Raw genomic sequence first — 50,176 nt, 5'->3', positions numbered from 1 at the left:
CATGATTCCAACCCCGCAAGCCAAACCTGCTACCCAACCAAAACTCCCTTGACACCTCTCCGAAGCAGATGTGTGCGCACGCTAGCCCACAAGGGGAGAAGGGAAGAGCGCGCGATTACCGCCAAGGCTGCAAACTGTCATCGCGGACGTAAGCGATGATGGTGTCGCAGACTGCGTTCAGATCCCGCAGCACGTCGTCATTCCAGAAACGCAGTACACGAAAGCCCCTCGCCTTAAGTTCGGCGTCCCGCTCCCGGTCATAGTTCGAATCCGCATGCTGGCTGCCGTCGATCTCGATGATCAGTCTGGCCTCGGCGCAAATGAAATCGGCGATGAACTTGCCGACCGGAACCTGGCGCCGAAATTTGATGCGATCGAGCCTACGTCCGCGCAGTTCGTGCCACAGGCGGTCCCCCGCTTCCGTCGGCTCGCGTCGCATTGAGCGGGCGAAGCGACGTTTGGTGGGCGCAACGGGCTGATGCGGCATGGGGCGACGTTATCCAATCCTGGGGACGACCTCCAAGGAATCCTCAGATAAGGGCCGACGTTCGAGACCAACCAAAGGGGATGGCGCGGCGCCTCCCCTTCTCCCCTTGTGGGAGAAGGTGGCCTCGCGAAGCGAGGTCGGATGAGGGGTGCTCCAGCTTGGCACCGGCGGCGCTCCGTCCAACACCCCTCAACAGTCTCGGCGCTCCGCGCCGAGCCACCTTCTCCCACATGGGGAGAAGGAAGAAGCTGCCGCGCTACTCCGCCTCGGCCACCATCTGCCGGCCGCCCACCCAGTCGCGCCAGGCCCTCTCATCGCCGTGGAAGACGTTGAGGTCTATGCGGCCTCTTACGCCGTGCGACAGGCCGGAGCCGGAATATTGCCAGAACAGCCATTTGCGGTCGGGATAGACCTTTGACGGGTGCGCCGCCACGGCGCGCAGCCAGAACGGATAATCGAGGAAGGCGCCCCTGAGATTGTCACGGTAGAAGTCGGGCGCGGTGTAGATGATCGGCCGCTGGCCGTAGTGGCGCTCGAGCTTGTCCATGAACACCTGCATCTTTTCCAGCACCTTTTGCCGCGATGGGCGGCGCTTGCAGCTGGAGTCGCCGTTCCACTCGACGTCGATCACCGGCGGCAGCGCACCCTCGACCCGCGGCACGTTGCGGATGAACCAATCGGCCTGCTCGCCGGCGGTGCGGCACCAATAGAAGAAGTGATAGGCGCCGCGCTTGAGGCCGGCGGCGTCGGCACTGCGCCAGTTTCTGGTGAACATCGGGTCGAGATGGTCGCCCCCGTCGGTGGCCTTGATGTAGGCGAAATTGGCGCCCTGGGCACGCAGCTTTCCCCAGTTCACATTGCCCTGCCAGCGCGAAACGTCGACGCCGTGGACGGCGAGACGCCTCGGCGAGGATGCCTTGCCGAAATTGATCGGCTTGGCATCGCGAAAACCATAGCGCGTGACCGGTTCGGCAAGCATTGCTGGTGCCGCGCGTGTCAGCCGCTTCGGCGGCGACATCAGCGCGATCACCTCGGCCGGCGGTTCGACGTCCTGATCGGGTACGTCCATCGCGACCGGCTGTTCGTCCTGCTCCTGTTCGGCAAAAGCGGGCGCAGCATCGATTTTCGCCGCAGAGGCGATCGGCGCGGGCGGTCGCACAACCGAGCTGGTGGTCTCGCTGGACGGCACTTGCAGTGCATCGACGCCGGAGGTCGACGTGCAGCCGGCAAGGCACAGCGCTGCGATCGAAAAGATGACGACGCCTGATAACCGCATCTGGACCTGTACGCAAAACACAACAGACCGAAGGCAGGACAACGCCGCCGGACAAACCAAGCTGGATTCCTAACAAGAAACTACCAACAAAGTTTGAATCGAATTGTTAGGGCTTTGCGGCGGGACGTTGGCCGGGCGGAGGTGCGCTGTCCCTCCAATGTTCGGCCACGTCGCTGCCTCGGCTTGACAACGCACGGCATGAGATTAGTCTCCACTAATCTTACGGTGTAAGGCACCACGTGGAGGACGTCATGCAGCCCGCCGCCCTGTCAGAATTGCAGCCCGTAGTCCCGCCGGAGCCATGCTCGCCCGCCATCGGGGTCGACGAGATACCTCGCAACCTCAGCCGCGCCATCGAACGCGCCGAGGTCAATGCGTGGCTCGATCTCTATCGCGCCGCCCCGGCAGACTTTGCCGCAAAGCAAGGCCTTGCCATCGCCGAAGATGGCGATCTCGTCTGGACCACCTGCACGACGATCCCGTTCATCCATTTCAACTGTGTCAAAAATTTCGGCGTCGAGAGCGCGGCCACCGAGAGCCGGCTCGACGCACTTCTGGCGCATTATCGCGACGCCGGCATTCTGCGGCCCTGGTTCTACACCAATCCACACACCGAGCCCGCGACGCTCAGCTGCTGGCTCGAGGCGCGCGGCCTGCAACGTCAGGGCGGCTGGGAACGCATCTTTCGCGACGCGACGCCATTGCCCGCTGAGCCGCTTTTCCCGACGGAGGATGTCTCGGTCGAGCGGGTGACGCCGGCAACGGCAAGGGAATGGGCTGGGTTCATCGACAGCCAATATCGGTTGCCGACCTCACCGTGGTTGCTGGCGCTGGCCGGCCGGCGCGGCTGGCATCATTACATGCTGCGGCGGGAAGACGCGGTGGCGGCGGTGCGCTCGATGTTCATCGGCGCCGACGGCATGGCCTGGAGCGGCATCGACGCGCCGGTGCCCGGCATCATGGCGCCGAGCTTCGACCTCGATGCAATGCTCGGCGAAGCGATGGTGCGCGACGGACTTGCGGCCGGTGCAAAACTGTTCGTGGCCGATATCGAGGCGCCGCGAGCCGAACGTGAGGGGCCAGCCTACCGCAACTATGCACGCCTCGGCTTCAAGCTTGCCTATTTCCGCAGCCATTACAGCTATTTGCCGGCAAATTCCGGCTGACCGCTTCAAGACCCTAGCTGCACAACCACAGCTTGTGACAGGTCGTGGCCATGAGGTGGGCCGGCGGTACAAAGCGATCGTTGACCGGCGCATCATCGTCTACCCGGCGGACCTTTTCTTCGAGCAACGTGCGAAGTTGTGCCGGTTGCACGCGGTCGCGCTCCATTACCAGCTTGATCATCGGATCGCTCAAGAGTTCATCCAGGGTGTTGATGCTGTCGTTCATCCGTCGCCTCCTCGACTGCCTGCCCGCATGCCAATAGATAGGCAGCAATGATGGCCCGCCAATGACGCTTTGCCGGCTATCTCGTGTCGCTTTGGATTAAATTTTGTCCAGATTTCACCTCAAGCCGGAGGTGGCGCGCCTTCATATTGCGGCAGGCCGTCATCGATCTGCACCCAGGGCTGCTTCGAGGCGGTCCAGATATGCATCTCAGGCCTGAACACCGAGGGATCATCGAGGGAGCCGGTGGTGATGCCGATGATGCCGGCGGAATCGCGTCGGGAAAACATCGTCGTGCCGCAGCGGGGACAAAAGCCGCGCTTGAGATCGGGCGAGGAATTCACCGTCGCCAGCGGTCCGTCGACCGTCACATCGTCGATGCGGAACAGCACGCGCGCGTTAAAGGCGGCACCCAGCGCCTTCTGGCACAACCGGCAATGGCAGACGCGCTCATTGATCGGTGCCGCCTCGGCGCGGTAGCGCACCGCGCCGCACAAACACCCGCCCTGATATCTTGCCATCACCCGCGTCCCTGCCCTGTGAGGATAGGCGGCATACCTATCGATAGGCGTGGCAGCGTCAATTGAAAAGCTTTGATGGCGCCATCTATAGCTGTGATGCGGCCGATCCACGATTGGCCGATGCGCCGGGCCAAGGCCCCATGGGCGAAATGCCGGCCATCTCGCGGAAGACGGCCGGCAGACAATTGACTGGGCGTCAGTTCGTTTCGTTGACGACCTCGTCCCAGGTCTTGACCTTGGTCTGGCCATTGAGGAACGGCAGCGCGGCAGCTGTCAGTTCCGGCGCGAAGAACACGTCGTAGTGGGTGCGGTTCGGCAGGATCGCCAGGCGGTTCTGCGACAGGTTCTCGCGCATCCAGCCGGCGTCCTTCAACCCGCCGCCGAGCATCTGATAGAACTTGATCTCGTGCTCGGGCCGGTACATATCGCTGTCGCCGAACACCAGCATCACCGGCATTTTCAGCTTCGGCACGTCGGCCGAATAGTCGTAGTCCTTGCGCATATAGGCGCCGAGCTGGTCGAGCAGTTTCGGAAAATCCTCCGGATGCGGCGCAACCGCGACGTAGGACTTGTACATCGGCGTGTCCTTCATCATGTCGGCCATCGCCGCGCCGACTTGTGCCTGCTGGCCACGCATTTCGGCGTAGAAGCCGTCCGCGGCGTAGCCGGTCGAGACCAGCACCAGGCGGCGCACCGCTTCAGGCTGCTGGACGGCCATGCGGAAGGCGACGCCGCCACCCAGCGAATAACCCATCACGTCGACCTTGTCGTAGCCGAGTGCCTTGACGATTGCCGCCATGTCGTCGCCCATCGCCTCCAGGCTGAGCGGCCGGTCGCCGAGCGCGGTGCGGCCATGGCCCTGCAGGTCGACCCCGATGACGGTGCGGTTCTCGGTAAGCTTCGGCAGGATCGGCGCGAACATGTCGGTCGTGCCGAGACCGCCATGCAGCAGAAGCAGCGGCTCGCCCTTGCCATAGACGGCGTAATAATAGTTCAGGCCGTTGATCGGCAGCAGGCCGGATTTTTCCGGCGTCGGCAGTGTTGCGGTTGCGGTCGTCATGGCGGGCTTGGCCTCCTCTGCGTTGATGGTGCCCGGCGCGGCAAATAGCGCGGCGGCCGAGGCGAAAATGGCGAAAAATACCGATCTGGACATCAGTCTCCCTCTCTCGTTTGCATCAAAGTCGGTTTGCGACCTCCTCAAGCTGTTCGGCGCACTGGCCCCAGCCCTCGTGAAAACCCATTTTCTCGTGCTGTTCGCGGTCGGCGACCGACCAATGCGCGACGCGGGCAATGTAGCGGGTCTTGCCCTCGCCCTCGTCCTCGAAGGTCAGCACGACCGTCATGAACGGCTTTTCGGACGGCTCCCACGCCTTCGTATAGGCATCGGTGAAGACGAGCTTTTTGCCCGGTACGACTTCGAGGAAGATGCCTGGATTCGGGAACTCCTTGCCGTCGGGATCGGCCATGACGACAAGGGTGGAGCCACCGGTCCGCACATCCATTTCGGCGCGCGGCGTCATCCACGGCTTCGGCGAGAACCATTGCGTCAACAGCTTTGGCTCGGTCCAGCAGCGATAGACGTTCTCGTGCGGCGCATCGATGATGCGGGCGAGAACCAGCTCGCGATCGGAGTTGGGGGCGATGTCGAGCTTGGTGGTCATGATGTTTCCTCACATGTCGGTTTTGGCTTCCGTGTCTAGGACGAACCGACAAGACGCAAGCCGACACGGTCCGCGAAAAAATCCGCGGGACAGGAGATTCGAACGACGGAAATAAGTGGCTTCAGTGGCGCTTGGCTTGCACCAGATAGGCGTCGATCTCGGTCTCGCCGAGCCACTTGGCCGCTTCCAGCCGATGCAACCCTTCGACCAGGATATGGCGCTTGCCGTCATGGCGCACTTGGATCGGCATCTTCATGCCGTTTTCCAGAATGTCCTCGGCCAGATGGCGGACGGTCTCGGGATGCAACGTCTTCTTGCGCGCCGTCGGCACGTAGATATCGTTGACCCTGACCTTTTGCACTCTCAGCATATCGGCTCCCGTGGCGGACAACGCCGCCCTTTGTGAGATAGTCTGTTTGTCAGGCAAGGCCAAGGGAGCAGCCCGGCAATGGCTGGCCCGATCGTTTCCAATTGACGCTTGGCCGGCGGATGGCCGAAATGGCGGCCTTCGACCTTAGCGGTGTCCATGAACCATCCGCCGACCGAGTTTCCCGATTTCGGACTGACGCCGGAGCAGCGACGCCAGGCGGTGCGCAGCCATTACTGGGAATGGCCCGGTATGGATGGCAGGCGCGGCGAAATCTGGTGCTACAGCGACCGTTTTTCCTATCGCCCCGGCGAGATGGTGGCGCTGCATGTCAGTTCGACGGCCGCCGGTTTCGGCATCGCAATCATCCGCGACGGCGGCGCGGAAACGACAATGTTCGAAAGGACCGGGATTGCGGCGCGCTGGCAAGATACGCCGGATCAATGTTCGGTCGAAGGCTGCGGCTGGCAAGCGTCGTTCGAGTTTCGCATCGGCGACGACTGGCCATCCGGCGCCTATCGCGTCACGCTTGAAGCGGACGGTCGCGACGGCAAGCCGATCCGCTGTCATCACCTTTTCATCGTCTCGCCGCAGCCCGGCAAGAAACCCGGCCGCGTGCTGCAGGTGGCTGCCACCAGCACCTGGCTCGCCTACAATACATGGGGCGGTTCCAACCATTACGAAGGCATCACCGGGCCAGGCCGGGACCAATATGCACGAATGGTGTCGACCCAACGGCCGTGGTGCCGCGGCTTCGTCGTGCTGCCCAGGGACGCGCCGCGCGTGCCGCTCGAAGTCGCCGTGCCGCCGAAAACCGTGCCGCGCTATCCGCATATGGAATGGGCCTTTGCTACCGGCCATTCGAAGAAATACGCCTCGTCCGGCTGGGCAAGCTACGACAGCCATTTCTTCCGCTTCGCCGAGCGTGCCGGCTACGCCGTCGATCTCGCCAGCCAGCACGATCTGCATTTTTCGCCCGACATTCTCGACGGCTATGACTGCGTCGTCTTGGTCGGCCACGACGAATATTGGACCTGGGAAATGCGCGATGCGGTCGACACCTATGTCGAGCGCGGCGGTCATGCGGCGCGCTTTGCCGGCAATTTCATGTGGCAGACCAGGCTGGAGGACGAAGGCCGCCGGCAGGTCTGTTACAAATACCGCGCTCGCGCCGAGGACCCGGCCTATCGCGGCGGCGATATAAGGCGCGCCACCAATTCCTGGGAAGCGCCGGAAATCGGCCGGCCGGGTGCGGCGACCTTCGGCCTCAACGCGACAAGAGGCGTCTATGCCGGCTGGGGCGGCTGCGCGCCGCGCGGCGTACGCGGCTTTCCGGTCTACCGGCCGGAGCATTGGGCGTTTGCCGGCACCGGCATCTACTATGGCGATCTGCTCGGCGCCGACAGCCATGTCTATGGCTACGAGGTCGACGGGCTCGATTTCGAGATCCGCGGCGGCCTGCCCTACCCCAAGCCCGACAGCGGTGCACCGGACGGGCTGCAAGTGCTGGCCGTCGGCATGGCGAGCCAGGTCGAGGAAAGCGCCGACATTGCGTTCGACGACCAGTTTCTCGGCGACGAGGACGGACGCTTCACCGCCGAGGCGCTGTTCGGCGAGGCAAGCGATGCCAACCTCGACAAGGTCAAACGCGGCAACGGCATGATCGTCAATTTCCCGCGCGGCAAAGGCGAGGTGTTTCACGCCGGAAGCTGCGAATGGGTTGCTGGCCTGCTAAGGCAGGATGCGATGGTCGAGCGCGTCACCAGAAATGTCCTCGACCGCTATCTTGGAAAGCCATGACATGTTGAAGTCTCCTGCCCCGGAAACTCGCGAAGCCTCGCATCTGTTTTATCTATCCAGCCTGCGCCGGCCGCTGATCGACCGCGCCGAAGGCATCTACATGTGGACGCAGGATGGCCGCCGCTTCATCGACGGATCGAGCGGTCCGATGGTTGCCAATATCGGCCACTCCAATCGCAACGTGCTCGACGCGATGAAAAGGCAGATGGACCGCGCCACCTTCGCCTACCGCCTGCATTTCGAGAACGAACCGGCCGAGGAGCTCGCGCGGCAGCTGGCCGCCAAACTCCCTGAAGGCATGGACCGCATCTTCTTTGTCTCCGGCGGCTCGGAAGCGATCGAATCCTGCATCAAGCTGGCGCGGCAATGGGCGGTCGCCACCGGCCAGCCCAGCCGTTGGAAGGTGATCTCGCGCTTTCCCTCCTATCATGGCGGCACGCTCGGCGCGCTCGCCGTTACCGGCGACGATGCGCTGTCCGAAACATTTGTGCCGATGATGCAGATGATGCCGACCGTGCCGGCGCCCATCGCCTGGCGCGACCGCGACAATCTTTCGATGGAACAGCGCGGCATCCGCTACGCCGACATGCTGGAGGAAAAGATCCTCGCCGAGGGACCGCAGAGCGTGCTCGCCTTCATCATGGAGCCAGTCGGCGGCGCTGCCACGGCAGCACTGGTGGCGCCGGACAGCTACTATCCGCGCATCCGCGAGATCTGCGATCGCTACGGCATCTTGCTCATCCATGACGAAGTGATGAGCGGTGCCGGCCGCACCGGAAAATTCCTCGGCGGCGACCACTGGAACTGCAAGCCCGACATTGTCGCGCTGTCGAAGGGGCTGGGCTCTGGCTACGCGCCGCTCGGCGCGCTGGCGGCACCGATGCGGCTGGTGCAGCCTTTGCTCGCATCGGGCGGCTTTCAGCACGGCCATACCTACGCCGGCAACCCGCTCGCCTGCGCCGCCGGGCTCGCCGTACTCGGCGAAATGGACCGCCTCGGCCTGATCGCCAACGCGGCTGACATGGGCGAGCTTTTGATGGACGAGCTGAAGGGATTGGCGAAGCGGTTTCCGTTCATCGCCGACATCCGCGGCAAGGGCCTACTCACCGGTGCCGAAATGGTCGCCGACCCAGAAACGCTCAGGCCGATCGAGCCGGCAAAGAAGGCCACCCAGCATCTGCTCGACCTCGCCTATGAGCGCGGCCTGATCATCTACGGACGCAAGGTCAAGGGCGGTGTCGACGGCGACAATTTCATGGTCGCCCCGCCGATGATCGTCACCGCCGCGCAGATCGGCGAGATCGTATCCATCATCGGCGACTCGCTCGAGGTGCTGGCCAGCGAGCTCGACCTGCCGGTCGAAGGTTGAGGCGACCATGGCACCGCGCAAAGTCATTATCACCTGTGCCGTCACCGGGTCGGTGCACACGCCATCGATGTCGCCACATCTGCCAGTGACGCCGGACCAGATCGCCGCAGACGCGATCGCCGCCGCCGAGGCCGGCGCTTCGATCCTGCATCTTCATGCCCGCGACCCCAAGGATGGGCGGCCGACCGCCGACCCCGAGGTGTTCATGCAGTTCCTGCCGCGCATCAAGCAGGCGACCGATGCGGTGATCAACATCACCACCGGCGGATCGTCGCTGATGACGCTCGACCAGCGGCTGGCCGCGCCGCTCAGGGCCGAGCCGGAAATGTGTTCGCTCAATATGGGTTCGATGAATTTTGCGCTGTTCCCGATGCTCGAGCGGCCGCGAGAATGGCAGCACGAATGGGAGCCGAAGCTGCTCGAGGCTACCCGTGACACGATCTTCAAGAACACCTTTGCCGATATGGAGACGGTGCTGGAAAAGCTTGGGCGCGGCTGTGGCACGCGTTTCGAATTCGAGTGCTACGATGTCGGCCACCTCTATTCGCTTGCGCATTTCCGCGACCGCGGGCTGGTGTCGGGACCATTGTTCATCCAATTCGTGTTCGGCATATTGGGTGGTATCGGCGCCGATCCAGAAAACCTGGTCCACATGAAGCGCATCGCCGACAAACTGTTCGGCGAGAGCTACCGGTTTTCGGTGCTGGCCGCCGGACGCCACCAGATGCCGATGATCTCGATTGCGGCGGCAATGGGCGGCAACGTCCGCGTCGGGCTGGAGGACAGCCTCTACGACGGGCGCCAGCTCGCCAAGTCCAATGCCGACCACGTCCGCCGTATCCGCAGCGTGCTGGAAGGGCTGTCGCTGGACGTCGCGACGCCGGCCGAGGCACGCGCCATGCTGGCGCTCAAGGGCGGCGACCGGGTGGCGTTCTGAGAGGAAGGCAATCTGAAATGTTTGGCTCCCGGCCCACCCCCCTCTGTCCTGCCCTCTTTACCACTACTTGGCATCTCCCCCTCAAGGGGGGAGATTGGCAGCTTCGCCGTCCTGCCCCTTTTTCAGCGTTGGAGATTGGCGAACGCGGAGGTGATCCGATCTCCCCCCTTGAGGGGGAGATGCCAAGTAGTCGTAAAGAGGGCAGGCCAGAGGGGGGTGCCTTGGCATCGTACCTCCAGTGACTGTCGCTTTGCCCGAGATCAACATCCGGCCCGGGACCGTCGAGGACGTCGAAACCATCCACGCCGCACTCCTACGGCTCGGCGCGCATGTCGGCGCACATCAGGAGATCACCTCGACAGCTCAGGATCTCCGCACCTATGGCTTTGGCGAAAAGCCTGCCTTCTCGACCTTGATCGCCGAAGTCGGTGGCGAATTTGCCGGGCTTTGCCTGTATTTTCCGATCTTCTCGACATGGATGGGACGGCCCGGCGTCTATGTGCAGGACCTCTATGTCGAGGACCGTTTTCGTGGCCGCAGGATCGGCGAGCGCCTGCTGCGCCGGGTGGCGGCGCAGTGCCGGAAGGCAGGCGGCGTCTATCTCAGGCTGTCCGTCGACACCGACAACAAGACCGCCAAGGCTTTTTACGAACGGTTAGGCATTGGCTGGTCGAGCTACGAGCAGGTGCAGAAGATCGTCGGCGACGCCTTTTTCGCCTTTGCCGATGCACCGGAGGAGCCAACATGAAAGCCTTCTATGCCGAAGAACAGAAGCGCCACGACCCGAAGGCGTTCCTCTCAAGCGGCGCGCCGCAGCCCAATCCGGAAAAGCCGGAACGGGTCGAGCGATTGTTAGCCGGCACCAAGGCTGCCGGCTGCACGATCGAACGGCCGCGGGATCACGAGCTCGGCCCGATTGCGGCGGTGCATACGCCGGAATATCTCGATTTTCTCCAGCATATCTTCGCGCGCTGGCAGCGCATCGAGGGCGCCTCGGCCGAGGTCATCCCCAATATTCATCCGATCGCGCGGAACGGCTCCTATCCGGCCTCGGCGGTCGGCCAGGCCGGCTACCACATGGCCGACACCGCCTGCCCGATCTCCAGCGAGACGTGGCAGAGCGCGCTTTGGAGCGCCTGGAGCGCGGTTGAAACCGCCGAGGCGGTGATGTCGGGAGCGCCGGCCGCCTATGCGCTGTGCCGGCCGCCCGGCCATCACGCCTTTGCCGATGTCGCCGGCGGCTTCTGCTTCATCAACAATTCGGCGGTCGCTGCACAGGTTCTGCGCAAGCAGGCGGCGCGGGTGGCGATCCTCGATGTCGACCTGCACCACGGCAACGGCACGCAAGGCATCTTCTATGCCCGGCCGGACGTGCTCACCGTGTCGCTGCATGCCGACCCGGTGCGCTTCTACCCGTTTTTCTGGGGCTATGGCGACGAGCGCGGCGAAGGCGCCGGCCTCGGCTACAATCTCAACCTGCCGCTGCCGCGCAAATCCGGCGATGCAGCGTTCCTCGAAGCGCTGGAGGCATCGTTCCAGCGCATCAACGCCTTCTCGCCCGATGCGCTTGTGGTGGCGCTGGGGCTAGATGCCTTCGAAGGCGATCCGTTCGGCGGGCTGTCGGTGAGCACGCCTGGTTTTTCGCGCATTGGCGAGGTGATCGCCGGGCTCGGCCTGCCAACGGTCATCGTCCAGGAAGGCGGCTATCTCTGCGACGAGCTCGGCGACAATCTCACCGCCTTCCTCACCGGTTTTGGCGGCGCCCACAAGCGATGATCCGCCCGCGAGGGCCGCTCAGGATCGTTCCTGCCTCAGCATGGCGACAACGCGGTGCACGCTCTCCAGCGTCTCGTCGATTTCGGCTGAAGTGTTGTAATGAGCGATGCCGATGCGCACCACCCCCTGCTCGGCCGGAATGCCGAGCTGGTGGACGATCTCCCAGGCGTAGTTGTGGCCGGACCACAGGAAGATGTTTTCGGCATTCATCTGCCGCACGATCGTCTCCGGCACGATGCCTTCGACAGTGAACGACACCGTCGGCACACGCTCATTGATCCGCTTCGGATCGGTGATGCCGTGGATGGTCAGGCCGGCAATATCCGACAGACCGTCGATCAGCTGTTGCGCCAGCGGGTTCTCGTAAGCGATTGAAACTTCGAAGGCCTTGGCGATTTTCAGCCGACGCGATCCTTGCGCGCCGGCTGCCGCGCCCAACTCGGCAAAATAATCGACAGCCGCCGACAGGCCGGCCATCAATTCAATTTGCGGCGTGCCGAGCTCGAAGCGCTCCGGCAAGGCATTGGACGAGCAACGGCATTTATACGGCTTAAGCGCATCGATAACGTCCAGCCTGCCCCACAAAATTCCCATATGAGGGCCGAAGAACTTGTAAGCCGAGCAGATCAGGAAATCGCAGCCGAGGTTTTGGACGTCGATCAGGCCATGCGGCGCGAACTGGACGGCATCGACGTAGACCAACGCACCAGCCCGCCTGGCGATGCCGGTCAACGCCTTCACCCGGTTGATCGACCCGGTGAGATTGCTGGCGTAGTTGAGCGCGACGAGCCGCGTCCTCTCGGAAAGCAGCGCGGCGAGCGCCGCCTCCTCGATCTGCCAGCTCTGCTGGTCGAAAGGCAGCCAGCGCACGACAAGGCCAAGGTCTTCGGCCAGTTGCAGCCAGGGTGAGACGTTGCCCTCATGGTCCATGCGGGTGAGGATGATCTCGTCCCCGGGCTTCATCGTGCGGCCGAGCGTTCGCGACATGTGGTAGGTCAATGTCGTCATGTTGGCACCGATGATAATTTCCTGCGGGCTCGCAGCGCCGAGAAAATCCGCCATCGCCAGATGGGCCTCGTCCCCGATGTCTTGTGCTGCAACGGTGGTCTCGAAGAAGCCGCCGAGGTTGGCATTCGTGGTCAGCAAGCAACGCGATACTGCGTCCCCCACCGACTGCGGCACCTGCGTGCCGGCAGGATTGTCGAGATAGATGCGCCGGCGGCCCTTGTCGGTCAGCGACAAGGCCGGAAATTTCGCGCGCACCGCGTCGCTCCGGAAGTCCATGGCTGTTCCCCTCTCCTTATGACGATCGGACAACCGCGTCCCGACGCATCAAGGGCACGGATTGCCGACGCGCTGGTGGATCGCATCAACGGCTTTCTGCATGTCCTCGGTCCAGACCACGTCGGCGGAAGAGAGCGCCATTTCGAGTTGCGAAATGGTGGTGGCGCCGATGATGTTCGAGGTGACCAAGGGCCGGTTCGAGACATAGGCATTGGCAAAAAGCGCCGGCTCCATGCCGAAGGTGCGCGCCAACCGGTTGTATTCGAGCTGCACGTCGGCAGCATTGGGAGTCTCGTAGCGCTGGCCGCGGTTGAACAACTGCGAGCGCGAGCCCTGCGGCCGCGCGCCATGATCGTATTTGCCGGTCAAATAGCCTTGCGCCAGCGGCGAATAGGCAAGCAGCGACACCTGCTCGCGCTCGCAGACTTCGGCAAGGTTCACCTCGAAGGTGCGATTGACGAAATTGTAGGCGTTCTGCAGCGAGGCGACGCGCGGGCCGAGGCCCTTGTCGGCTTCGGCGATGAAACGCATGACTCCCCAGGAATTCTCGTTCGACAGGCCGAAATGGCGGATCTTGCCGGCCTTCACCAGTTCATCGAATACGGCAAGCGTCTCGGCGATCGGCGTCTCGCGTTCCGGCACGCCGGCGGCATCGGAGCGTCGCGGTACGGCGCCGATGCGGTTCGGATTGGCGCCCCACGGCACGTCGCGTTCCGGCCAATGGATCTGATAGAGGTCGATGTAATCGGTGTTGAGCCTGGCGAGTGACTTATCGATAGCGTCGAAGATATCGGCGCGCACCAGCTTAGACGGGCGGTCGCCGCGAAACCAACTGTTGGCGGTGCGACCAACTACCTTCGAGGCGATGATCACCTGGTCGCGATTGCGCTTCTCCTTCATCCAATTGCCGATGATTGTCTCGGTACGGCCTTGTGTCTCCGCCTTGGGCGGGATCGGATAGAGTTCGGCGGTGTCGATGAAATTGACGCCGCGAGCAAACGCCAGATCCATCTGGGCGTGACCGTCCGCCTCGGTGTTCTGCTGGCCCCAGGTCATCGATCCGAGGCAGATTTGCGACACGAAAAGATCGGTCTGGCCGAGACGGCGTTTGTGCATGGAGTTTCTCCGGTGGGAATTTTTGCGCGGCTGCGCGAGGAGGAAACAACAGCATACAGGAAAGCGCCGCCCGCTTCCAAGCCCACCGCCGGCAGGCCAGGCGACTTTCCCAGGACGCCGGCGAACGGGGTTTATCCCCGCGGCCAATAAAAAGCCGGACCGCATTTTCACGCAGTCCGGAATTTCGCCAGGAATGGCGAAGAAAAACCGGCCAAGTGCCGGCACTGACTCCTACGGTCGAAGCGCCACAGAAGTTTCGCCGGAACAGCCGAATTATGTCAAAAAAGATCGGGGCAGCATGGCTGCCATGCGGATGCTGCACTGCACAATTGTCATGATCTGCCTATATTGGAGGCCGTGGAGGTTCAATAAAGGGGCTTGAATCATGGGATTCTTAACTGAAATGTTCGCCCGTCCGCGTCCGCGGGAACAGCTGCGTTATCGCGCGGCACTGGCGCTACTCCATTCGATGAGCAATGCCGATCGCACCGATATCGGCGTCAAGCCGGCCGATTTCCCGCGCATCGCCCGGGAAATGTCCCTACGCTAAACAGCGCGCCGTGAGATATCTCGCCGCAGCGGGATATCTCGCGAGCGGATCTCAACGCAATCCGAGGAAGATCGACTTGCCCAATGGCACGCCGTTGTGGCGCAGGATGTCGTAGGCGGTGGTCAGGTGGAAATAGAAATTGGGCATGGCGGCGTGCAACAGATACTGCATCCCCGGCATCGAAACCTCTCGTCCCGCAAGCCTCAGTTCGACCACCCTGTAATCTGAACCGTCGAATTCGGCCGCCGAAAATGTCGCGAGATAGTCGAGCGTCTTGGTGAGGCGTGCCTGCAGATCGGCGAAGCTCGCCTCATTGTCCTCGTATTTTGGCACCTCGCGGCCGGCAAGCCGTGACGGCGCGCCCTTGGCGTGATCGGTGGCGATCTGCACCTGCCTGGTCAGCGCAAACATATCCGGCGCCAGCCTCGCCGTCAGATACACCTGCGGATCGATCTTGCGATCAGCCGCATTTTGCTCGGCAATGTTCAGCACATTGGCTAGTGCCTTCAGCCTCGCCGAAAATACCGGCACGGATGCTTCATACATTGATATGGTCACAAGAAATCTCCACGCGGCCCGACTGCCCACGGCGAGAGGTAGCGCTTTCGCAGGCGATTGTTCAAGCGTCACCACGCCGCCGCAATCGATATGATAGGATTTTTCATCGAGTGGAGGTTCCCGATGAGACGCGCACTTTTTGCAGCGACCGCTTCTGTCTCTCTTGCCATTGCCGGCCAATCGGCGCTCGCCGCAGACGCGCCTTATATCGACGACAGGTCGAATGCCGAAGCGGTCATCCGGTCGCTTTATAGTGCCATCAGCCGGCACGAATTCGCGCGCGCCTGGGACTATTTCGGCGACACCAAGCCGGCCAAGGATTTCAATTCCTTCGTCAAAGGCTATGACGGCACGGACACGGTCGAAGTCAAAACCGGTGGCGTATCCGAAGACGGGGCTGCCGGCAGCATCTACTACAGCGTTCCGGTCGCCATCCGGGCGACGGCCAAGGACGGCAGCGAGAATGTCTTTGCCGGCTGCTATACGCTGCGCCAGATCAACGCCTCGATCCAGGAACCGCCATTTCGCGCAATCTTCATCGACAAGGGTGCGCTGAAACCCTCAAAGGCCGATTTCGAAGATGCCGTGCCGGCAAGCTGCGGCGAAGGACCGCCGCCGCCGAAGAAGGACGCAGCGCTTGAGCAGGCCAACAAGGCGTTTGCCGCGACTTATGGCGACCAGTGCGACAAGGACATGCCCGGCGGCGATCCGCGAGGAGAGCCGGACGCCTACTCGCTCCGCTACAAGGATGCGGGGGCGGCCGAAAACGAGCCCGAACGCGAGACACGGCTGTTTCGCTTTTTCTGCTCGATGGCCGCCTACAATGAGAGCGCAGTCTATTACATCTACGACGACGTATCGGGCGTCCGGCAATTACAATTCGCGTCACCGGAACTCGATATTCGCTATGAGAACAACAATAGCGAAGGCAAGGTCGAGGGCATCAACATCATCGGCTTCCAGACTGACGACCAGTTGGTCAACTCCGAATATGACGAGGCCACCAAAACGATTTCATCCTTGAACAAGTGGCGCGGCGTCGGCGACGCCTCGTCGGCCGGCACCTACCTGTTTCGCCACGGCAATTTCTCGCTGGTGCAGTATGAGGTCGATGCCTCTTATGACGGCGAGATCAACCCGCAGACCGTGCTCGACTACAACACCGCGCCCTAAGGGACCTTCGATAACATCCAGTTGAGTGTGCCCCGCCAGTCGGTCATGCGGATCGGCGTGCCATGTGTGCCGGTCTCGAAGCGGACAAAGCGGGTCGGGTAGGCTTTCGATTTGCCCAGAATCGATCGGAAGAAGGCTTCCTGTTTCTCGATTGGAAACACCGGGTCCTTGCTGCCCTGGCCGAAGAAGACCGGCACACGGCGCTTGAATGCGGAGCTTGAGAAGAAACTCTCGTCCCATAACGAGCCGAGCAGCAGCAGCCCGTCAATGCGCCCGCCGGAGTCCTTGCGGCCTGCCAGCTTCCAGCACAACGCGCCGCCCATAGAGCCGCAGGCGACGAAGATTTTTGCGCGCGGCGACTGTTCGGCATAGTGGCCGATCAATGCGGCGATCTGGGCGGCACCGGTGTCGCCGAAATCGGAAAAATCCGGCGACAGATAGAGGCCGCCATTACCGGCCATCAGGTTCTTGATGCGGTTGAAATTGCCGCCGAAAGTGAAATCGTCAGCACCCTGGTTACGGCTACCGCCCTGCCCGTGCAGATAGAGCACGATGATGCTGGCGCCCCCGGTCTTGCCGACGGCGATGTGGCGGACATCGCCGGCATCGGTCTTCAGCAACAAATCCTGCTGCACCTTGCGCACACCGGTATCGGTGTATTGCGCATGCACCCGGCGCTCAGGCACTTCGTCGCGGGCGTTGATATCGCGCAGCTCACGATAATCGATGACCGTATACGCGCCGCTGTTTTCGGATGAGAGCATGACCGGATAGGCGAAGAGATCGTCCTTGAAGGGTTTGAGTTCGAGAGCGTTGGCGTAAGTGGCACAAAAGAGCGACCAAAGAATCGCGATCAGAAGGGCCGGGAGGCCGGAGGGGGGTAAGCGGAACCGGAGGCAGGAACGAAAGGCCATCCCGCAGCCATGCGTTTTTCGGCTTCGGTTTGTCAATCCTGCAGCACGCCGCCGGCGCTTTCCAGCGCCTCGCGCGTGTCGACATCGACGGCTGCCCCTTCGCCGATCTCGACATCGATGACGTCGAGCCCTTCGGCCTCGACCAGATGGCGGGCACCGGTATCGCCTTCGAGGTGAGCGATCGCGGCGAACAGCGAGCGCGGCAGCAGCACCGGGTTGCCGCGCCGGCCATCATGAGCGGCGCGCACCACCGATCGCCCTTCGGACTTGCGGAACGCCTCGATCAGCCTGTCGAGGTCGGCCGAGGCGACGCCGGGCATATCGCCGAGGACAATCATGGCGCCGGCGGCGTCGCCGGAAATCTTGGCGATGCCGGCCTTCAGCGACGAAGACAGACCCTCGCCGAAATCCGGATTGTCGGCGAAGATCACATCGAGGCCAGACAGTGCATCGCGCACGCGCTCGCGCTGGTGGCCAGTGACGACGATGGTGGCCGCGGCTTTCGAACCGACCGCGCGTTCGGCAGTGCGACGGACCAGCGGCTTGCCGTCGAAGAGCGCCAAGAGCTTGTTCGGCCCGCCCATGCGGCTGGAGCGGCCGGCGGCCAGAAGCACGATCTCGACCTTTGGTTCGGCTTTGGCCGGCAATGGCTCGCGCGGCTGCGGCCGCGTCGGAATTTCCATCAACAGCCCGCCGACGCCCATGCCGGCAATATCCCTGGCGGTCACGTCGAGACCGGCGATCAGCCGGTCAAGCACCCGATCGAAGCCGTTCTCCTTGGGACTGCGGGCGCAGCCCGGCGCACCGATGATGCGCTTGCCGCCTAGAGTGCCTAGCACCAGTAGATTGCCGGGATCGACCGGCATGCCGGCGCGGATCAGAGTGCCGCCTGCCTTTTCGATGGCAGCGGGAACGACGTCGCCGAAATCGGCCATCGCCGAGGCGCCGAAGATAACCACCATATCGTTGTCGCGGATCAGCGAGGCCGCAGCGTCGGCGACGGGGATAATTTCATGCGGGGTTCGACGCTCCGCCGTCAGCCTGCCGCCCGAACGCGCCAGGCGCGCTTCGGTGACGCGCAGCGTCTTGTCGAGCACTCTGGGTTTGATGCCGGGCAGCACCGTCTGGATGACGCCGACGCGCACCGGCTGATAGGCGTTGACCGCAAATATCTCGCCGCCGGCGCAGATCCTTGCCACGGCATCGACCAAAGCGGAGGCGACCGCAAATGGGATGATCTTCACCGTTGCTACCATCTGACCTTTTTCGACCGGCGCATGCTGCGCCAGCGTGGCGATGGTGATCGTCGGATCGACGGCGTTGATGGCGTCGATCATCGCCGCGTCGACGGTGAACATGCCGGCAGCCTGCGCGTGGAGGTTGACCCTACCTGTCGCGGCGGGCCTCGCCTCGATGTTGCGATGGATCATGGATGCGGCGATCTTTTCGGCAGCGACGTCCTCGCTGAGATCATCGGGCGCCAACACCGCCGCTACGACCTCGGAAACGCCAGCGGCCTTCAACAGGGACACATCCCCGGCGCTTAGCCTGTGCGCCTTGCGGAAGCGGCGCTCTCCGACCGTGGTGGCGTGCGCAAGCACTGCCCCTTCGGCCGTATCGATCGCAACGGGACCAAATTTCACGCGACCGCGCCTTTGGATTCGAGACCACGGGAGCGAAAGGCGTGGATCGCTTGCGCCAACACCGCGACGGCGATCTCGGCCGGGCTGGCAGCCCCAATGTCGAGGCCGATCGGGGCATGAATGCGGGCGATCTGGTCGGCGGTCGCTCCCGAAGCCAGCAGGCGTTCCACACGTTTGGCGTGGGTCTTGCGGCTGCCGAGCGCGCCGACATAAAAGCAGCCGGCGTCGAGCGCCGCCTTCAGCGCGAAATCGTCGATCTTCGGATCATGAGTGAGGGCAGCCAGCGCCGTATAGCCGTCGAGCGGCTGGCGATTCAGCACATCCTCCGGCCATTCGGCATGTAGCGCGATATCGGGAAAGCGGTCGGACGTGGCAAACGCCGTGCGCGGGTCGATGATCTCTACGGGATAGCCGGCGATCCTGGCCATCGGTGCCAGCGCCTGGCTGATGTGGACGGCGCCGATCACTACCAGGCGCGGCTGCGGCAGATGTGCGTTGAGGAAGAAGGTCCGTCCCTCAGCTTCGACCGAACCGGAATTGCCCGTGCGAAATGCCTTGGCGACGGCCGCCCCGAGTTCGCCGGCAACCTGGTCGCTCTCGCGCACGATACGGTCGCGGCCGTCGCCAAGATCGGTTACCAAAATCGCCGCGCGGCGGGCACGACGTTCGGCGTTGAGTGTCTTCAGCGCGTAAGGATCCATCGAGAATCAGCCCAATCTTTCAACATAGACCTTGATGCGGCCGCCGCAGGACAGGCCGACTTGCCAGGCGGTCTCGTCTGCGACGCCGAATTCGAGCATTTTGGCCTTGCCGCTATCGATAACCTCGACCGCCTCGGTGACTACGGCGCCTTCGACGCAGCCGCCCGAGACGGAGCCGTGGAAATTGCCTTCGGCGTCGATGACCAGGTGGCTGCCGACCGGGCGCGGCGCCGAGCCCCAGGTCTCGACCACGGTGGCAATGGCGACATCCTTGCCGTCCTTCATCCAGCCCTCCGCGATGATCAGCGGGTCGCGAGCCTCATCGAGATAGATACTGTGTTCCATGATTTCTCCCTGGCAGACATGTGGTTATGCGACGCGCTTCACGCCAGCCTCGATCCACCGCCGCGGGTTGACCGAACGCATAAAAACAACACGGTCGCCAGCGACCGGTCCGCCACACAATCCGCACGGGTCAACCGGATCGAGCGTCTCGTCGATCGTCCGCGGCGCCGGACGCGGTTTTCAACTCGGTCATTCTGTCTCCGCGGGCGCGGCCATCTAAAAGCCTCTACAGAGCGTGATAGCCGCGGTTGTGATAAATCAGCGGCCGCAAATTATCGCCGACGCGCAAACCTGTCACCTTGCCAAAAAGCACACGGTGGGTGGCCAGATCCTTGGTGTCGATCAGCTCGCAGTCGAAGACGGCGAGCGCGCCCTTCAACGTCGGCGCACCGGTCGAGATCACATCCCATTCGGCCAACGCGAAACGCTCCTCGACCGGCAGGCCGGTGATGCCGGAAAAGCCGATCGACAGCGGCTCCTGATCCGAAGCCAGCGTGTTCAGGGCAAATTTGCCGTTTTCCACGAACGGCTCGTTCTTGGGATTTTCACGATTGAGGCAAACCAGGATGGTTGGCGGCGTGTCCGACACCGAGCAGGCCGCGATCACCGTCGCGCCGCGCCTGCCGGCAGGGCCATCGGTGGTGACTACATGCACATGGCCAGCAAAATGGGCCATCGCGTCGCGGTAGGCCTGCGGCCCGATGTCATTCTTCTTCAGCACCGATGATTTTCCACTAGTCAGAACCAACCGTTATATATGGGGGGATATTGCAGGCCACAAGCGAAGTGCTTGACCTATATCCCGAATTCGCGTGTTGCGCCAAAGCTGGCCAGCCTTTAGGTCTTGACGGCATTGGCGCCGGCAACCACGCGACCGGCGTGGAGGAATTCTTCGCTCGCATGCGACCTTGGACAACCACGATAGCGGTGCTGGCCTGGCTCTCGGTCGCCTGCAGTGCAAATGCCGAGACGCTGCTGGTCGGCGTCGCGGCACCTTTGTCGGGGCCGTCGGCGATCCTCGGCAAACAGATCGAGGCCGGCGCGACAATGGCGGCTGAAGCGAACGATGCCGAAATCAAGACGATCGATGACGCCTGCACGGCCGACGGTGGCGCCGCCGCCGCGCGGGAGTTCACCGCGGCCAAGGTCAACGTCGTCATCGGGTTTTTGTGCACCGACGCAATCGAGGCGGCTCTGCCGATCCTCAAGGATGCCGGCATACCGGTGATCACCGTCGGCGTTCGCACGGAAAGCCTGACCGACCGGCGCGCCAAGACCGGATGGCCGATCTATCGTCTCGGGCCGCGCGGCGACGACGAGCGCAATGCCGTCGCTGCCATCCTCACCCGCCTATGGCAGACCGAGCTGTTCGCCATAGTCGACGACGGCACGATCTATGGCCGCGAAATGGCCGAGACGTTTCGGGCAGCCGCCGAGCAAGCGGCTCTGAAGCCGGTGTTCGTCGACACGTTCCGGCCGCAGCTCGACAACCAGATCGGCCTGATCGGCCGGCTGAAGAAAGCCGGCGCAACGCATGTCTTTGCCGGCGGCGACGGCGATGATATCGCCATTATGGGCCGGGATGCTGGCCAGCTAAATACCGGCATGGTGTTTGCCGGCGGCGAAGCGTTGCGCGCGCCGCTCGGTGACGTGCCTTATGCCGTCGGCACGCTGATGATCGCGCCGCCCGAATGGGCCGATGTCGCCGACCCCAAGGTGTTGCAGAGCTTTGCCGGACAAAATATCGTGCCGGAAGGTTACACGCTTCCCGCCTATGCCGCGGTCGAGATCGCCAAGGCGGCTTCAGCATTGCCGCAAAGCTCCGGCGAGAGGCTAGCCAACGTGCTGACCGCGCATGACTTCACCACGGCGATCGGACCGATCCGCTTTGACGAAAAAGGTGACCTGACGCAAAATCCTTATCGAGCCTACCGTTTCGACGGCGGCCGTTTCGTGCCGGCGGAGAGCCAATGATGTCCAGCACGGGGATGTTCCGTACGGGTCCGCGCAATCTCATCACCGACGTCGCCGGCCTGCGTGTCGGCAATGCGGCGAATGCGAAGCTGAAATCCGGTGTGACCACCGTCATCTGCGACGAACCGGCCGTGGCCGGCGTGCAAATCCTGGGCGGTGCGCCAGGCACCCGCGAAACCGACCTGCTCGAGCCGCACAATTCGATCCACGCCATCCATGCCGTGGTGCTTTCCGGCGGTTCGGCCTTTGGCCTCGACGCCGCGTCGGGGGTGCAGGCGGCGTTGCGCGAAAGAGGCATCGGCGTCGAGGTTGGCGGCTTTCGCGTGCCGATCGTGCCGGCGGCGATCCTGTTCGATCTGCGCAATGGCGGCGACAAGGATTGGGGCCGGTATCCGCCTTACCGCGACCTCGGCTACGAAGCCGCGCAAGCCGCCGCGATCGACTTTGCGCTCGGCACCGCCGGCGCGGGTGCCGGCGCGCTGAGCTCCGGCCTGAAGGGCGGGCTCGGCTCGGCCTCGACGGCGCTGGACAGCGGCGTCACCATCGGCGCGCTCGCCGCCGTCAACCCGACCGGCTCGGTGACGGTCGCCGGGACCCGCCATTTCTGGGCGGCGCCGTTCGAGATCGGCGACGAGTTCGGCGGGTTAGGCTATCCCTACCCGATGCCTGACGATGCCAGAAAGGTCCTGCTGAAGTTCCGTGACAAGCATGCGGCAGAGCAGGCGGAAACCGGCGCCAACACGACCATCGCCGTGATCGCCACCGATGCGGTACTCACGAAGGCCGCCGCCAAACGCCTGGCGATATCGGCGCATGACGGCTTTGTCCGTGCCATTTGGCCGACGCATACGCCCGCAGACGGCGATCTGGTCTTCGCGCTGGCAACGGGCAAGAGCGGCATCGAGCTCGCACCCAACGATGCCGTCGATCTCTACGCCGCGGCCGGCGCCACGATGGCGCGCGCCATCAGCCGCGGCGTCTTTGCCGCGACGCCGGCCGAGGGCGATCTGTTCCCGGTCTGGTCGTCGCGCTGAACGCGCAACGCTCATTCGGGTGAGCCTGGATTATGATCAGGTGGGTTCGGATTTTTCTTCCTCGAACGTGACCGCAACATCCGAGTTTGCCGACAGCCGCACCTTCTGGCCCTCGACCTCGGCGACAAGGCTGAGAGGAATGAAGTGGTGATGGCCCCTGTGAGCGCCCTCGCCGCTGTCGCGCTTGGTCAGCTTTATGCGATCTCCGTCAACCTTGTCGACGGTACCGACATGGACGCCGTCGGCGCCGATCACTTCCATACGTTCGCGAATCTTGGCTGCATCTGTCATGGGGGACTCCCTTAGAGCGCCGCGCGTCCTTTTGGACGCGCAAAGGACGCTCTAAACATTTTGAATCAATGCATCGTGCCTTACGAAAAACGATTATGATTTTAGGAAGGCACGATGCGGTGAAGCTGCCGACAATAACAAACGACGGGCGGATTGGATGCATCGACTTTTGTGTTTCAGTCAGCACGATCTTTTGACAGCATCGTGATAGGGAATTTAACGGCATCGACTGCCGGAATGGAAAGCCCCATGCGAAATCTTGCCCTGTTTGCCGTCTGCCTGCTTGCCCAGCTTGCAACTTTGGTCGCCGCCCACGCAGGCGATGTCGCCGAGCTTGATGTCCTCGGCTTCAGCCGTGATGGCGGGGTCTTTGCCTTCGAGGAATATGGCGTCCAGGACGGATCGGGATTTCCCTATGCCAACCGCTATTATATCGACACGGCCGACGACAGTTTCCTGAAGGGCTCGCCGATACGTGTCCGGCTCGACGACGAGAATGCCACGGTGGCCGCAGCGCGGCTGCAGGCCCGGCAAAGGGGCGAAGCGATCGTCGGTCAGGCGGAACTCACGGCAAATCGCGGCATCACCGCCGGCTTCAACCCGGTGACCGAGCTTTCTGCCGATCCCTTCCGCATGGTGGTCAATCCGCGCCCGATCTTCTCGCCGGTCGACGATCCGCTCGAGTTCCGGCTCGACCAGATCGGCATGAACGACACCGAACGCTGCCAGAGCCAGGGCGAGATCAATGGCTTTCGCCTGCTGCGCATCGAGGCGAAGGATGGCGGCCAGACGAGGATCATTCACGAGGACAAATCGATCCCGCAAAGCAGAGGCTGTCCGAATGGCTACCAGATCGGCGCGGTTCAGACATTTTCGCTGGATAGCCTCAGCGCCTATGCCGTGCTGATCGCGGTGCGCCAATACGGCTTCGAAGGGCCGGACTATCGCTGGATCGCGGTAACCGGTCGCCTGTGAAGTTCCCCGCCATGCGCTATCGCGCTCTGCGCCGTCTCCGCCGTGCTCTGCCGTCGCTGCGCACCGCATTTGCCGGTGCCTTGCTGTGGGCCATGGCGATGGGCGCCAGCGCGCTGCTCAATCTGCTGTTGTACGATTGGGAGACCCCGGCGAAGGTCCGCTTCGTCTCGCTGCTTTATGCTGCCGGCGGCGCGCTGGCCTTCCCGGTTGGGCTGTTTCTGGCGCGGCTCGTCTCGCTCGGACGCCACTGGGAAATCGCCCTCGCCGCCGCCTTCGTCTGCCTTCTCGCAGCGACGATCGCCGTCACCGGCGGCCTCTTTGGGCTGCAATACCGCTCCTACTATGTCCAATGGCATGCGCCCGCGTTCACCATCACCTGGGTTTTCCAGTTTGTGTTCACGATGTTGACGGCACTCTACCAGTTCGTCGTCCTTGGCATCCGGCTGTATTTTCCGCTCGGTTTCATTGCGCTCGCTGTCGTCAGTGTCTGGTTTGCGCGCCAGCAACGTTGAGCATTTTGCCTGCCTCTGTTAGGACGCGGGCAAATGCTCTCGCAAGTCAGGACCGACTGATGATCCCTCGCTACTCCCGGCCGGAAATGGTGGCCATCTGGTCCCCCGAAACCCGGTTCCGCATCTGGTTCGAGATCGAGGCCTACGCCTGCGACGCATTGGCCGAGCTCGGCGTCATCCCGAAGGAGGCCGCCAAGACCATCTGGGAGAAAGGCGGGGCGGCAAAATTCGATGTCGAAGCCATCGACGAGATCGAGCGGGTCACCAAGCATGACGTCATCGCCTTTCTCACCCATCTTGCCGAATTCGTCGGGCCGGATGCCCGCTTCATCCACCAGGGCATGACATCCTCCGACGTCCTCGACACCTGTTTTGCCGTGCAGCTCACCCGCGCCAGCGACATCCTGCTGGCCGACATTGACGGGCTGCTTGCGGCGCTCAAGCGCCGCGCCTTCGAGCACAAGGACACCATCACCATCGGCCGCAGCCACGGCATCCATGCCGAGCCGACCACCTTCGGCGTCAAGCTGGCGCAGGCCTATGCCGAATTCTCGCGTTGCCGCGAGAGGCTGGTGCATGCACGCGAGGACATCGCTACCTGCGCCATCTCCGGTGCGGTCGGCACCTTCGCCAATATCGACCCCTATGTCGAAGAATACGTGGCCAAGAAACTCGGACTGAAGCCGGAGCCGGTGTCGACGCAGGTGATCCCGCGCGACCGCCACGCGATGTTCTTCGCCACGCTCGGCGTCATCGCCTCGTCGATCGAGCGGCTGGCGATCGAGGTGCGCCATCTGCAGCGCACCGAGGTACTTGAAGCAGAAGAGTACTTTTCACCCGGACAGAAGGGCTCGTCGGCGATGCCGCACAAGCGCAACCCGGTGCTGACCGAGAACCTCACCGGCCTTGCCCGCATGGTGCGCTCCTTCGCATTGCCGGCAATGGAGAATGTGGCGCTGTGGCACGAGCGCGACATCTCGCATTCGTCGGTCGAGCGCATGATCGGGCCCGACGCGACGGTGACGCTCGATTTCGCGCTCTCACGCCTGACCAGCGTTGTCGACAAACTGCTCGTCTACCCCGACAACATGCTGAAGAACATGAACAAATTCCGTGGCCTCGTGCATTCGCAGCGCGTGCTGCTGGCGCTGACGCAAGCCGGTGTTTCGCGCGAGGACGCCTACCGGCTGGTGCAGCGCAACGCCATGAAGGTGTGGGAGCAAGGCGCTGATTTTCTTGAGGAACTTTTGGCCGACAAGGACGTTGTCGCAGCCTTGCCCGAGGCCGAGATCCGTGAGAAATTCGACTTGGGCTATCATACCAAGCACGTCGATACGATCTTTAGCCGAGTGTTTGGAGAAGCCTGATGATTTCGTCGGCCGGAGATTTCGATTTCCTTGCCCTGCCCGGGCGCGGCAATTCCGGGCCGGATCATTGGATGTCGCATTGGTGCCGGGTGTTCCCCAATTCGAGCCGCGTGCTGCAGGCCGAGTGGGACCGGCCAAAGCCTGAAGACTGGATCGGCCAGGTGGATGCCGCGGTGGCCGCCGCACCGCGCCGCGTCGTGCTGCTTGCGCATTCGCTGGCGGTGGCGACGGCGGTGAAGTGGGCTGCCGGCGCCAGTCAAAGCCAACTCGACAAGGTCGCGGCGGCATTCCTGGTTGCCGCCACCAATGTCGAGGATACCGATCCCTCATTCGACGCGGTGCGCCCGTTCGCGCCGATGCCGCTGAAGCGCCTGCCCTTCCCGACATTGGTGGTGGCGAGCCGCAGCGACCCACGCGTCACCTTCGACAAGGCGACCGCTTTTGCCGCAGCCTGGGGCGCGGATATCGCCGATGCCGGCGATCTCGGCCATATGGGAAATGAGGCCCGCCTCGGCGTATGGCCAGCGGGCCTGCTGATGCTTGGCCGCTTGCTCGAAAAAGCGAACCTCTAGCCTATGCCTTACCGGGAACCGTCCTTATCACCGTGCCCCACGGATCCTCGCGGGTGGTCTCGCTTGCGGCATTGTCCGAGCGCATCTCGACCCAGGCCAAGCCGGAGCGGGCGGGATCGCGGCGACCGGCGCCCGCGCTCTGCCACGCATTTGCGCCAATGTGGTGATGATAGCCGCCGGACGACAGGAACACCGCCGCGCCACCGTACTTTGCCACTGTGTCGAAACCGAACTCCTGATGCCACCATGCTTCGGCTTCTTCCGGCCTGCCGACCCGCAAATGGACGTGGCCGATAATGCTGTTTTCCGGCGCGCCCTGCCAGCCGGTGTCGCCGGCCGGCACCTCGGCAACGACCGACGGAATGTTCAGCCGCTCCGTCGCCATCGCTATCTTGTCACCGTTCCATTTCCAGTCCTGCGGACGGCGGTCGGCATAGATCTCGATGCCGTTGCCTTCGGGATCGGTCAAATAGAGCGCCTCGCTGACCAGGTGGTCGGATGCGCCCTCGATGCCGATCTTGTTGGCGATGGCATGGTTGATCCAGCGGCCGAGATCGGCCCGGCTGGGTAGCAGGAAGGCGGTGTGGAAAAGACCGGCGCTGCGCGGGTCATCGGGTTTCGCGGCCGGATCCGCTTCGATGTCGAGCAAAGGGCGATTGACTGCGCCGAGCGTAATGGTGCCGCCGGCGCGGCTCAGTTCCTGCAAACCGACGACTTTGCGATAGTAGGCAGCGAGATTGTCTGCATCGCGCGCCCGCAAGCCGACGCGGGCAACGCTGACCGGGGTCGTCGCGGCAAAAGGCAGTTCGCTCATCAAAGTGCTCCGTTCAGGCGGCGCTCGACAAGCTTCCAACAGAACAATCCGGCGCCATCAATCATTCTACGCCATGTCCGTGGCAAAATCTCGGAACAGCCATTCTTTCCTGGCGACAGATCGTTGATCGCGATCGTTCACACAAGAGCGCAAGAAGCGAACAGGGTGTTCACAATAGCGAGCAGAACCGGGCTCGTGAGCGGCCGTTTGCGTGTCGCTGTTGAGTTCATACCCGGTTGCACCCGACAGCGCCTCTCGCTACATGCGCGCCATGAAAGTCAGGGAAGCAGATATTCTCATCGTGCCGGGCTACACCAATTCCGGCCCCGATCATTGGCAGAGCCGCTGGCAGTCGAAACTATCGACAGCGCGCCGCGTCGAACAGGCGGAATGGTCGAAGCCGGTGCGCGAGGATTGGACGGCCGGTGTCGCCAAGGCGGTTAACGAGGCCGAGCGGCCGGTCGTCATCGTCGCCCATTCGCTTGGCGTCGCGGCGGTCATTCAAGCGTTGCCTCGGTTCGAGAGGCCGGTCGCCGGCGCTTTCTTCGTGGCGCCGCCCGATGTCGCCAATCCAGAGATAAAGCCGAGGCACCTGATGACCTTCGGCCCCTATCCGCGCGACCCGCTGCCGTTTCCGTCGGTGGTGATCGCCAGCCGCAACGACCCGTTCTGCGCCTTCGGCGTCGCCGAGGACATTGCCGGGGCGTGGGGCTCGCTGTTCATCGACGCCGGGGATGCCGGTCATCTCAACGCGGATTCCGGCTTCGGCCCCTGGCCTGAAGGCTCGATGACGTTCGCGAAATTCCTGACGGATCTCTAGAGCGGTTCACCGTTTCACGGAAACGGCGAACCGCTCTATCTCTTTGTTTTGACGCAATTCCGGACGGAAAACCGTTTCACACTTTTCCTGGAATTGCTCTAGGAACCGATCGAATCCCTGACGCTGTTCAGCAGGGTCTTTGCCCCAAGCGAAATCAGCGAATGCTCGGAACCCATCGCCAGCAGCCGGTAACCCATCGACACCACGCGACCGGCGATGGCCGGTTCCATCACATAGATCGCCGCATGCTTGCCGGCTTTGCGGGTGCGCTCGGCGATCGAGGCGACGGTCCCCATCATGCTCTCCAGCGTCGAACTGACGGTGGTGCCCTTCGACCAGGCGATCGAGAAATCCGACGGGCCAAGGAAGATACCGTCGATGCCCGGCGTGTCGAGGATGCCGTCGAGTGCATCAAGCGCGGCCCGCGTTTCGACCATGGCGAACGCCATGGTGCGCTGGTTGCTGTCGCGCAGCCAGTCGGCATAGTCGCCCTTGCCATGGCGCGGAAAAGCATAGGTCGGGCCCCAGGAGCGCTCGCCGAGTGGCGGGTATTTCATTGCGGCAGCAAACAGCTTTGCGTCCGCCACCGAATTCACCATCGGGGCGATCACCGCCTCGGCGCCGAAGTCAAGCGCACGGCTGGCCATGTCGAAGCGGCCGACCGGGATGCGTACCAAAGCCGGCTTGTTGGCGGCCAGCACCGGCACAAGCCCGCGAAGTACGCTATCCTCGTGATGGCCACCATGCTGCATATCGAGCGTAACCGCGTCGAACCCTTGCCTGGCCAGTATCTCGACCGTCAACGCATCCGGCACGCCGGACCATGCGGTGAACAGCGTCTCGTCGGCCGCAAGGCGTGACTTCAGGGACATTGGCGATTTCCTCTTTGCTTGCAGCAATTCAGCCGGAAATGACCGCAAAGGCAAAGAAAAACCGCCCGGTGAGGCCGGGCGGTCGATTGGTCCAGCATTCGAAGAGTATCGATGGGGATCAGGTGTTCTTGATCTGCTCGATCGCCTGCGCCATCAATTCATCCATGGTGCGGCGGATCTGATGGTCCGACTGGTCGATGCCGGCCGCATCGAAATCCTTGCGTATCTTGCGGAAAACGTCGTGATCGCCGGCTTCCTCGATGTCGCTGACGACCACTTCCCTGGCATAAGCGTCGGCATCGGCGCCGGACTTGCCGAGCTTTTCGGCAGCCCACAGGCCGAGCGCTCTGTTGCGGCGTGCCGCAGCCTTGAACCGAAGTTCCTCGTCGAATGCGAATTTGCGCTCAAAGCCCTCTTCGCGGTCTTTCATGCTGCTCATGGCATCCCTCCGTGAAATCCGATTCGTTGTGCCAATATGTGTTGCCGGAGCACAAACCAAAAGGGCGCCGGCCGGTCAATATGCTACATTGCTTGCTGCGCTGCGGCATTTCGGTGCCCGAAAGCGGTTGATTGAAAGGATTTGCCGATTGAGCAAACAGTGCGATTGGGATAGACACCGGCATTGAACCCCACCGTCGCCATCTTATTTTAGGCAGACGGACAGGAACTGGTCGCTTGCCGCCTGCCCGCAAATCCAGAGAAAAATCAGATGAAAAATCGCCGCCGCATTTATGAAGGCAAGGCCAAGATCCTTTATGAGGGACCGGAGCCTGGCACGCTGATCCAGTTCTTCAAGGACGACGCTACCGCTTTCAACAAGAAGAAGCATGAAATCGTCGATGGCAAAGGCGTGCTCAACAACCGCATTTCCGAGCACATCTTCAATCATCTCAACCGGATGGGCATTCCGACCCACTTCATCCGCCGGCTCAACATGCGCGAGCAGTTGATCAAGGAAGTCGAGATCATCCCGCTCGAAGTGGTGGTGCGCAACGTCGCCGCCGGCTCGCTGGCCAAGCGCCTGGGCATCGAGGAAGGCACCGTGCTGCCGCGCTCGATCATCGAATTCTATTACAAGGCCGATGCGCTCGACGATCCGATGGTATCGGAAGAGCACATTACCGCCTTCGGCTGGGCGAGCCCACAGGAGATCGACGATGTCATGGCGCTGGCCATTCGCGTCAACGACTTCCTTTCCGGCCTGTTCATGGGCGTCGGCATCCAGCTGGTCGATTTCAAAATCGAATGCGGCCGCCTGTTCGAAGGCGATATGATGCGCATCGTCGTTGCCGATGAGATCTCGCCGGATTCCTGCCGGCTGTGGGACGTGGCGACGCAGGACAAGCTCGACAAGGACCGCTTCCGCCGCGACATGGGCGGGCTGGTCGAGGCTTATCAGGAAGTTGCCCGCCGTCTCGGCATCATGAACGAGAACGAGCCACCGCGTCCGGCCGGGCCGGTGCTCGTCGCATCGACCGACGGTGTCAAAGGTAAGCCGCACTGACGGCTTGCCCGCTCAACAGGTGAACAGGAGCATGTCCAGCGTGATCAAGGCCCGCATTACCGTAACCCTCAAGAACGGCGTGCTAGACCCACAAGGCAAGGCAATCGAGCACGCGCTGTCCGGAATGGGTTTCGGCGGCGTCGGCCAGGTGCGGCAAGGCAAGGTTTTCGACGTCGAATTGGCCGAGAGCGACAGCGCCAAGGCCGAGGCCGATCTGAAAGCCATGTGCGACAAGCTTCTGGCGAATACAGTGATTGAGAATTACGCGGTGGAGATCGCCTGAGGTGAAATCAGCCGTCGTCCTGCTCCCAGGCCTCAATCGCGACCGCGACATGATCGCGGCGCTGACCAAGATTTCCGGCACGCCGCCGGTCACCGTCTGGCAGACCGACACCGAAATTCCCGATGTCGACCTGATCGCCATTCCCGGCGGCTTTTCGTTCGGCGATTATCTGCGCTGCGGCGCCATTGCCGCGCGCATGCCAGTAATGCGGGCTGTGGCCGAAAAGGCGGCCAAGGGCGTCACGGTCATCGGCGTCTGCAACGGCTTCCAAATCCTGGTCGAGGCCGGCTTGCTGCCGGGCGCATTGATGCGCAATACCTCGCTGAAATTCGTCTGCCGTCAGGTGAAGCTGCAGATCGCCAATGCCAACACGATGTTCACCCGCCGCTACCAGCCGGGCCAGATCATCCGGGCGCCGGTGGCGCACCATGACGGCAATTATTTTGCCGATGCCGAAACGCTGGCCCGCCTCGAAGGCGAAGGCCAGGTGGTGTTCCGCTATGCCGAAGGCACCAATCCCAACGGCTCGATCAACGACATTGCTGGCATCGTCAACGGCCGCGGCAACGTGCTCGGCCTGATGCCGCATCCCGAGAACCTGATCGAAGCGGCGCATGGCGGCAGCGACGGCCGGGCGCTGTTCGAAAGCGCGCTGGGCATCGCTGCTTGATGCCTTCAATTTTCCTCCTGGAGCCACGGTCATGAAACTCTATTCGCGGCCGTTGTCGCCCTATTCGTCGATCGTGCGGGCGTTGGCCTACATCAAGAACGTGCCGCTCAAGCTCATTGCACCGCCGCCGGGGTTTCCCATCCCGGAGGCGTTTCGTGCCATCTCGCCGTTGAACCGGATTCCGGTGCTGATCACCGGCTCCGGCGAAACGATCGTCGAATCGGTGGTCATCGCCGAATATCTGGAGGAGCGCTTTCCCGAGCCGGCGCTGCTGCCGAGGGACTCGAAGGACCGGGCGCTGGTGCGCATGTTCGCCCGCATCACCGACCTCGACGTGCTCGCCCCGACGATGAAGCTGTTCGAGCTCCATTTCGTGCCGCAGCGCAACGAGGCGGAGATCAAGGCACAGTTCGCCCGATTGCATCACGGGCTTGCGGCAATCGAGGCCCGCATGGCGCATGGCCCGTTCGCGCTCGGCGACGACATCTCCTTTGCCGATGCGTGGTTGACGCCGACCCGCTTCGTCTTCAACAATTTCAGGACAACGATGGGCCGCCCCGATTTGCTTGACGCCTATCCGAAATTCGATGCCTACGAGCAAATAGCCTTGCAGCATCCGGCGCTGTCGCGCGTCTGGGGTGAGATGACAGACGGTCTGACGATCTTTCTGTCCGAACTCGAGATGGGCGCCGCTTGAACATGAGACCGACGACCACGCGCCTCGCCGTCGCTACTGCCGCCGGGCTTGTACTCGCCTCCTGCCAGTCAGGCCCGAAGAGCGCGCCGGCGCCGGCGGGCAAGAGTGCGTCACTGCTTGCCATGGAGCAGGTGGCAATAGCTGCCCACAAATGCTGGATCGCCAGCAAGGACCCTGCCTTCAAATCTTACCAGATGGCCAACGAGCTGAATTCGTTCAGCGGCACGCCGCGCTTCCTGCTGGTGCCGGCCAAACATTATGGTGGAAAGCCGTTGCTGGTCGTGCAGGCGCAAGGCAATTCGAGCCGCGTCGACGTGTTCGGCCCATTGATGGCGGAACCGCTCGGCGCCCGCATCGGCTCGGACATTGCCCGCTGGCAGGCGGGCAATCCGGCCTGCGGCGCTGCTGCCTAGCCCAATGGGTCGCGTGCTGCAGATCACCGGTCTGGTCGTCGGCCTGGCCGGGCTCGTCCTGCAGCTCTGCATCACCGTCCCGGCATCAATGGAAGCCGGCCGCGGCTTTGCCGGCTCGCTGGTCTTCTATTTCAGCTTCTTCACCATCCTGACCAACATCGGCGCGGTGCTCGTCCATGCCTCGTTGCTGTCGTCGACGGGTTATGCCTGGTTTCCGGCCTTTTCCGCGCCACGGATGCGGGCGGGCGTAGCTGTCGCCATAACGCTGGTCCTCATCGTTTATGCAACGGTCCTGGCGCAGCTTTGGCAGCCGCAAGGGCTGTTTCTGCTCTGCGATGTGCTCCTGCACTATGTGACGCCGGTGTTGTTCGTGCTGTGGTGGCTTGTGGCAGGCGCCGACGGCTCGACGCGGTGGCGCGACATCTCCTGGTGGATGATCTATCCGATCGCCTATCTGGCCTACGCGCTGCTGCGGGCGCCGATTGCCGGTGAAGTGCCCTACCCGTTCCTCGATCTCGCCAACAACGGCGCGACCAGCGTCGCCGTCTCGGCTCTGGCCATCACCGGGCTCTTTCTGATGCTGTGCATCGTGGCGGTGCTTGTGGACCACGGTGTCACGCGGATCAGGGCGGCGGGCGTTCATCCGCGATGATGCTCTCCCGCCGCGGCAGCCTTTAGCGTCTTGGCACGGTTCGCGCGGCGCCTGCACGGATCGCCGCAGCAGCTTCGCCAGCGATCCGTGACATGAACTTGCGCGTGAATTGGCCGAGCGGCTTGGCATCTTCGAGCGCCCAGCTCGTCGCGAGATCATCGGTGTTGAATTCGTCGACGATAACCCAGGCTGGGGTAAAGAGGGTGGCGCGGCGGGCCTCGGTCTCAGGAATCTCAACATAGTGCGCGCAGGTCGTGGCGGCTGGCTCGTGATTGGAAAGAGCAGGGCCTGCTTGCGGCCATTCTTGCCGGCAACGATCAGCATAACGCAAGTCGGCCGCGCCTTGCGTCCGCTTTCCTCGCCCCGGTCATATTCCCTTGCCCACAAATAGGAATAGAGAATGATCTGTCCGTGGCCGGGTTCAGTCATCCCGAACATCATCTCGCGCGACTGCGTCGAGGCCGGTTAGAAGCCTGTCGCGTTCCTCGGCCGACAGATCCTCGACGCGGTGTGCCCGTTGCGCGCTGCGACTGGTGATGCGGTCGAACTGCTCTGCCGTCAGGAGAACGAACTTGCGCTTGCCGCGCTTGGTGATGTCAACAGGGCCGCGGAACGCGGCCTCAACAACCTCGCCGGATTTGTTGCCGAGATCTGTGAGGGTGAAACTTGCCACGGTCATCTCCTTCGTCATCGCGAAGATAAGGGAATTAGCTGTTTTCAGCAATACCCCTATTCACTGGAGACGTCGCGAGCGATTGCTGTGAGGGCACGAAGGAGGATGGTATCTCAGTGATGTAGAAAATCGCGTTGGTTCCGATGTCGATATTTACGCTCTCGTCTACCCCCCGATATGCCACGCGACGTTCGAGACGGAGCATCCGGCTGCTCTCAGTCCCAGAACGGCCTCAGACCTTCACGATGGGCATCGCAGCGCGAAATGCCGATGTCCTTGAGCTGGGCGTCGGTCATCTCGAGCAGGACCAGCCGGCTGCGCCGGCGATCCATTAACCCGTCAATCCACCTCGCGAAGGATCTGAGCGTACGCACCAGCCGACTGACATAGGTTGGCCTGCCCGGCGGGCGCGCCACCTGCACCTGCAATTCAACTGCGGCGTAGCGGATTGTCTCGATTGTACCCATTTTCTTTCTGCCAAGATTGCAATTGTGCCCTTTTGTATTGCCCGTTTCATATGTATTGACTCTCATTTCGGTGCAATGTAGAAAATTGTCACCATGACAACTTGGCTTCCAGACCTTACCGCCGGCACCGGCCCGCTCTATCAGCGGCTTGCTGATTCCATCGAGACGGACATCGACCGCGGCCTGATCGGTGCAGGGGCAAAGCTGCCGCCGCAGCGCGATCTGGCATACGACATCGGCACGACTGTCGGCACGGTCGGCAGGGCCTATCAATTGCTGCGCGAGCGGGGATTGGTCAGCGGCGAGGTCGGCCGCGGAACCTATGTTATCGCTCAACAGTCGGAGAGCGCAAAGCCGGATTTCCTGGGGCCGGTCGAACAAGGCACGCGCTATATGGATGCGCCCGGCGACAAACTGCGCTTCGATAGCACGGCCGCACCGGATGTCGGCCAGGGTGCCATCGTCGCTGACGTGTTGACACGCACGGCGCAAGACCATCCGCATGAGATTTCAAGCTATACTCGTGATTTCCCGGACCGCTGGTTCGAAGCGGGCAGGCGCTGGCTGTCGCGAAATTCCTATCGCCCGGCGGCGGATGCAATCGTTCCCACGCTCGGCACCCACGCCGCAGTGATGGCAACCATTGCGGGGCTCACCGCCCCCGGCGACTATGTCGTCTTCGAGCACCTCACCTATTCGCAGATCTCGCGCAGTGCCGGCCTGATCGGTCGCCGGACCGCACTGGTGGCGACTGACGACGAGGGCATCGATCCCCAGGATTTCGAGCGCGTCTGCGCACAAAAGCACCCGAAGATGATGTTTTTGATGCCGACGGCCAAGAACCCGACGCTGACAACGCTGTCGGCATCGCGCCGCGAGGCAATCGCGCATGTCGCCCGTCAATATAACGTCGTCCTGATCGAGGACGATCTCTATGGCGGACTGACCGATGACCCAACGCCTTTAATGGCCGAATATGCTCCCGAACGGACCATCGTTGCCGGCGGCCTGTCGAAATCGGTTGCGGCGGGTGTTCGCGGCGGCTGGCTCGCTTGCCCGCCGGCCTATCGTCACCGCATCCGGGTTGCCCACAAGATGATGACGGGCGGCCTGCCCTTTCTGCTGGCGGAGGTGGGCAGCCGGCTGGTGCTGTCCGGTCAGGCCGCTGAGGTGCGCAAGCGCAGCATTGCCGAGATCGGTGCGCGCATCGCGATCGTGCGCGAGACACTCGACGGCTTCGATTTCAAGGCGCTGGATAACGTGCCGTTCGTCTGGCTCACTTTGCCGGACCCATGGCTTTCCGGCACTTTCAAGCAGGCCTGCCTCGAACATGGCGTGCTCATCGACGACGAGGACGAGTTCAAGGCAGGGCGTTCCGAACAGGCCTTTCACGGCGTGCGGTTTGGCATCTCGCAACCGCGACAGCGGGACGATATCGCGCACGGGGTCGCGGTAATCCGGCGGCTTCTGGACGAAGGCCGCGCCGGCTACGACAGCTTTTCTTGAACCGGCTTGAAACCGGCGGGTCGAGTGGCGATCTTTCGCTACTTGCGGTCAGCTGTTGCTTTCCATCGTTTTAGTCATCCAACGGGGTGTATCGGCTGCAACGCTTGCGATAAGACGGGACTCGATCCCAAGGACACAATTGCCGATCATGACCATTTCCAATTCCGTGCCGATCACTCCTGAACTCATTGCCGCGCACGGGCTGAAGCCCGACGAGTACCAGCGCATCCTCGACCTGGTCGGGCGCGAACCGAGCTTTACCGAACTTGGTATTTTTTCGGCGATGTGGAACGAGCATTGTTCCTACAAATCCTCGAAGAAGTGGCTGCGCACGCTGCCGACCACCGGGCCGCAAGTCATCCAGGGCCCGGGCGAGAATGCCGGCGTGGTCGATATCGGCGACGGCGACTGCGTCGTCTTCAAGATGGAGAGCCACAACCACCCCTCCTACATCGAGCCCTATCAAGGTGCCGCGACCGGCGTCGGCGGCATCCTGCGCGATGTCTTCACCATGGGCGCGCGACCGATCGCGGCGATGAACGCGCTGCGCTTCGGCGCGCCGGACCACCCCAAAACCAGGCATCTGGTTGCCGGCGTCGTTTCCGGCGTCGGCGGCTACGGCAATTCCTTCGGCGTGCCGACGGTCGGCGGCGAGGTCAATTTCGACGCCCGCTACAACGGCAATATCCTGGTCAATGCGTTTGCCGCGGGCCTCGCGAAGACGGACGCAATCTTTCTGTCCGAGGCCAAGGGCGTCGGCCTGCCGGTCGTCTATCTCGGCGCCAAGACCGGGCGCGACGGCGTCGGCGGCGCCACCATGGCCTCGGCAGAGTTCGACGACAAGATCGACGAGAAGCGGCCCACGGTCCAGGTTGGCGATCCCTTCACCGAAAAATGCCTGCTCGAAGCCTGCCTCGAACTGATGGCGTCCGGCGCCGTTATCGCCATCCAGGACATGGGTGCCGCTGGCCTCACCTGCTCGGCGGTCGAGATGGGCGCCAAGGGCGACCTCGGCATCGAGCTCGACCTCGACAAGGTGCCGGTGCGCGAAGAGCGCATGAGCGCCTATGAGATGATGCTGTCGGAGAGCCAGGAGCGCATGCTGATGGTGCTGCGCCCCGAAAAGGAAAAACAGGCCGAGGCGATCTTCCACAAATGGGGCCTCGACTTTGCCATCGTCGGCAAGACCACCGACGATCTGCGCTTTCGCGTGCTGCATCAGGGCGACGAGGTTGCCAATCTGCCGATCAAGGATCTCGGCGACCAGGCGCCGGAATATGACCGTCCCTGGGTCGAGCCGAAGAAGCCGGCGCCGCTGGCCGGCGATGCACCGCGAACCGATGTGGCCGACGCACTGCTCAAGCTGCTGGGCGGACCGGACCTTTCCTCGCGCCGCTGGGTGTGGGAGCAGTACGACACGCTGATCCAGGGCAATTCCCTGCAGCTTCCCGGCGGCGACGCCGGTGTCGTGCGCGTCGACGGTCATCCGACCAAGGCGCTCGCCTTCTCCTCCGACGTGACGCCGCGCTATTGCGAGGCCGACCCTTACGAGGGCGGCAAGCAGGCGGTTGCCGAATGCTGGCGCAATCTTACCGCCACCGGCGCTCTGCCGCTCGCGGCCACCGACAATCTCAATTTCGGCAATCCGGAACGGCCCGAGATCATGGGCCAGCTGGTTGGTGCTGTGAAAGGCATCGGCGATGCCTGCCGGGCGCTTGGCTTTCCGATCGTCTCCGGCAACGTCTCCCTCTATAATGAGACCAACGGACAGGGCATCCTGCCGACACCAACCATCGGCGGCGTCGGTCTGATTGCCGACTGGTCGAAAATGGTGCGCATCGGCTTTGCCGCCGAAGACCAGATGATCGTGCTGGTCGGCGCCCCGACGATATGGGGCTCGCATCTTGGCCAGTCGGTCTATATGCGCGACATCTTTGGCCGCGCCGACGGCCCGCCGCCGCCGGTCGATCTCGGCCACGAGAAGCGGGTCGGCGACCATGTGCGGGCACTGATCGCCTCCGGTGTTGTTACCGCGGCGCATGACGTTTCCGATGGCGGCATCGCGGTGGCGCTGGCCGAGATGGCGATGGCCTTCGGCATCGGCGCGACCATTCCCGGCCTGATCGGTGCAGATCCGATCCCGGTCTGGTTCGGCGAGGACCAGGGCCGTTATCTGCTGACGCTGTCGATCGACCCGCAGAGCGAGCAATGGGACGCCATTCGCGAACAGCAAAACAAGCTCGGCGTTTTTGCGCCGTGGATCGGCTCGACCGGCGGCAGCGAACTGAAGCTGGGCGAGGCGCGTGCGATACCGGTCAGCGAATTGACCGCCGCCCACGAATCCTGGTTCCCTCGCTTCATGGCAAATGAGGTCGTGGACCCGTGATGTGATCGAGTGGGCCCCTTTCCCTGTGGTTCATCCGCCATTTCGACCATATCTATGAGATCACGACCTGAACAAGGAATCCTCACATGGCAATGGACGCCCACGACATCGAACGGCTGATCAAGGAAGGCATTCCGGACGCCAAGGTGACGATTCGCGACCTGGCCGGCGACGGCGACCATTATGCGGCTGAGGTTGTGGCCGAAAGCTTTCGCGGCAAAAGCCGCGTCCAGCAGCACCAGATGGTCTATGACGCGCTGAAGGGCAACATGGGCGGCGTACTGCACGCGCTTGCCCTGCAGACCAGCGTGCCGGACTGAGCTCTCTTGCAGTTACCGGCTCGCAAGCTTCTTACCGGTCACGGCAATGATCGGCCCCGCCGGATACTTTCCACCCACAATCATCCGCTCGCCGTTCGACAGCGCCGAAACGACCCCGTCGAAGAAAAGCGCGTTGGGACAATCGAGCGCATCCCGGAATAGCCGTGCGAAGCTGCCGAGGCTGACTTCAGAGCGTGAGATCGCCAGCACGACCGTATTTTCGTCACGCACGCCGACGCCATTGCGGATATAGCGTGATGTGCCGTTCTGCTCGAAGCGGGGATGAAGCCGGCCGTCTATCACCAGCATCGGGCCGGATTGCGTGGCAAACATCACGTCCAGTCTGGTCGCAGCATAGGCGCTTGTCTCCATGACCGCCGCCTTGCCGTCCTTGCGGACCAGGAATACGCCATTCGGTTTCAGGAAGAAATTGCCTCCGCTGTCGGCGACGTTGATCGGCGCCTTCTCCCGGCCGTCTTCGACGAGAAGGCCGACTGGGGTCAGGTCTTGGTGATACATGCCGGCGTTCATGGCGAGCAGCACCGTCCGGCCCTGATCCGCCATCGCCTTGTCGAATTTGTCCAGTGAACCGAAAGCCTTGCCGTCGAGGCCTGTGTGGAACACACCGACGTCATAGCGGCGCAGATCGATTTCGCAGACGACATAGGCGACCGCCTCGAAGCTCGTATCGCGGCACGGCGCCGGTAATTCACCGCCGACGACGAGAGATGGCTGTCTCGGCGACCTGGCCCACCAGATCAAGGACAGTGCGGCGAACAGAACGGCGAGGAGGAACCCGGCGAGATATCGTCTTTTCATCGCGCCTCGGGAAAGATGGTGGCCAACGCTCTTGGCCCAAGATCAGACGTTCCTTTGCGCCATTTGCGTGGCAAGGCGGCAAACATCTTGTTTCGCGCAACCCATGGGTTTATTTGAAGGGTAATGTTCGAGCCTGACTCCCACAGGCATGAAAGGGTATTCCATGAGCGGCATCAACGACTACATCGACAATGAAGTGAAGGGCAACGACGTCGTTCTCTTCATGAAGGGCACGCCCGGCTTCCCGCAATGCGGATTTTCCGGCCAGGTCGTGCAGATCCTCGACTATATCGGCGCCGACTATAAGGGCGTCGACGTGCTGACGTCGGCCGAACTGCGGCAAGGCATCAAGGACTATTCAAACTGGCCGACCATCCCGCAGCTCTACGTCAAGGGCGAGTTCGTCGGCGGCTGCGACATCATCCGCGAGATGTTCCAGGCGGGCGAATTGCAGACCTTCCTCGTCGAAAAGGGCGTCAGCGTCAAAGGCGCCGCCTGACTTCTGTTTCTGCGTATGACCTTCCGCCTGCGATTTTCGGGGGTCATGCGCTAAGCGCCGGGGCAGCCCCCAGGGGCAATCAACGAATGGATGCGTCGGCCAGCCGGCGCATTTTCGTTTGAGGATCGGACTGGCCGTGGATCAGCAAGCACAAGCGCAGCAAAAGGCAAGCACCTTGCCTATTCCGCGCTGGGAATTCATTGCGCTGTGCGCGGCGCTGATGGCGCTCAATTCGCTGGCCATCGACATTATTTTGCCGGCGCTGCAGCAGATCGGCGCTTCGCTTGGCATCGAAAATGAAAACCACCGGCAATATGTTGTCACCGCCTATATCCTTGGCTTTGGCGGCGGACAGCTGTTCTTCGGGCCGATCTCGGACCGCTTCGGGCGCCGCGCGCCGCTTGTCGCAGGGCTGGTGATCTACGTCCTGGCGGCCGGCGCTGCGGCAATCGCCCCGTCATTCACCACGCTTCTGCTATGCCGGGCCGTGCAAGGCATCGGTGCGGCGGCGACGCGCGTCATTGCCGTCTCGATCGTGCGCGATACGTTCGACGGAAGGCGCATGGCCGAAGTCATGTCCTTGATCTTCATGGTGTTCATGGCCATTCCGGTGGTGGCGCCCGGTATCGGCCAGTTCATCATGCTGTTTGCGACCTGGCATGTGATCTTCGTCACCATGGCAGCCGGCGCGCTGATCGTGTCCGCCTGGTCGCTGCTGCGCCTGCCCGAGACACTACACCCCGAATATCGCCGGCCGCTGACGTTGTCCTCCATCATCGGCGGCTTCCGCATCGTTCTCACCAACCGCATCGCGCTCTGCTACGCCTTCGCCAGCACCTTCATCTTCGGCGCCATGTTCGGCTTCATCGCCTCGGCCCAGCAGATCTATGTCAGCGTGTTCAATGTCGGCGAGATGTTCCCCGTCATCTTCGCGGGGGTTGCCGGCGTACTTGCTTTTTCGAACTACCTCAACTCGCGCCTCGTCGGCCGCATCGGCATGCGCCGTCTGTCGCAAAGCGCGCTGCTGCTGTTTCTGGCCATCAGCCTTGCCTGGCTGGTCGTTTCCATCGAAATAAAGATGCCGCTCTGGCTCTTCATTACCTTCTTTGCCTGCGCCATGGTCCCGTTCGGCGCGCTCGGCGCGAACTTCAACGCGCTCGCTATGGAGCCGCTGGGGCACCTGGCCGGCACTGCGTCGTCGATCCTTGGGTTCATGCAGACATTTCTTGGCGGCATTCTCGGCACGCTGATCGGCCAAGCCTTCAACGGCACGGTGACGCCGCTGGCCGCCGGGTTCTGCACGTGTCGGTGGCGGCGCTGCTGATGATCCTGCTGGCCGAGCGCGGCAGACTGTTCCAGCCGCATAACCCGCCGGTTTAATGCCCATTGCGCGTGCGCCTAGGATGCACCCTCACTGACCGCGGTGAAGCGAGGGAACAGCGTACGTCCTGCGATTGCTCCACCCATACTGTCCGAAACGGGCAGTGGAAGAGCCTTGTCGAGCGCCTCGAGGACGGAAGCCACGAAGGCCCGGTTGAGCGGACCATCGTCCCCTAGATGTGAGTAGGTGGCGCGCGGCTTGCCGATAAGCGTGCCGTTTCGGCGAATTGAGAACTGCAGCGTCAGGGTCATGCCCGCGCTTCCGCGCGGCGGCTTCCAACAGGCGAAGATCGCGGAGGACATCTCGTCTATGGTGTCGACGGAGTCGGGACTGCGACATGCGCGTTCCCCAGCTCTTGCTTCATGGACACCGGCAACCAAGGCAAGGGCAAAGGCCGTTGCAACAATTGCGGACCGAGGTTTCATTCGAGATCTCCGGTTTCGCACAAGATTGGACAACTTTGGCAGCGAAGAGCTATTCCGCCCAGAGCTCACGGCGCAGCTCCCGCCAGCTCTCCCGGTCCGGTGCGACCAGCAGGCCACCCCCGACATGCGACGGCAGATAGGCGCTGCCGTCGAAGCGCGCGGCATGGCCGCCGGCCTCCGCATGGATCAGCACGCCGGCCAAGTGGTCCCAAGGCATCAGCTTGTTGTAGACGACGAAATGGCCGTGGCCGCTGGCCAGCAGGCGGTATTCATGGGCGGCGCAGCGATAATTGAACTGCGATAGCGACTTGGTCTGGTTGCGCGCCAAACGTGAGCGGTCCGGCTCGGGCACATAGTGCCATGAGACCGCACCGGTCATTTCCGACATCGGCGCCGGTTTGGCGACATGGACCTTTTCCAGATCGCCATGGGCATGGCGGATATGGCTGCCGGCGCCACTAACGCCGATCAGCCAATCCTTGCCGACGGGATCGTGAATGATGCCGGCGACCGTCTCGCCCTTGATCACGACGCCAAGCATGACGCCGAACAGCGGCACGCCGGAGGCGAAGTTGAAGGTGCCGTCGACCGGGTCGATGACGAAGGCGAGTTCGGCATCGCCGAGACCGTCGAGCAGCGTCGGGTCGTCGGAGCAGGCCTCCTCGCCGACGATCATTGCGTGGGGATAACGCTGGCGCAGCCTGGCGGTGATGAGCCGTTCGGCATTGACGTCGGCCTCGGTGACGAGATCGGCGGCCGAGGTCTTGCGACGGACGTCGCCCTCGCTCAACCGGCGAAAGCGTGGCATGATCTCGGCGACGGCGGCTTCCGACAGAAGGTCGGCAAGCCAGTCGATCGCGCTATCGTCAAATGTCATCGGGACGCCTGGTGGTGAGGGTTTCGTTGAGGGCGGCGAAATCGAACAGCTTCCTGTCGAGCAGATGCGAACGCCGCACATTGGTCAGGGCGCGGAGCATCGTGTCCTTGCGGCCGGGCATGCGCTTCTCGATGTCGTCGAGCATCGCCTTCATGGCGTTGCGCTGCAGGCCTTCCTGGCTACCGCACAGATCGCACGGAATAATCGGGAACTTCATGGCGCCGGCGAATTTCTCGAGATCGGCTTCCGCACAATAGGCGAGCGGCCGCAGCACCATGACATCGCCTTCGTCGTTGAGCAGCTTCGGCGGCATGGCGGCGAGGCGTCCGCCATGGAACAGGTTCATGAAGAAGGTTTCCAGTATGTCCTCGCGGTGATGACCGAGCACCAGCGCCGAGCAGCCCTCCTCGCGGGCAATGCGATAGAGATGGCCGCGCCGCAGCCGCGAGCACAACGAGCAATAGGTGCTGCCCTCGGCCAGCTTGTCGGTGACCACCGAATAGGTGTCCTGATATTCGATGCGATGCGGAATGGCATGGCTGTCGAGATAATCGGGCAATATGTGCTTGGGAAAGTTCGGCTGGCCCTGGTCGAGATTGCAGGCCAACAGCTCGACCGGCAGCAGCCCGCGCCATTTGAGATCGAGCAGCACGGCAAGCAGGCCGTAGGAATCCTTGCCGCCCGACAGAGCGACCAGCCAGCGGTCGCCGGGCCTCACCATGGAGAAATCGTCGATCGCCTGCCGGGCAAGCCGCAACAGCCGCTTGCGCAGCTTGTTGAACTCGACGGAGGACGGCACATCGGCAAACAGAGGATGAAAGCCGCCTTCGGTGTCGGCGACCGGTTCGAGTGTTTCGGCGTCTGGCAGCATATTCATGGCGCTTCGGCCCCAAGATCCTGTTGCCGCCCGCAGTACCGCATCGGACCGAAAATCGAAATCGATTTCGGAATCACACCGCGGAAAAGGAACGAAAAAGAAAAGGCCGCCTCGACGGGCGGCCTTCGATTGTATCGCGACGAACGCGCCGATCAGCGCGAATAGAATTCGACGACCAGGTTCGGTTCCATCTGCACGGCAAACGGAACGTCCGCCAGGCCGGGGATGCGCGTGAAAGCCGCGGTCATCTTGTTGTGATCGGCCTCGATATAATCGGGCACGTCGCGCTCGGCCAGGCCCACCGATTCCAGCACGATGACCAGCTGCTTCGACTTCTCGCGCACTTCGATGACATCGCCCGGCTTGCAGCGGTACGAGCCGATGTTGACGCGCTTGCCGTTGACGTTGATGTGGCCGTGATTGACGAACTGGCGCGCCGCAAAGATGGTCGGCACGAATTTGGAGCGGTAGACGACGGCGTCGAGGCGCGATTCGAGCAGGCCGATCAGGTTCTCCGAGGTGTCGCCCTTGCGGCGGTCCGCCTCTTCATAGACCTTGCGGAACTGCTTTTCCGAAACGTCGCCATAGTGGCCCTTCAGCTTCTGCTTGGCGCGCAGCTGCAGGCCGAAATCGGAAAGCTTGCCCTTGCGGCGCTGGCCATGCTGGCCGGGGCCGTATTCACGCTTGTTGACCGGGGACTTCGGGCGGCCCCAGATGTTTTCGCCAAGACGGCGGTCGATCTTGTACTTCGCGGATTCGCGCTTGCTCATCGCATTCCCTTTCAAAACAATGCACCCGGAACCTCATGGTCCGGGTGAAGGAAACGCGCCCTCCTCTGGCCTCCGTTTTCGAGACCTGACAGGGTTTTCCACGCAACGCGACGGAAAACCCACGGGACACGTCATTTCAAACAAGACATAAGGAAAGTAAAACCGGCTTCCCAAACGTCTTGCACACATAAAGAAAACCACCGGGCATTGCGGCCCGGTGTTGGTGGGCTGGTTAAACGGAGATTTAACCGCTGTCAAGCTTCTGGCTGGCGCGAATCGCCGAACCGGATAGTGTTACGGTTGTAGAATGTGCCGGATGTGGCGGGAGGTTGCGCCAGCGGCATCAGGAAGGGACTGAAGTCAGAGGAGCTGGAATTCGCATGAAGAAGTTCTTCCTTACGTTGGTAGGCGCCGCGGTGATGGCCGGCACGATGGCGGTCGCGCCCGAGCCAGCGCAGGCCCGGCATTGGCATGGGCACAGGCATCACCAGGTCTGCCGCATCGTGGTCAAGAAGAAGGTGGTGTGGCGCCACGGTCATCGCAAGGTCATCCGCTACAAAGTGCGGCGCTGCGGGTGGGGCTGGAACTGGTAATTTTCGTCCTCGCCCGTTGAGACTTCATGGCCCGCGGCTCAGCCGCGGGCCTTTTATTGACCGGCATCCGCCGTCAGAATGGCCAGTCGATCAGTGTTTCGACTTCTTTTCCGGCAGGCCCTTGCGCTTGGTCTCGGCGAATTCCTCGAGCTGTTTTTCGCTCATGGATTTATACATTCCCTTCGACGCGCCTTTGAGCGCGCCCTTCTTGGTCTCGCCGCGCTTGGCTGACAATGCCGCGCCGGCCGCTTTCTGCTGGGCTTTTGAGGTGGCTGGCATGATGGTTTCTCCCGTTTCCGATGAGAGGAAAACGCATTGTCTGGTGTGATGTTCCCAAAGCGAAAATTGCTTGCGGTCAGGATACCGCCAAGCCAAAACCCTGCATCAGCCGGCGCGTCGGAAAATCGGCGCTGTTCGAGGTGAAGAATGCAAGGTCGGCGCCTTCGGGCAGTGCCTCTCTGCGATAACAGGCCTCGGTATCGGCGAGCAGCGACAGCGCGCGGCGTGCGATCGCCTCGGCCGGGTCGAGCCAGTCGACCGGCCAAGGTGCTGTCTTGCGCATGCGGTTGGCCAAAAACGGATAATGGGTGCAGGCAAGCACGACGATGTCGGTGCGCAGCCCATCATGCTCGACGAAGCACGGCGCGATCTCTGCGCGCACGGCGTCCTCGTCGACAAAACCGTCGCGCATATAGGCTTCGGCCAATCCCGCCAGCCTGTCGCTGGCGACCAGGCGGACATGGCATTTCTGCGCCCATTTGCTGATCAGATCGCGCGTGTACTGGCGCTTGACGGTGCCGGGCGTCGCCAGCACCGAAACCAGACCTGAGCGCGTGCGTTCCGCCGCCGGCTTGATGGCCGGCACGGTGCCGACGAAAGGGCGGCCGGGAAACCTCTCGCGCAAGGCATCGATGACCAGTGTCGAGGCGGTGTTGCAGGCGATGACCGAAATGGCCGGCGAAAACCGGTCGAGCAGCCTGGCGAACAACTCCAGGATATGTGTTCTCAGCGCCGGCTCCTCCCAGCCGCCGAAGGGGAACCCCGCGTCGTCGGCGACATAGACGAAGCGGCGGTCAGGCATCAGCACGCGCGCCTCACGCAGCACGGTGAGGCCGCCAATGCCGGAATCGAACATCAGGATCGGACGGGCGCTCGATGGATCGGTCATTGTCATTGAGTCACTAAGGGCTGGGAGTCACTAAGGGCTGGGAATCACAAACGAGATCACGAGGGAAGGCCCGGCCCATGCTTTCTGCTTCGGCCAATGATGGTTTATCCCGGCCGCTTCTATCTGGAACCATCATGGCCTTGATGCGGCGAGACGGTCACACAAGGCCGCGCTTGCCGAAGCTGCCGGGCCGCGGCCGGCCGTTCGCCGGAGATGCAGGTTGAGATGCAGGGTGGTTCGACGGCACCGGTGCGGCGCGCATGGCGTAGGCTGGAGCCAGGGCCGTCGCGCCGGCGGCTGACGCTGAATGGAGCGCGGCGGCGCCGCGCAGCGGCCCGGGCGGGTCGAAATCGTCGAAACTCAGGGATGACGCCATATCCGCAGAGCCACCGCCCGCCGGCTTGGCCGCCAAGATGACGGCCCACAGCCCGACAAGAGCTAATCCCAGCAGGTTAAGGCCGGAATGCGAATCTTCGCCGTCGAATTTTACGACAAGAACAGTGCCGGCCTGCAGGATCGCAAACAGCGTCGAGAACACGATATACGACCAAAGGATCCAACCCGACCCTTGCGCGTCGCGGCTTCGACGCCAGGCGAAATTCGCGCGTAACAGAACGATCACCAGCGAGGCGACGAGAACGGCTGCGGCCAGCCCTTCCCTGGAAGGTCCGGGCTTTGAATTGGCCAAACCCTCGATGCCGATGGTCAGCACGACGCACAGCACAAAGGTCACGATTTCCGCAACCAGCAAGGCCGCGGAATAGAAAAAAAAGCGAAGACGCCCGATATTTGAATTGAACATCGAAAGGATCCATCGTTTTCCAGACAATGGATCACACCAAATAACATTCGGTTACTGGTGAGGTATGGGCAGTTCCGAGGCTAGTCTTTGTCTTTCGCCCTCGCAGCGCGTGCCGCGGCCGCCGGGAGCCGCCTTGGATCGTCGCCGGGCGATCCGTCGCCGCGCGGCATGGCCGGCGAGAACCTGTCCAGCGATGATATTATGCCGCGCAGCACCTTAAGCTCCGGCTCGGCAAAGCCGGCGCGGGTCAGCACTGCACGCAAATTGTCGACCATCTTCGGCTTCTTCGCTGCCGGGCGGAAATAGCCGCGCGCCTCCAGTGCACCTTCCAGATACGCAAACAGGCCGTGCAATTCTTCCTTGGCAGCCGGCGGCATTTCGGGGCCGGAGAAGTTGGTCCTGGTCTCGTCTTCCAGGCCGGACTTCATCCATTCATAGGACATCAGCAGGGCCGCCTGGGCGATGTTGAGCGAGGAGAAGGCTGGATCGACGGGGAAGGTGACGATCTCGTCGGCAAGGCCGACCTCGTCATTATAGAGGCCGAAGCGCTCGCGGCCGAACAGGATGCCGGTGCGCTGGCCGGCCCGCTGCCGCGCCCGCAGCGCCCTGCCCGCCTCGACCGGACCGCGCACCGGCTTGAAATTGTCGCGCGCGCGCGCCGTGGTGGCGAAGACGAAGTTCAAATCGGCAACCGCCGAGGCCAGGTCATCGAATACCTTGACGGCATCGATGACGTGGTCGGCGCGGCTTGCGGCGGCACGCGCCTTCTCGCTCGGCCAGCCGTCGCGCGGATTGACGAGCCGCAGCTCGGAAAGGCCGAAATTGGCCATGGCGCGTGCAACCATGCCGATATTCTCGCCGAGCTGCGGCTCGACCAGGATGATCGCCGGTCCGGACGCTGGAGTTCCGGAGGCAAGAGGGGTTTCGGGATCCTGGGTAGCGGCCATGGTTGTCAGTGAACTGCTGTTTGCGGCATTTCGCAGTCCCCTGCCACATTTGGCGGCGAAAATGAAGCTTTCGCAAGGAATGCCGACACTACGGCGCGGTTCGCCGTTTGCGCGGCCAAAAAGCCTTTGATATACGGGCCGCATCCCAGGGCCGGCAGCCGTGCGGGCAAGGCCGTTCCGTTCCCCAAAAGCGAGGCATTCTTTCCATGGCGAAGATCAAGGTGGCGAACCCGGTCGTCGAACTCGACGGCGACGAGATGACCCGCATCATCTGGCAGTTCATCAAGGACAAGCTGATCCACCCTTATCTCGACCTCAAGCTCGAATATTACGACCTCGGCATCGAGCACCGCGACGCCACCAACGACCAGGTGACCATCGATTCGGCCAACGCCATCAAGAAATACGGCGTCGGCGTGAAATGCGCGACGATCACGCCCGACGAGCAGCGCGTCGAGGAATTCAAGCTGAAGAAGATGTGGAAGTCGCCGAACGGCACCATCCGCAACATCCTCGGCGGCACCATCTTTCGCGAGCCGATCATCATGAAGAACGTGCCGCGGCTGGTGCCCGGCTGGACCAAGCCGATCATCGTCGGCCGCCACGCCTTCGGCGACCAGTACCGCGCCACCGACTTCCGCTTCCCCGGCAAGGGCAAGCTGACGATCAAATTCGTCGGCGAGGACGGCCAGGTGATCGAGCACGACGTCTTCGACGCACCCGGCGCCGGCGTCGCCATGGCCATGTACAATCTCGACGAATCGATCCGCGAATTCGCCCGCGCCTCCCTGAACTACGGCCTGCTGCGCAATTACCCCGTCTACCTCTCGACCAAGAACACCATCCTCAAAGCCTATGACGGACGCTTCAAGGACATCTTCCAGGAGGTCTACGAGGCGGAGTTCGAAGCAGAATTCAAAGCGAAGAAACTCTGGTACGAGCACCGGCTGATCGACGACATGGTGGCCTCGAGCCTGAAATGGTCGGGTGGCTATGTCTGGGCCTGCAAGAATTATGACGGCGACGTGCAGTCCGACACGGTGGCGCAAGGCTTCGGCTCGCTCGGCCTGATGACCTCGGTGCTGATGACGCCGGACGGCAAGACCGTCGAGGCGGAAGCCGCGCACGGCACCGTCACCCGCCACTATCGCCAGCACCAGAAGCGCGAGGAGACCTCGACCAATTCGATCGCCTCGATCTTTGCCTGGACGCGCGGCCTCGCGCACCGCGCCAAGCTCGACGACAATGCCGAACTGAGGCGCTTTGCCGAGACGCTGGAAAGGGTCTGCATCCAGACGGTCGAGTCCGGCTTCATGACCAAGGACCTGTCGCTGCTGATCGGCCCCGACCAGCCATGGCTTTCGACCACCGGCTTCCTCGACAAGATCGACGAGAATTTGCAGAAAGCGATGGCCTGAGCCCAACCGGCATGGGCAAGCCCGTCGTCTACGGCGCGGACTACAGCGTCTATGTGCGCATCGTGCGGCTGGTGCTGGAGGAAAAGGGCGTCGGCTACGAGCTCGTGCCCGTCGACATCTTTGCCGCGGATGGCATTCCCGGCTGGTATTTCGAGCACCAGCCGTTCGGCCGCATCCCGGCCTTCGAGCAGGACGGCTTTCGCCTCTACGAGACCGGCGCGATTGCCCGTTATGTCGACGAAGCCTTTGACGGCCCGGCGCTGCAACCGGTCGAATCTCGGCCTCGAGCACGCCTGAACCAGATCACCGGCCTGCTCGACGCCTACGCCTACAGGACCATGGTCTGGGATGTCGCTGTCGAGCGGCTGGAAAAAACGCCGCCCGACGATGCCGTGATCGCCAACGGGTTGCGGCAGGCAAGAACGGCATTGCAGGCGCTCTCCTCGCTGAAAGCCGAAGGGCCTTGGCTGTTGGGAACGGACCTGACGCTGGCCGACCTGCACGCCGCACCGATCATCGGCTATTTCGTCAAGGTCGCCGAGGGACAAGCCCTGCTGGCCGAGTTTGCCGATATTCGGGATTGGTATGCGCGCATCACTCAACGCGCGAGTTTTGCGAAAGCCGAAAAGGCAGGGTGACAAAGATACGAGAGGCCGAGGGACAGCACCCCCCTCTGTCCTGCCGGACATCTCCCCCTCAAGGGGGGAGATTGGCAGGTTCATTGCCCCGCTTTTCTTCAATCATTGACAAGTGGCGAAGGCAATCGTGACATCCAATCTCCCCCCTTGAGGGGGAGATGTCCGGCAGGACAGAGGGGGGTGCTGTCCCGCCGAGGCTGGCGACAAATTCTCCCAGATCCTTGCCTTCTCTGCCTCGCAAGCCGCTCAATCGGGAAGGTAGATCTCCGCCTTCATGAAGGTCTTCGCACGGC

General features: G+C 62.6%; 59 protein-coding genes and 1 pseudogene. 29 read left to right on the top strand and 31 right to left on the bottom strand.

What is annotated here, in order from left to right:
* Window positions 1–115: 115 nt before the first annotated feature.
* Both NKI54_RS31020 and NKI54_RS31015 read right to left on the bottom strand, forming a co-directional pair.
* A complete protein-coding gene (locus tag NKI54_RS31020) occupies window positions 116–487 on the bottom strand; it encodes an endonuclease domain-containing protein (protein ID WP_352637858.1) in 372 nt (123 codons plus the stop codon).
* Between the two features lie 256 nt (window positions 488–743).
* Window positions 744–1,763: a glycoside hydrolase family 25 protein gene (locus NKI54_RS31015; RefSeq protein WP_023674757.1), complete on the bottom strand. Its 1,020-nt coding sequence runs from the start codon at window positions 1,761–1,763 to the stop codon at window positions 744–746.
* Window positions 1,764–2,014: 251 nt separating this feature from the next.
* Here NKI54_RS31015 and NKI54_RS31010 point away from each other — a divergent pair, with 251 nt between their 5' ends.
* Window positions 2,015–2,929 carry a hypothetical protein gene (locus NKI54_RS31010; RefSeq protein WP_352637857.1) on the top strand — a complete coding sequence of 305 codons (915 nt, stop codon included), beginning with the start codon at window positions 2,015–2,017 and terminating at the stop codon, window positions 2,927–2,929.
* Between the two features lie 13 nt (window positions 2,930–2,942).
* On the opposite strand, the gene NKI54_RS31005 is transcribed toward NKI54_RS31010, so the two are convergent.
* The 5 genes from NKI54_RS31005 to NKI54_RS30985 form a co-directional block, all read right to left on the bottom strand.
* Entirely contained in the window at window positions 2,943–3,155 is a 213-nt protein-coding gene (locus NKI54_RS31005; RefSeq protein ID WP_023674755.1) for a hypothetical protein, read from the bottom strand.
* A gap of 119 nt (window positions 3,156–3,274) precedes the next feature.
* A complete protein-coding gene (locus NKI54_RS31000) occupies window positions 3,275–3,673 on the bottom strand; it encodes a GFA family protein (protein ID WP_023674754.1) in 399 nt (132 codons plus the stop codon).
* 196 nt (window positions 3,674–3,869) lie between these two features.
* Complete coding sequence (locus NKI54_RS30995) at window positions 3,870–4,826, bottom strand: alpha/beta fold hydrolase (protein ID WP_023674753.1); 957 nt, start codon at window positions 4,824–4,826, stop codon at window positions 3,870–3,872.
* Window positions 4,827–4,848: 22 nt separating this feature from the next.
* Entirely contained in the window at window positions 4,849–5,334 is a 486-nt protein-coding gene (locus NKI54_RS30990) for an SRPBCC family protein (protein ID WP_352693432.1), read from the bottom strand.
* A 121-nt stretch (window positions 5,335–5,455) separates the two neighbouring features.
* A complete protein-coding gene (locus NKI54_RS30985; RefSeq protein ID WP_023674751.1) occupies window positions 5,456–5,704 on the bottom strand; it encodes a ParB N-terminal domain-containing protein in 249 nt (82 codons plus the stop codon).
* Window positions 5,705–5,860: 156 nt separating this feature from the next.
* Between NKI54_RS30985 and NKI54_RS30980 the strand changes: the two genes are divergently transcribed.
* From NKI54_RS30980 to NKI54_RS30960, 5 genes are all read left to right on the top strand, one after another.
* Window positions 5,861–7,501: a N,N-dimethylformamidase beta subunit family domain-containing protein gene (locus NKI54_RS30980; RefSeq protein ID WP_352637854.1), complete on the top strand. Its 1,641-nt coding sequence runs from the start codon at window positions 5,861–5,863 to the stop codon at window positions 7,499–7,501.
* Between the two features lies 1 nt (window position 7,502).
* On the top strand, window positions 7,503–8,870 hold the full coding sequence (locus NKI54_RS30975; RefSeq protein WP_352637852.1) for an aminotransferase family protein: 1,368 nt from the start codon (window positions 7,503–7,505) through the stop codon (window positions 8,868–8,870).
* Window positions 8,871–8,877: 7 nt separating this feature from the next.
* Window positions 8,878–9,807, top strand: coding sequence for a 3,5-dioxohexanoate:acetyl-CoA acetone transferase (gene kce, locus NKI54_RS30970; protein ID WP_352457763.1), 930 nt, complete (start codon window positions 8,878–8,880; stop codon window positions 9,805–9,807).
* Window positions 9,808–10,045: 238 nt separating this feature from the next.
* Entirely contained in the window at window positions 10,046–10,555 is a 510-nt protein-coding gene (locus NKI54_RS30965) for a GNAT family N-acetyltransferase (RefSeq protein ID WP_352637851.1), read from the top strand.
* Window positions 10,552–11,583, top strand: a complete 1,032-nt coding sequence (locus tag NKI54_RS30960) for a histone deacetylase family protein (RefSeq protein WP_352623622.1) — start codon at window positions 10,552–10,554, stop codon at window positions 11,581–11,583. Before NKI54_RS30965 ends, NKI54_RS30960 begins: the two co-directional genes overlap by 4 nt.
* An 18-nt stretch (window positions 11,584–11,601) precedes the next feature.
* Here the strand turns inward: NKI54_RS30960 and NKI54_RS30955 are convergent, their stop codons facing one another.
* Window positions 11,602–12,867: a cysteine desulfurase-like protein gene (locus NKI54_RS30955; RefSeq protein WP_352637850.1), complete on the bottom strand. Its 1,266-nt coding sequence runs from the start codon at window positions 12,865–12,867 to the stop codon at window positions 11,602–11,604.
* Between the two features lie 48 nt (window positions 12,868–12,915).
* The gene (locus NKI54_RS30950) at window positions 12,916–13,983 is read right to left on the bottom strand and encodes an aldo/keto reductase (protein WP_352637848.1); all 1,068 of its coding nucleotides are present in this window, start codon (window positions 13,981–13,983) and stop codon (window positions 12,916–12,918) included.
* A 385-nt stretch (window positions 13,984–14,368) separates the two neighbouring features.
* On the opposite strand from NKI54_RS30950, the gene NKI54_RS30945 reads away from it, so the two are divergent.
* Entirely contained in the window at window positions 14,369–14,533 is a 165-nt protein-coding gene (locus tag NKI54_RS30945) for a hypothetical protein (protein ID WP_352623628.1), read from the top strand.
* Between the two features lie 51 nt (window positions 14,534–14,584).
* On the opposite strand, the gene NKI54_RS30940 is transcribed toward NKI54_RS30945, so the two are convergent.
* Entirely contained in the window at window positions 14,585–15,091 is a 507-nt protein-coding gene (locus NKI54_RS30940) for a DUF1993 domain-containing protein (RefSeq protein WP_352623630.1), read from the bottom strand.
* A 123-nt stretch (window positions 15,092–15,214) separates the two neighbouring features.
* Between NKI54_RS30940 and NKI54_RS30935 the strand changes: the two genes are divergently transcribed.
* Window positions 15,215–16,264 (top strand): DUF1176 domain-containing protein, encoded by a 1,050-nt coding sequence (locus NKI54_RS30935; RefSeq protein ID WP_352637846.1) that lies wholly within the window; start codon window positions 15,215–15,217, stop codon window positions 16,262–16,264.
* Here NKI54_RS30935 and NKI54_RS30930 read toward each other — a convergent pair.
* From NKI54_RS30930 to NKI54_RS30910, 5 genes are all read right to left on the bottom strand, one after another.
* Window positions 16,261–17,178: an alpha/beta hydrolase gene (locus tag NKI54_RS30930; protein WP_352693428.1), complete on the bottom strand. Its 918-nt coding sequence runs from the start codon at window positions 17,176–17,178 to the stop codon at window positions 16,261–16,263. The genes NKI54_RS30935 and NKI54_RS30930 overlap by 4 nt on opposite strands.
* A gap of 32 nt (window positions 17,179–17,210) precedes the next feature.
* Window positions 17,211–18,821, bottom strand: coding sequence for an NTP transferase domain-containing protein (locus tag NKI54_RS30925; protein WP_352637843.1), 1,611 nt, complete (start codon window positions 18,819–18,821; stop codon window positions 17,211–17,213).
* Complete coding sequence (locus tag NKI54_RS30920) at window positions 18,818–19,522, bottom strand: XdhC family protein (protein ID WP_352637842.1); 705 nt, start codon at window positions 19,520–19,522, stop codon at window positions 18,818–18,820. The genes NKI54_RS30925 and NKI54_RS30920 overlap by 4 nt, the downstream gene beginning before the upstream one ends.
* 6 nt (window positions 19,523–19,528) lie before the next feature.
* Window positions 19,529–19,867: an XdhC family protein gene (locus NKI54_RS30915; protein ID WP_352637841.1), complete on the bottom strand. Its 339-nt coding sequence runs from the start codon at window positions 19,865–19,867 to the stop codon at window positions 19,529–19,531.
* A gap of 226 nt (window positions 19,868–20,093) precedes the next feature.
* Window positions 20,094–20,588, bottom strand: a complete 495-nt coding sequence (locus NKI54_RS30910) for a flavin reductase (RefSeq protein WP_352637840.1) — start codon at window positions 20,586–20,588, stop codon at window positions 20,094–20,096.
* Between the two features lie 179 nt (window positions 20,589–20,767).
* On the opposite strand from NKI54_RS30910, the gene NKI54_RS30905 reads away from it, so the two are divergent.
* Together NKI54_RS30905 and NKI54_RS30900 are read left to right on the top strand one after the other, a co-directional pair.
* Complete coding sequence (locus NKI54_RS30905; protein WP_352637839.1) at window positions 20,768–21,841, top strand: branched-chain amino acid ABC transporter substrate-binding protein; 1,074 nt, start codon at window positions 20,768–20,770, stop codon at window positions 21,839–21,841.
* A gap of 14 nt (window positions 21,842–21,855) precedes the next feature.
* Window positions 21,856–22,875 (top strand): P1 family peptidase, encoded by a 1,020-nt coding sequence (locus NKI54_RS30900; RefSeq protein ID WP_352637860.1) that lies wholly within the window; start codon window positions 21,856–21,858, stop codon window positions 22,873–22,875.
* 36 nt (window positions 22,876–22,911) lie between these two features.
* Here the strand turns inward: NKI54_RS30900 and NKI54_RS30895 are convergent, their stop codons facing one another.
* Window positions 22,912–23,166, bottom strand: a complete 255-nt coding sequence (locus tag NKI54_RS30895; RefSeq protein ID WP_023674734.1) for a DUF2171 domain-containing protein — start codon at window positions 23,164–23,166, stop codon at window positions 22,912–22,914.
* Window positions 23,167–23,415: 249 nt separating this feature from the next.
* Between NKI54_RS30895 and NKI54_RS30890 the strand changes: the two genes are divergently transcribed.
* From NKI54_RS30890 to NKI54_RS30875, 4 genes are read left to right on the top strand one after another with little or no spacing between them, the layout of a single operon-like run.
* On the top strand, window positions 23,416–24,141 hold the full coding sequence (locus NKI54_RS30890; RefSeq protein WP_352637838.1) for a DUF2259 domain-containing protein: 726 nt from the start codon (window positions 23,416–23,418) through the stop codon (window positions 24,139–24,141).
* 11 nt (window positions 24,142–24,152) lie between these two features.
* Window positions 24,153–24,653: a hypothetical protein gene (locus tag NKI54_RS30885; protein ID WP_352637837.1), complete on the top strand. Its 501-nt coding sequence runs from the start codon at window positions 24,153–24,155 to the stop codon at window positions 24,651–24,653.
* 59 nt (window positions 24,654–24,712) lie between these two features.
* Window positions 24,713–26,020: an adenylosuccinate lyase gene (gene purB, locus NKI54_RS30880; RefSeq protein WP_352477371.1), complete on the top strand. Its 1,308-nt coding sequence runs from the start codon at window positions 24,713–24,715 to the stop codon at window positions 26,018–26,020.
* The gene (locus NKI54_RS30875) at window positions 26,020–26,592 is read left to right on the top strand and encodes an alpha/beta hydrolase (RefSeq protein ID WP_352637835.1); all 573 of its coding nucleotides are present in this window, start codon (window positions 26,020–26,022) and stop codon (window positions 26,590–26,592) included. Before purB ends, NKI54_RS30875 begins: the two co-directional genes overlap by 1 nt.
* Before the next feature lies 1 nt (window position 26,593).
* On the opposite strand, the gene NKI54_RS30870 is transcribed toward NKI54_RS30875, so the two are convergent.
* Entirely contained in the window at window positions 26,594–27,406 is an 813-nt protein-coding gene (locus tag NKI54_RS30870) for a VOC family protein (protein ID WP_023674729.1), read from the bottom strand.
* A 271-nt stretch (window positions 27,407–27,677) separates the two neighbouring features.
* Between NKI54_RS30870 and NKI54_RS30865 the strand changes: the two genes are divergently transcribed.
* Entirely contained in the window at window positions 27,678–28,226 is a 549-nt protein-coding gene (locus tag NKI54_RS30865; RefSeq protein WP_023674728.1) for an RBBP9/YdeN family alpha/beta hydrolase, read from the top strand.
* A 98-nt stretch (window positions 28,227–28,324) separates the two neighbouring features.
* On the opposite strand, the gene NKI54_RS30860 is transcribed toward NKI54_RS30865, so the two are convergent.
* On the bottom strand, window positions 28,325–29,098 hold the full coding sequence (locus NKI54_RS30860; RefSeq protein WP_352637833.1) for an HpcH/HpaI aldolase family protein: 774 nt from the start codon (window positions 29,096–29,098) through the stop codon (window positions 28,325–28,327).
* A 118-nt stretch (window positions 29,099–29,216) separates the two neighbouring features.
* Window positions 29,217–29,537, bottom strand: coding sequence for a DUF1476 domain-containing protein (locus NKI54_RS30855; RefSeq protein ID WP_023674726.1), 321 nt, complete (start codon window positions 29,535–29,537; stop codon window positions 29,217–29,219).
* Between the two features lie 270 nt (window positions 29,538–29,807).
* On the opposite strand from NKI54_RS30855, the gene purC reads away from it, so the two are divergent.
* From purC to NKI54_RS30825, 6 genes are read left to right on the top strand one after another with little or no spacing between them, the layout of a single operon-like run.
* Window positions 29,808–30,602, top strand: coding sequence for a phosphoribosylaminoimidazolesuccinocarboxamide synthase (gene purC / locus NKI54_RS30850; protein WP_023674725.1), 795 nt, complete (start codon window positions 29,808–29,810; stop codon window positions 30,600–30,602).
* A 40-nt stretch (window positions 30,603–30,642) separates the two neighbouring features.
* A complete protein-coding gene (purS, locus tag NKI54_RS30845) occupies window positions 30,643–30,885 on the top strand; it encodes a phosphoribosylformylglycinamidine synthase subunit PurS (RefSeq protein WP_023674724.1) in 243 nt (80 codons plus the stop codon).
* 1 nt (window position 30,886) lies between these two features.
* Entirely contained in the window at window positions 30,887–31,555 is a 669-nt protein-coding gene (gene purQ, locus NKI54_RS30840) for a phosphoribosylformylglycinamidine synthase subunit PurQ (protein ID WP_023674723.1), read from the top strand.
* Window positions 31,556–31,586: 31 nt separating this feature from the next.
* Entirely contained in the window at window positions 31,587–32,252 is a 666-nt protein-coding gene (locus tag NKI54_RS30835) for a glutathione S-transferase family protein (protein WP_352637831.1), read from the top strand.
* Window positions 32,253–32,254: 2 nt separating this feature from the next.
* On the top strand, window positions 32,255–32,665 hold the full coding sequence (locus NKI54_RS30830) for a hypothetical protein (protein ID WP_352457781.1): 411 nt from the start codon (window positions 32,255–32,257) through the stop codon (window positions 32,663–32,665).
* A gap of 4 nt (window positions 32,666–32,669) precedes the next feature.
* A complete protein-coding gene (locus NKI54_RS30825) occupies window positions 32,670–33,317 on the top strand; it encodes a Pr6Pr family membrane protein (RefSeq protein ID WP_352637829.1) in 648 nt (215 codons plus the stop codon).
* A gap of 22 nt (window positions 33,318–33,339) precedes the next feature.
* On the opposite strand, the gene NKI54_RS30820 is transcribed toward NKI54_RS30825, so the two are convergent.
* The 3 genes from NKI54_RS30820 to NKI54_RS30810 form a co-directional block, all read right to left on the bottom strand.
* A complete protein-coding gene (locus NKI54_RS30820; RefSeq protein WP_352637827.1) occupies window positions 33,340–33,648 on the bottom strand; it encodes a hypothetical protein in 309 nt (102 codons plus the stop codon).
* A gap of 90 nt (window positions 33,649–33,738) precedes the next feature.
* Window positions 33,739–33,996, bottom strand: a complete 258-nt coding sequence (locus NKI54_RS30815; RefSeq protein ID WP_245274625.1) for a type II toxin-antitoxin system prevent-host-death family antitoxin — start codon at window positions 33,994–33,996, stop codon at window positions 33,739–33,741.
* A 209-nt stretch (window positions 33,997–34,205) separates the two neighbouring features.
* A complete protein-coding gene (locus tag NKI54_RS30810; protein ID WP_352637823.1) occupies window positions 34,206–34,457 on the bottom strand; it encodes a DUF1127 domain-containing protein in 252 nt (83 codons plus the stop codon).
* 93 nt (window positions 34,458–34,550) lie between these two features.
* On the opposite strand from NKI54_RS30810, the gene NKI54_RS30805 reads away from it, so the two are divergent.
* The 3 genes from NKI54_RS30805 (at window position 34,551) to NKI54_RS30795 (ending at window position 38,669) form a co-directional block, all read left to right on the top strand.
* On the top strand, window positions 34,551–35,963 hold the full coding sequence (locus NKI54_RS30805; RefSeq protein ID WP_352637821.1) for an aminotransferase-like domain-containing protein: 1,413 nt from the start codon (window positions 34,551–34,553) through the stop codon (window positions 35,961–35,963).
* Between the two features lie 148 nt (window positions 35,964–36,111).
* Window positions 36,112–38,349 carry a phosphoribosylformylglycinamidine synthase subunit PurL gene (gene purL / locus NKI54_RS30800; protein WP_352637819.1) on the top strand — a complete coding sequence of 746 codons (2,238 nt, stop codon included), beginning with the start codon at window positions 36,112–36,114 and terminating at the stop codon, window positions 38,347–38,349.
* Between the two features lie 86 nt (window positions 38,350–38,435).
* Window positions 38,436–38,669, top strand: a complete 234-nt coding sequence (locus NKI54_RS30795) for a BolA/IbaG family iron-sulfur metabolism protein (protein WP_023674714.1) — start codon at window positions 38,436–38,438, stop codon at window positions 38,667–38,669.
* A gap of 12 nt (window positions 38,670–38,681) precedes the next feature.
* On the opposite strand, the gene NKI54_RS30790 is transcribed toward NKI54_RS30795, so the two are convergent.
* On the bottom strand, window positions 38,682–39,488 hold the full coding sequence (locus tag NKI54_RS30790) for a phosphodiester glycosidase family protein (RefSeq protein WP_352623646.1): 807 nt from the start codon (window positions 39,486–39,488) through the stop codon (window positions 38,682–38,684).
* Window positions 39,489–39,651: 163 nt separating this feature from the next.
* Between NKI54_RS30790 and grxD the strand changes: the two genes are divergently transcribed.
* Together grxD and NKI54_RS30780 are read left to right on the top strand one after the other, a co-directional pair.
* Entirely contained in the window at window positions 39,652–39,987 is a 336-nt protein-coding gene (gene grxD / locus NKI54_RS30785; protein WP_023674712.1) for a Grx4 family monothiol glutaredoxin, read from the top strand.
* A 181-nt stretch (window positions 39,988–40,168) separates the two neighbouring features.
* Window positions 40,169–41,367 (top strand): annotated as a pseudogene (locus NKI54_RS30780) (multidrug effflux MFS transporter).
* An 18-nt stretch (window positions 41,368–41,385) separates the two neighbouring features.
* Here the strand turns inward: NKI54_RS30780 and NKI54_RS36595 are convergent.
* The 4 genes from NKI54_RS36595 to rpsD all read right to left on the bottom strand — a co-directional run bounded on the left by NKI54_RS36595 (window position 41,386) and on the right by rpsD (window position 44,317).
* Entirely contained in the window at window positions 41,386–41,793 is a 408-nt protein-coding gene (locus NKI54_RS36595; protein ID WP_502898282.1) for a UCP034077 family protein, read from the bottom strand.
* Window positions 41,794–41,842: 49 nt separating this feature from the next.
* The gene (locus NKI54_RS30770) at window positions 41,843–42,670 is read right to left on the bottom strand and encodes an inositol monophosphatase family protein (protein ID WP_352576004.1); all 828 of its coding nucleotides are present in this window, start codon (window positions 42,668–42,670) and stop codon (window positions 41,843–41,845) included.
* A complete protein-coding gene (gene ttcA, locus NKI54_RS30765; protein WP_352693422.1) occupies window positions 42,660–43,547 on the bottom strand; it encodes a tRNA 2-thiocytidine(32) synthetase TtcA in 888 nt (295 codons plus the stop codon). Before ttcA ends, NKI54_RS30770 begins: the two co-directional genes overlap by 11 nt.
* Window positions 43,548–43,699: 152 nt before the next feature.
* Entirely contained in the window at window positions 43,700–44,317 is a 618-nt protein-coding gene (gene rpsD, locus NKI54_RS30760) for a 30S ribosomal protein S4 (protein ID WP_352637814.1), read from the bottom strand.
* Window positions 44,318–44,697: 380 nt separating this feature from the next.
* Here rpsD and NKI54_RS30755 point away from each other — a divergent pair, with 380 nt between their 5' ends.
* Window positions 44,698–44,910 (top strand): hypothetical protein, encoded by a 213-nt coding sequence (locus tag NKI54_RS30755; protein ID WP_023674706.1) that lies wholly within the window; start codon window positions 44,698–44,700, stop codon window positions 44,908–44,910.
* Between the two features lie 90 nt (window positions 44,911–45,000).
* On the opposite strand, the gene NKI54_RS30750 is transcribed toward NKI54_RS30755, so the two are convergent.
* From NKI54_RS30750 to NKI54_RS30735, 4 genes are all read right to left on the bottom strand, one after another.
* Window positions 45,001–45,189, bottom strand: a complete 189-nt coding sequence (locus NKI54_RS30750; RefSeq protein WP_023674705.1) for a DUF3008 family protein — start codon at window positions 45,187–45,189, stop codon at window positions 45,001–45,003.
* Window positions 45,190–45,265: 76 nt separating this feature from the next.
* Window positions 45,266–46,078: a glutamate racemase gene (gene murI, locus NKI54_RS30745; RefSeq protein WP_352637812.1), complete on the bottom strand. Its 813-nt coding sequence runs from the start codon at window positions 46,076–46,078 to the stop codon at window positions 45,266–45,268.
* Between the two features lie 157 nt (window positions 46,079–46,235).
* A complete protein-coding gene (locus NKI54_RS30740) occupies window positions 46,236–46,880 on the bottom strand; it encodes a DUF805 domain-containing protein (RefSeq protein WP_352637810.1) in 645 nt (214 codons plus the stop codon).
* Between the two features lie 80 nt (window positions 46,881–46,960).
* On the bottom strand, window positions 46,961–47,827 hold the full coding sequence (locus tag NKI54_RS30735) for an RNA methyltransferase (protein WP_352637808.1): 867 nt from the start codon (window positions 47,825–47,827) through the stop codon (window positions 46,961–46,963).
* A 206-nt stretch (window positions 47,828–48,033) separates the two neighbouring features.
* Here NKI54_RS30735 and NKI54_RS30730 point away from each other — a divergent pair, with 206 nt between their 5' ends.
* Together NKI54_RS30730 and NKI54_RS30725 are read left to right on the top strand one after the other, a co-directional pair.
* Window positions 48,034–49,245 (top strand): NADP-dependent isocitrate dehydrogenase, encoded by a 1,212-nt coding sequence (locus NKI54_RS30730; protein ID WP_352637806.1) that lies wholly within the window; start codon window positions 48,034–48,036, stop codon window positions 49,243–49,245.
* A gap of 11 nt (window positions 49,246–49,256) precedes the next feature.
* Window positions 49,257–49,883, top strand: a complete 627-nt coding sequence (locus tag NKI54_RS30725; RefSeq protein ID WP_352693418.1) for a glutathione S-transferase family protein — start codon at window positions 49,257–49,259, stop codon at window positions 49,881–49,883.
* Window positions 49,884–50,176 lie beyond the last annotated feature (293 nt).

This window comes from Mesorhizobium sp. M0663 (assembly GCF_040320585.1).
Lineage (GTDB): Bacteria > Pseudomonadota > Alphaproteobacteria > Rhizobiales > Rhizobiaceae > Mesorhizobium.
Note: the sequence above shows the minus strand (reverse complement) of the source record. Positions and strands in the feature narration are given on the sequence as shown.

Bases quoted from the DNA above. Each gene is read 5' to 3' on its own strand.
- NKI54_RS31020 (WP_352637858.1), bottom strand. From the start codon at position 487: ATGCCGCATCAGCCCGTTGCGCCCACCAAACGTCGCTTCGCCCGCTCA.
- NKI54_RS31015 (WP_023674757.1), bottom strand. From the start codon at position 1,763: ATGCGGTTATCAGGCGTCGTCATCTTTTCGATCGCAGCGCTGTGCCTT.
- NKI54_RS31010 (WP_352637857.1), top strand. From the start codon at position 2,015: ATGCAGCCCGCCGCCCTGTCAGAATTGCAGCCCGTAGTCCCGCCGGAG.
- NKI54_RS31005 (WP_023674755.1), bottom strand. From the start codon at position 3,155: ATGAACGACAGCATCAACACCCTGGATGAACTCTTGAGCGATCCGATG.
- NKI54_RS31000 (WP_023674754.1), bottom strand. From the start codon at position 3,673: ATGGCAAGATATCAGGGCGGGTGTTTGTGCGGCGCGGTGCGCTACCGC.
- NKI54_RS30995 (WP_023674753.1), bottom strand. From the start codon at position 4,826: ATGTCCAGATCGGTATTTTTCGCCATTTTCGCCTCGGCCGCCGCGCTA.
- NKI54_RS30990 (WP_352693432.1), bottom strand. From the start codon at position 5,334: ATGACCACCAAGCTCGACATCGCCCCCAACTCCGATCGCGAGCTGGTT.
- NKI54_RS30985 (WP_023674751.1), bottom strand. From the start codon at position 5,704: ATGCTGAGAGTGCAAAAGGTCAGGGTCAACGATATCTACGTGCCGACG.
- NKI54_RS30980 (WP_352637854.1), top strand. From the start codon at position 5,861: ATGAACCATCCGCCGACCGAGTTTCCCGATTTCGGACTGACGCCGGAG.
- NKI54_RS30975 (WP_352637852.1), top strand. From the start codon at position 7,503: ATGTTGAAGTCTCCTGCCCCGGAAACTCGCGAAGCCTCGCATCTGTTT.
- kce (WP_352457763.1), top strand. From the start codon at position 8,878: ATGGCACCGCGCAAAGTCATTATCACCTGTGCCGTCACCGGGTCGGTG.
- NKI54_RS30960 (WP_352623622.1), top strand. From the start codon at position 10,552: ATGAAAGCCTTCTATGCCGAAGAACAGAAGCGCCACGACCCGAAGGCG.
- NKI54_RS30955 (WP_352637850.1), bottom strand. From the start codon at position 12,867: ATGGACTTCCGGAGCGACGCGGTGCGCGCGAAATTTCCGGCCTTGTCG.
- NKI54_RS30950 (WP_352637848.1), bottom strand. From the start codon at position 13,983: ATGCACAAACGCCGTCTCGGCCAGACCGATCTTTTCGTGTCGCAAATC.
- NKI54_RS30945 (WP_352623628.1), top strand. From the start codon at position 14,369: ATGGGATTCTTAACTGAAATGTTCGCCCGTCCGCGTCCGCGGGAACAG.
- NKI54_RS30935 (WP_352637846.1), top strand. From the start codon at position 15,215: ATGAGACGCGCACTTTTTGCAGCGACCGCTTCTGTCTCTCTTGCCATT.
- NKI54_RS30930 (WP_352693428.1), bottom strand. From the start codon at position 17,178: ATGGCCTTTCGTTCCTGCCTCCGGTTCCGCTTACCCCCCTCCGGCCTC.
- NKI54_RS30920 (WP_352637842.1), bottom strand. From the start codon at position 19,522: ATGGATCCTTACGCGCTGAAGACACTCAACGCCGAACGTCGTGCCCGC.
- NKI54_RS30915 (WP_352637841.1), bottom strand. From the start codon at position 19,867: ATGGAACACAGTATCTATCTCGATGAGGCTCGCGACCCGCTGATCATC.
- NKI54_RS30905 (WP_352637839.1), top strand. From the start codon at position 20,768: ATGCGACCTTGGACAACCACGATAGCGGTGCTGGCCTGGCTCTCGGTC.
- NKI54_RS30900 (WP_352637860.1), top strand. From the start codon at position 21,856: ATGTTCCGTACGGGTCCGCGCAATCTCATCACCGACGTCGCCGGCCTG.
- NKI54_RS30895 (WP_023674734.1), bottom strand. From the start codon at position 23,166: ATGACAGATGCAGCCAAGATTCGCGAACGTATGGAAGTGATCGGCGCC.
- NKI54_RS30890 (WP_352637838.1), top strand. From the start codon at position 23,416: ATGCGAAATCTTGCCCTGTTTGCCGTCTGCCTGCTTGCCCAGCTTGCA.
- NKI54_RS30885 (WP_352637837.1), top strand. From the start codon at position 24,153: ATGCGCTATCGCGCTCTGCGCCGTCTCCGCCGTGCTCTGCCGTCGCTG.
- purB (WP_352477371.1), top strand. From the start codon at position 24,713: ATGATCCCTCGCTACTCCCGGCCGGAAATGGTGGCCATCTGGTCCCCC.
- NKI54_RS30875 (WP_352637835.1), top strand. From the start codon at position 26,020: ATGATTTCGTCGGCCGGAGATTTCGATTTCCTTGCCCTGCCCGGGCGC.
- NKI54_RS30870 (WP_023674729.1), bottom strand. From the start codon at position 27,406: ATGAGCGAACTGCCTTTTGCCGCGACGACCCCGGTCAGCGTTGCCCGC.
- NKI54_RS30865 (WP_023674728.1), top strand. From the start codon at position 27,678: ATGAAAGTCAGGGAAGCAGATATTCTCATCGTGCCGGGCTACACCAAT.
- NKI54_RS30860 (WP_352637833.1), bottom strand. From the start codon at position 29,098: ATGTCCCTGAAGTCACGCCTTGCGGCCGACGAGACGCTGTTCACCGCA.
- NKI54_RS30855 (WP_023674726.1), bottom strand. From the start codon at position 29,537: ATGAGCAGCATGAAAGACCGCGAAGAGGGCTTTGAGCGCAAATTCGCA.
- purC (WP_023674725.1), top strand. From the start codon at position 29,808: ATGAAAAATCGCCGCCGCATTTATGAAGGCAAGGCCAAGATCCTTTAT.
- NKI54_RS30835 (WP_352637831.1), top strand. From the start codon at position 31,587: ATGAAACTCTATTCGCGGCCGTTGTCGCCCTATTCGTCGATCGTGCGG.
- NKI54_RS30830 (WP_352457781.1), top strand. From the start codon at position 32,255: ATGAGACCGACGACCACGCGCCTCGCCGTCGCTACTGCCGCCGGGCTT.
- NKI54_RS30825 (WP_352637829.1), top strand. From the start codon at position 32,670: ATGGGTCGCGTGCTGCAGATCACCGGTCTGGTCGTCGGCCTGGCCGGG.
- NKI54_RS30815 (WP_245274625.1), bottom strand. From the start codon at position 33,996: ATGACCGTGGCAAGTTTCACCCTCACAGATCTCGGCAACAAATCCGGC.
- NKI54_RS30810 (WP_352637823.1), bottom strand. From the start codon at position 34,457: ATGGGTACAATCGAGACAATCCGCTACGCCGCAGTTGAATTGCAGGTG.
- NKI54_RS30805 (WP_352637821.1), top strand. From the start codon at position 34,551: ATGACAACTTGGCTTCCAGACCTTACCGCCGGCACCGGCCCGCTCTAT.
- purL (WP_352637819.1), top strand. From the start codon at position 36,112: ATGACCATTTCCAATTCCGTGCCGATCACTCCTGAACTCATTGCCGCG.
- NKI54_RS30795 (WP_023674714.1), top strand. From the start codon at position 38,436: ATGGCAATGGACGCCCACGACATCGAACGGCTGATCAAGGAAGGCATT.
- NKI54_RS30790 (WP_352623646.1), bottom strand. From the start codon at position 39,488: ATGAAAAGACGATATCTCGCCGGGTTCCTCCTCGCCGTTCTGTTCGCC.
- grxD (WP_023674712.1), top strand. From the start codon at position 39,652: ATGAGCGGCATCAACGACTACATCGACAATGAAGTGAAGGGCAACGAC.
- NKI54_RS36595 (WP_502898282.1), bottom strand. From the start codon at position 41,793: ATGAAACCTCGGTCCGCAATTGTTGCAACGGCCTTTGCCCTTGCCTTG.
- NKI54_RS30770 (WP_352576004.1), bottom strand. From the start codon at position 42,670: ATGACATTTGACGATAGCGCGATCGACTGGCTTGCCGACCTTCTGTCG.
- ttcA (WP_352693422.1), bottom strand. From the start codon at position 43,547: ATGAATATGCTGCCAGACGCCGAAACACTCGAACCGGTCGCCGACACC.
- rpsD (WP_352637814.1), bottom strand. From the start codon at position 44,317: ATGAGCAAGCGCGAATCCGCGAAGTACAAGATCGACCGCCGTCTTGGC.
- NKI54_RS30755 (WP_023674706.1), top strand. From the start codon at position 44,698: ATGAAGAAGTTCTTCCTTACGTTGGTAGGCGCCGCGGTGATGGCCGGC.
- NKI54_RS30750 (WP_023674705.1), bottom strand. From the start codon at position 45,189: ATGCCAGCCACCTCAAAAGCCCAGCAGAAAGCGGCCGGCGCGGCATTG.
- murI (WP_352637812.1), bottom strand. From the start codon at position 46,078: ATGACCGATCCATCGAGCGCCCGTCCGATCCTGATGTTCGATTCCGGC.
- NKI54_RS30740 (WP_352637810.1), bottom strand. From the start codon at position 46,880: ATGTTCAATTCAAATATCGGGCGTCTTCGCTTTTTTTTCTATTCCGCG.
- NKI54_RS30735 (WP_352637808.1), bottom strand. From the start codon at position 47,827: ATGGCCGCTACCCAGGATCCCGAAACCCCTCTTGCCTCCGGAACTCCA.
- NKI54_RS30730 (WP_352637806.1), top strand. From the start codon at position 48,034: ATGGCGAAGATCAAGGTGGCGAACCCGGTCGTCGAACTCGACGGCGAC.
- NKI54_RS30725 (WP_352693418.1), top strand. From the start codon at position 49,257: ATGGGCAAGCCCGTCGTCTACGGCGCGGACTACAGCGTCTATGTGCGC.